This is a genomic window from Cupriavidus sp. UYPR2.512 (genome assembly GCF_000379565.1).
GTDB lineage: Bacteria > Pseudomonadota > Gammaproteobacteria > Burkholderiales > Burkholderiaceae > Cupriavidus.
Map to the genome: position 1 here is coordinate 1 of NZ_KB902853.1, position 55,985 is coordinate 55,985.

A 55,985-nucleotide genomic window follows, 5' to 3' on the forward strand; every position below is an offset into this window, starting at 1 on the left:
AACCGCCATGGCCCAGCTTGTCCGCCTCCACAGCCGCATACCGCCGTCGGTCCTTCTCCGACAAGCGCGCGTACAGCCGCTTCATCCGCGTTTCAACCTCAGCCCGGTAACCAGCCTGCATCGTTTGTCCTCCAGAGGCATCACATCTTACCCGCGTCGCTTTGCGCACGCCAGGTCCACTTCGGGAAGTTATTTCTCACTCGTTCCTTACCCGCACCAGCGCTGGCAAACAAAAAAAAACGCGCCGTCCCTGAGAGAGAACGGCGCGTCGCCTAAATCAGAAAGCGTGATGGTCGCACGCCTTCCTTAACCGCCGGACCCACGTCCCGGCGGGGGTGACCAGGAGAGTCAGGCCACTTTCTTGTCTTCGAAGAACTGCTCGTCTTCGGTCGAACCCTTCAGTGCGGTCGTCGACGACTGGCCGCCTTCGATGGTCTGGGTCACGGCGTCGAAGTAGCCGGTGCCGACTTCGCGCTGGTGCTTGACCGCGGTAAAGCCCTTCTCGGCTGCCTTGAACTCGGCTTCCTGCAGTTCCACGAACGCGCTCATCTGGTTGCGGGCGTAGCCGTAGGCCAGGTTGAACATCGAGTAGTTCAGCGAATGGAAGCCGGCCAGCGTGATGAACTGGAACTTGTAGCCCATCGCGCCCAGTTCCCTCTGGAATTTGGCAATGGTGGCGTCGTCGAGGTTCTTCTTCCAGTTGAACGACGGCGAGCAGTTGTAGGCCAGCATCTTGCCCGGGAACTTGGCGTGCACGGCTTCAGCAAATTTCTTGGCGAACTCGAGGTCCGGCTTGCCGGTTTCGCACCACACCAGGTCAGCCACTTCAGCGTAGGCCAGGGCGCGGGAGATCGACTGTTCCAGGCCGTTCTTGACGCGGTAAAAGCCTTCCACGGTGCGCTCGCCAGTGCAGAACGGCTTGTCGTTGTCGTCCACGTCCGAGGTCAGCAGATCGGCGGCCTCGGCGTCGGTACGGGCGATCACCAGGGTCGGCACGCCCGAGACGTCGGCGGCCAGGCGGGCAGCGGTCAGCTTGGCAACGGCTTCGCGGGTCGGCACCAGCACCTTGCCGCCCATGTGGCCGCACTTCTTCACGGAAGCCAGCTGATCTTCGAAGTGCACGCCGGCGGCGCCCGCTTCGATCATGGACTTCATCAGTTCGAAGGCGTTCAGCACGCCGCCAAAGCCGGCTTCGGCGTCGGCCACGATCGGGGCGAAGAAGTCGGTGTCGCCCTTGCCTTCGCTCCACTGGATCTGGTCGGCGCGCTGGAAGGTGTTGTTGATGCGCTTGACCACTTGCGGCACCGAGTTGGCGGGATACAGCGACTGGTCGGGGTACATTTCACCGGCCAGGTTGGCGTCGCCTGCAACTTGCCAGCCCGACAGGTAGATGGCCTTCAGGCCGGCCTTCACTTGCTGCATGGCCTGGTTGCCGGTGAGCGCGCCCAGCGAGTTGACGAACGGCTCGGTGAGCAGCAGGTTCCACAGCTTTTCGGAGCCGCGGCGTGCCAGAGTGTGCTCGACCTGGACCGAACCACGCAGGCGCACGACATCTTCAGCGGTGAAGTTGCGCTTGATACCCTTCCAGCGGGGATTGGTATCCCAGTCTTTCTGCAGGGCCAGGATCTGTTCTTGGCGGGTCATAGTCACTCTCCTGATGATTGGGGGATGGCAGAGAATCTGTTGATCACCTGGCCTGGGCTGCGTCGCGGTGCTGCTGCGTGGGCCGCTGTTTTTCGCGCCTCATGTCATGCGTCTTATATAAGAGTGTAGGGAACGCTCCCGCATTGCAACAACCTGGATCTGCAGTTGCCGCTTAGTTATTTTATTTCAATAATTCAATAACTTAGTGAGTTTATTTCACGATGCGGGACATGATATTCCATCATGAGAAATGATCTTGTGCTACGCAAACCATGATTTTTGCGGTCCAAAACATCTTTCCACATCGTGAAAAATGCGCAGAATGCGCTGCAGCCGCTAGCGCAGGCGTGCGGCGACCAATCCTGCCGAGGCCGGCGCCCCCTCCACATGCTCGACAAACTCCCGCACCATGGCCGCAAACGCTTGCGCGTCAGCCAGCGGCAGCCAATGGTATGCAGGAACCGTGCGGCGCCAGAGTTGCGTGGTCCAGCGCTGCAGGTCTTCCGTCAGGGCCGGCTTCACATAGCGGTCATGCAGCGGCACGATCACCTGTACCGGTGCGTGGGCGTGCCGCTGGCGCGGGGCGCGCAGTACCGGCAAGAAATTGGCGCGATAAAGGCGCACGCCATGGCAGCCATCCGCGGCTTGTGTCGGACTGGGCCCGGTGCGCAGGCCCTCGGTCAGGCGCAGGTAGCGCGGCCAGGCGCGGCCAAGCCACAGCCGCCAGGTCAGTTCCGGCAGCCACGGCAGGTGGAAGGCACCCACATACCAGGATGCCGCCAGTTGCCTGAGGGACTTGCCCAACCCCGCCAGTGACCGCTGGGCACGTAGTTCGCGCAAGCCGATCGCCGCATGGTCCAGGCAGGGACCGGAGCAGGAGGTGAACGAGGCGATGCGCCCTTGCAGCCGCGCATCGGTAACGAATTCCCAGCTCTGGATCGAGCCCCAGTCATGGCCGACCAGGTGTACCGGCCGCTGCGGCGAGACCGTGTCGATGACGGCGATGAAGTCGTCTGCCAGCTTCCCGAGCCGATAGGCGCCGACGTCTTGCGGCGCCGTGGAGCGACCGGCACCGCGCACGTCGTAGGCGACTACATGGAAACGCTGCGCCAGCCGCGGCGCCACGCCGCGCCAGACCTCGCTGTTGTCGGGATAACCATGCACCAGCACGATGGTGGGCCGCGCCGGTCCGGGCTCGCCCCAGTTGGTGGCGGACAGCCGCACATCGGCGGCATGGATGAAGAACTGGCGGGGAAAGACTTGCGGTGGCAGGGATTGCGGAGCATTCATGGCCGTCGATTCCATTGATCAATGTCATCGCCGGCCATGCTACGCAAAAGTGAACGGCGCCGCGAACGGGCGCCGCCTGTTTGAAACAAGCCATGCGATCTCCCCCGGCGTGCGCAGGAGCCGGACGCCCGCGTTCGCGTCAGATCGCAGACTTGCTTACGGCACCGGTAGCAAAGAACTGCTGCAGGTTCTCGAACACCAGTTCGGCCATTGCCTGGCGCGTCTCGTGGGTGGCGCTGGCGATATGCGGAAGCAGCACGACGTTGTCCAGGCCGAACAGCGCCTCGGGGACGTTCGGTTCATCCTCGAAGACATCCAGTCCGGCTCCCGCGATGCGCTGGTGAACCAGCGCATCGACGAGCGCCGCCTCGTCCACCACCGTGCCGCGCGCGATATTGATCAGGAAGCCTTGCGGGCCCAGCGCGTCGAGGACGGCGGCGCAAACCAGGTGGCGCGTGGACGGCCCGCCCGCGGTGGCGACGATGAGGTAGTCGGCCCAGCGGGCCAGCGCCTCCAGCGAGGGTTCGTAGGCGTAAGGCGCATCGTCGGACGGATTGCGGCTGTGATACCGGACCTCCATGTCGAACCCTGAGGAGCGGTGCGCGATAACGCGTCCGATGCGGCCCATGCCGATGATGCCCAGCCGCTTGCCGCTCACGCGCGTGGCCAGCGCAAACGGTCCCCTGGGCCATTCGCCCCGGCGCACGAAGCGGTCCGCCGCGCTGATCTTGCGCGACACGTCCATCAGCAGCGCGAAGGCGGCATCGGCGACACAGTCGTTCAATACGTCAGGGGTGTAGCCCACGGCGATGCCGCGGCTGCGCGCGGTGTCGAGGTCGAGCTTGTCAAGGCCCACGCCAAAGCTGGAGATCACGCGCAGCGACGGCAATGCGGCCAGCAGCGCGGCGTCGGCCCCGATCGCGGCACGCGTGGTCAGGGCCACGAACTCACCGCCGTGGCGGGCGAGGAAGCCGGCGGGGTCGGTCTCCGTCCAGAACGGGTGGATGTCGTAGTGATCGGCGAGACGCCCTTCGATGGCTTCCGGCAGGCGGCCATGCTGCAGCAGGCGGGGTTTCATGCGATGCATCCTTTGAAGAGAGAGTGGACCCGTCAGTCGGCCCGCAGCTTGTTGTCAACGATGACCTTAGCGTAGCGCTTGCGGTCGGCGGCAATCAGCTCGCCGAACTGCTGCGGGGTGCTGCCTACGGGGATCGCGCCCTGCTCTACCAGTTGCTGGCGGACTTCCGGCAGCGCCACCACCTGCTTCACGCCCGCGGCAATCTTCTCGACGATATCCTTCGACGTGCCGGCCGGCGCGAGCAGGCCTACCCACGAGCCGGATTCCGCTGCGGCGATCCCAGCCTCCGCCAGCGTCGGCACATCAGGCAAGGCGGGCGAGCGCACCTTGCCCGTTACCGCCAGCGCGCGCAGCTTGCCGGCCTTGACGTGTCCCGCGGTTTCCAGCACCGAGGCGAACAGCATGTCGACGTTGCCGGCCATCAGGTCGGTCATGGCGGCGCCGCCGCCCTTATAGGGCACGTGCAGCATGTCGGCGCCGGTGGCAGCCTTGAAGATCTCGCCCGACAGGTGCGGCGAGCCGCCGGTGCCCGAACTGGCGAACGTCAGCTTGCCGGGCTGCGCCTTGGCCAGCGCCACGAGGTCCTTGGCGGTCTTTGCGGCCAGCCTGGGCGTGACCACCAGCACGAACGGCAGCTCGGCCATCTCGGTCACCGGCACCAGGCGGTTTGGGTCATAGGAAAGCTTGGCGTACAGCGTAGGGTTGATCGACTGCGTGCCGACATTGCCGGCCACCAGCGTGTAGCCATCGGGCTTGGCGCGCGCCGCCAGTTCCAGGCCGACATTGCCGGCCGCGCCCGGGCGATTGTCCACCAGCACCGGCTGTCCCCATAGCTGCGACAGGCGCTGGGCGACCAGCCGCGTGGCGATGTCGGTGCCGCCGCCCGGCGTGAACGGCAGGATGATCGTGACCGGCCGTGCCGGCCAGCCACCGGTGCCCTGTGCCTGCGCGGCAGGCGCCAGCAGCGGCGCGGCGGCGAGGCAAAGGGCCAGCAGGACGCTGCGCCGGCCGCCAGTGGTTTGCTTTCGATGTGGCATGACTGTCTCTCCGGGTCGCGTCATTCCGGCTGGATGCCGGCGTTCCTGGCCACCTTGGCCCACTTGACCATCTCGCTCTGGATGAAACCGGCGAACTGCGCGGGGCTGCCGCCCGCGGGCTCGATACCCGCGGCCAGCAGGCGTTCGCGCACGTCCGGCGCGGCCAGGGCCTGGTTGATGCCGGCGTTGAGCTTGTCGATCACGGCCCTGGGCGTGCCGGCGGGCGCCAGGAAGCCGCCCCAGGTACTGGTGTCATAGCCCTGCAGCCCGGCTTCCGCCATGGTGGGCACCTGCGGCGCGATCGCTGCATGCCTGGTGGTGGTGACGGCCAGCGCCCTGACCTTGCCGGCTTTCACCTGCGGGCCGATCGCGGCCACGGTGTCAAACATCAGCGAGACGCGCCCGCTGGTCAGGTCCGGATGCGCCAGCGTGCTGCCCTTGTAGGGCACGTGGACCATGTCGATGCCGGCCATGCTCTTGAACAGTTCGCCCGAGAAATGCGGCGCCCCGCCCGATCCGCTCGACGCGAACGACAGCTCGCCGGGATGGGCCTTGCCATAGGCGATCAGTTCCTTGACCGACTTCACGGGGACCGATGGCGAGACTACCAGCATCAGCGGCACGACATGCGTCAGCACGACCGGCTCGAAGCTCTTCACCGTATCGAACGGCAGCTTGCGCACCATGCTGGGGTTGATGGCGTGGCTGCTTGCCACGAGCGCGAGCGTGTAGCCGTCCGGGGCGGCCTTGGCCACCAGGTCGGTGCCGACGATGCCGGTCGCCCCGCTGCGGTTGTCCACGACCACCGACTGGCCCCAGGCCGCGGTCAGCTTCTGGCCGACAAGCCGCGCGACGAGATCGATGGCCCCTCCCGGCGAAGCCGGCACGACGACGGTGATCGGTTTGCTGGGATAGCTTTGCGCACGGACGCCGGCGGGCGCGAGCGCGAGGAAGAGCGCTGTCGCGGCGAGGGCGGCGGCAAGGCGGGAGAATCCTGGTGCGATGGAATGGAGGGTGGTTTTCATGGTGTCTCCTGCCTGTGAATTCATTTGGCGAACGTCGGCTGCCGGCTGGCGGTTTGCTCCCCTCTCCCGCTTGCGAGAGGGGAGTACCCAATCGCGGGGCGGTCTCATGCCCCCTTCCCTACCCGCTTACTCGACGCGCGCCCCGGATTTCTTCACCAGCGCAGCCCAGCGCGGGATCTCCTTGTCCATCAGCGCCGACAACTCGGCGGGCGTGCTGCCCACCACCTCCATGCCCAGCTGCTGCGTCAAGCGTTGCTGCACGGCGGGCTGCTTCAGCGCGCGCACGACTTCGGCGTTAAGCCGTTGCACGACGTCTTTCGGCGTCCCGCGCGGGGCATAGAGCGCTTGCCATGAGACCATTTCAAAACCGCTGACGCCGGCTTCGGCCATGGTCGGCACCTTGGGCAGCAGCGCGGAGCGCATCGGTGAAGTCACCGCCAGCGGGCGCAGCTTGCCGGCCTTGATCATGGCCTCGCCCGCGGTCAGTTGATCGAACAGGAATGGCACGAGCCCCGCGGCCACGTCCTGCACCGCCTGCGGGCTGCCCTTGTACGGCACGTGGGTCATCGGGACCTGGATCAGGTCCGCGAACAGTTCGCCGGCCAGGTGGGTCGACGTGCCCGCCCCGGATGAGGCGAAACTGAGGCCGTTTTTCTTCTTCGCGTAGGCGATCAGTTCCTGCACATTGTTGACCGGCAGGTCCGCATTCACCATCAGCACGTTCGGCACGTAGCCGACCAGGCTGACCGGCTCGAAATCCTTGACCGGGTCATACGACAGGTTCTTGTACAGGCTGGCGTTGATGGCGTGGGTGCTGATGGTGCCGCCGAACAGCGTGTAGCCGTCCGGCCTGGCGCGCGCCACATAGCCCGCGCCCACGGCGCCGGCCGCACCGGGGCGGTTCTCCACAACTACCGGCTGGCCGAGGGCGCGCGAGACTTCCTGGCCGATGGTGCGTGCGACGATGTCGGTCGAACCGCCGGCCGCGAATGGCACGACCCACGTGATCGGGCGCGACGGCCATTTGTCCTGGGCCCGGGCTGGCGCGCAGGCGGCGCCGATGCCAAAGGCGAGGCACGCGGCCAGCATGCGGGCGCCGCGTGTCGCGGCTGAAATGCGTTGCTTCATGTTGTCTCCTGCCATGGCCGGTCGTACCGGCCTCTTTGTTATCGTTGGCGCGCTCAGCGGCCGGTGGCCTTGCGCCAGGCCGCGAAGTCTTCGCGGGCCTGCTCGCTGGTGGGCGGATAGAGTCCGATGATGGAGCGGCCCCGGTTCACTTCCTCGGTGACAAAGTCCTCGAACGCGGTCATTTCCACCGCCTCGGCGGCGATCTCTTCAGCCAGGTGCGCCGGGATCACGATTACGCCCTCGCTGTCGCCGACCACGACATCACCGGGGAATACCGCCACGTCGCCGCAGCCGATCGGCACGTTGAATTCCAGCGCCTGGTGCAGCGTGAGATTGGTCGGCGCCGACGGCCGGTGGTGATAGGCGGGCATGGCCAGCCTGGCGATCTCCGGCGAATCGCGCAAGCCGCCGTCGGTGACGATGCCGGCACCGCCGCGCTGCATCAGCCGCGTGACCAGGATCGAGCCGGCCGAGGCCGCGCGCGCGTCCTTGCGGCTGTCGATCACCAGCACCGCGCCCGGCGGGCATTGCTCGATGGCCTGCCGCTGCGGATGGGCCGGGTCCTGGAACACCGTGATGGGATTGAGGTCCTCGCGCGCCGGGATATAACGCAGCGTGAAGGCCTCGCCCACCATGTTGCCACCCTCCGGATTGAGCGGGCGCACGTCCTGGATGAACTGGTTGCGCAGGCCGCGCTTGAACAGCGCGGTGCACAGCGTGGCGGTGCTGACGGTCTTGAGCCGTTCCCGTATGGCGGGGCTGAGTTGGGTCATGGTGGTCCTTGCCGGGCGTCAGTAAATGTTCGGCTCGCCGGTGGGCGCGCCGAAGTCGGTTTGCAGGAAGTCGAAATCGCAGCCTTCATTGGCCTGGCGGATATGCTGGGAGAACATCCAGCCATAGCCGCGCCCGAAACGCGGCGGCGGCGGCGTCCATTGCGCACGGCGGCGCGCCAGTTCTTCGTCGGACACTTCCAGATGGATGCTGCGCTGCTCGATGTCGACCGAAATCAGGTCGCCGGTGCGCACCAGCGCGAACGGCCCGCCGACATACGATTCCGGCGAGACATGGAGGATGCAGGCGCCGTAGCTGGTGCCGCTCATGCGCGCATCCGACATGCGCAGCATGTCGCGTACGCCCTGCCTTACCAGCTTCTTCGGGATCGGCAGCATGCCCCACTCCGGCATGCCGGGCCCGCCTTGCGGCCCCGCGTTGCGCAGGATCAGCACGTGGTCGGCGGTGACATCGAGGTCGTCGCGCTCCACGGCTTCCTTCATCGACGGATAGTCGTCGAACACAAGCGCCGGCCCCTTATGCTTGTAGAAGCGCTTGTCGCACGCGCTGGGCTTGATCACGCAGCCATCCGGCGCGATATTGCCCTTGAGCACGGCCAGCGCGCCTTCCTGGTAGAGCGCGTTCTCCGGCGTGCGGATCACGTCATCGTTGTAGACCTCGGCGCCCGCGATGGTTTCCCCCAACTTGCGGCCGGTGACAGTCAGCGCGTCGAGATGCAGGCGATCCTTGATACGGGACATCAGCGCGGGCAGGCCACCCGCGTAGAAGAAGTCCTCCATCAGGTATTTGTCGCCGCTGGGGCGGATGTTGGCAACCACCGGCACGCGCCGGCTGGCGGCGTCGAAGTCCTCAAGTCCGATGTCATGGCCGGCGCGCCGCGCCATGGCGATGACATGGATGACCGCGTTGGTGGAACAGCCCATCGCCATGGCCACGGCGATGGCGTTCTCATACGACTGGCGCGTCTGGATACGCTGCGGCGTCAGGTCTTCCCACACCATGTCGACAATGCGGCGGCCGGCGTCGGCACACATGCGGATGTGATTGGCATCGGCGGCCGGGATCGAGGACGCGCCGGGCAGCGTCATGCCGATCGCTTCAGCGATGGCGGTCATGGTGCTGGCCGTGCCCATCGTCATGCAGGTGCCGTGGCTGCGGGCAATGCCGCCTTCGATGCCGGTCCACTCCGCCTCGCTGATATTGCCCGCGCGGCGTTCGTCCCAGTACTTCCACGCGTCCGAGCCGGAGCCCAGCACGTTGCCCTTGTAGTTGCCGCGCAGCATCGGGCCGGCCGGCACGAAGATGGCCGGCACGCCCGCGCTGGTGGCGCCCATCAGCAGGCCCGGCGTGGTCTTGTCGCAGCCGCCCATCAGCACGGCCCCATCGATGGGATGCGAGCGGATCAGCTCTTCAGCCTCCATCGCCAGGAAGTTGCGATAGAGCATGGTGGTCGGCTTGACCGAGCTTTCCGACAGCGAGATCGCCGGCAGCTCGATGGGAAAGCCGCCCGCCTGCAGGATGCCGCGCTTGACGTCGTCGACGCGCTGCTTGAAGTGGGCATGGCACGGGTTGATGTCCGACCACGTGTTGATGATGGCGATGAGCGGCTTGCCCATCCACTCGCCCGGCGAGTACCCCATCTGCATGATGCGGGACCGATGGCCCGAGGAACGCAGGTCATCGGGGGCGAACCAGCGCGCGCTGCGCAGCGCGTCCGGCGTCTTCTTGCGAGCCGTCATTTGTCTCTTCCACTTTGTCATCGGCCCCCGCCGCAAGCGGCCGGGCCTAGCTGAAGAACATTAAAGCACTAATATATTAGTACGTCAATGCAGCTGAAATCCCTTAGAATCTCAGCCGTTAGGACGCCTTAGCATCGTCAATGTGACGGCGCAGCCGCCCGCCATGCTTTTCCTGTCATGCCAGCCGCAGCCTCTACCTCGCCCGCCAAGTTCCAGTTTGACCGCACCCGCCATGCGGCGCCGCAGGTGTTCGAGCACATGCGCGACCAGATCATCTCGATGGCGCTGCCGCCCGGCACGGTCCTGTCGCGTCCAGAACTGGCCGGGCAGTACGGGATCAGCCAGACACCGGTGCGCGACGCGCTGATACGCCTGGGCGAAGAAGGCCTGGTCGACATCTTTCCGCAGCACGCCACGGTAGTCAGCCCGATCGACGTCGCCATGGCCACGCAGGCGCATTTCCTGCGCCGCTCGGTCGAACTCGAGATCGTGCGCACGCTGGCGCTGCGGGCCGATCCGGTGCTGGTCGAACGCCTGCGCGCCACGGTGGCGCGGCAGCGCATGATGCTGGAACTGGAAGACCTCGACGAATTCACCGTCACGGACCAGGCCTTCCATCGCGAACTCTATGACGCCGCCAGGGTGCCGGACCTGTGGAGCCTGGTGCGCCGGCAAAGCGGCCACCTGGACCGGCTGCGGCGCCTGCACCTGCCCATTCCCGGCAAGGCGATGGCGGTGCTGCGCGACCACGACGCCATCGTCGACGCCATCGCGGCCGCCGATCCGGCGCGCGCAGAGGAAGCGCTGCGCGCGCACCTGTCCGGCACGCTGGCCAATATCGACGACATCCGCGCGCGCTTCTCGGACTATTTCCGCTGAGGCACCCGCGGCCGCGGACCGTGTGATGCGCCGCCGAGTCGTGCGTATAGCGCCGGCCGGAGCATTCCCCGCGCGGGCGCCGGGAATGCTCCGGATCAGGCCGCGGCGTGGTCGCGCGCGCGGCGATAGGCCACCCAGTCGCCGCTGTCGATGCGCGGCAGCGTGGCCACGGCCGACTCGGCCACTGGATACAGCAGGCAGGCAACCGGCTGTCCATCCTGCAGCACGGCCCGTTCCTCGCGCACAAACAGCGTGGCCTGGCCGGGATAAACCTCTTCGATCTCGTCGAGCACCGGCAACAGCGCGTCGGCAATCTCATAGATATCGCCCACGACCGGCCCGCCACTGGCGTCCAGCACCAGGCCGGGATAGGTGCCGAAGTCAAAGAGCCTGCCCGCGATCGTCCCCGTGCCCAGCAGCGCGGGCGCGGCAATACCGTGGCGCTGCGCGGCGGCGTTCAGGTCATTGACCTCGCCGGCGCGCAGCGTGCCGTAGACAAAGACACGCGGCATGCTCAGTTCCCCAGCTTTTCGTCCGAGACCAGCACGCCGTCGGCGTCGACGTAGATCCAGTTGCCCGGGCGCACCACGGCGCCGGGCATCTGCACCGCGACCTCGCGTTCGCCGACGTTGCGCTTCTGGCTTTTCTGCGGATGCACGGCCAGCGCGCGGATGCCGATGTCGCACACGTCCAGTTCAGCGGTATCGCGGATGCAGCCGTTGACGACGATGCCGACCCAGCCGTTCTTCTCGGCCAGCAGGCCAAGGTTGCCGCCCACCAGCGCGCAGCGCAACGAGCCGCCGCCGTCGATCACCAGCACGCGGCCCTGCCCCGGCGCTTCCAGCGCGCTGCGCACCAGCGAGTTGTCTTCGAACACCTTGAGCGTGGCGGCGGGGCCGGCAAAGGCGCCCTGCTTGCCGAAGGCGCGGAACACTGGTGCCATCACGCGCAAGGTGCCGTCGGCAAGGCGCTCTTCATGCGCGTCGCACAGGTCGGTGGTGACGGGCTTCATCGATAGTCCCCTGACAGGTAAGAAAGAATCCGGTCCGGCCGCGCGGCCTCACTGTTGCTGGCTGGCCAGCGCCTGGGCGCGGATCGCACTCAGCGTGGTGCGCGGCGTGATCACGTCCGGGTCCACCTGGATCTCGATCAGCGTGGATACCGGCGCGGCCAGGGCCTCGCGCAATGCCGGGGCAAAGCCTTCGGTCGTGGTCACAGTAGCGCCGCGCGCACCATAGGCGCGCGCCAGCGCGGCAAAGTCGGGGTTGAGCAGCTCGGTGCCCGACACGTGGGCCGGGTATTCGCGTTCCTGGTGCATCCTGATCGTGCCGTACATGCCGTTGTTGACCACGATGAAGATCACCGGCGCCTGGTATTGCATCGACGTAGCCAGTTCCTGGCCATTCATCAGGAAGCAGCCATCGCCGGCCAGCGCCACCACGGTGCGTTGCGGGAAGGCGATCTTGGCGCCGACCGCCGCCGGCACGCCATAGCCCATTGCGCCGCTGGTCGGCGCCAGCTGGCCGCGGCCGCCGCTGGTGAACGGGCGATAGTGGAAATAGCGGTGCAGCCAGCCGGCGTAGTTGCCCGCGCCATTGGTCACCACGGCATCGGCCGGCAGCAGCTGGTCCAGCGTGCGGATGACTTCGGCCATGTCGACACCCTGCCCCGTAAATACGGGCGGCTGCAGGTAGCGTTCGTAGTCGGCATGCGCGGCTTCTGTCCACGCCTGCCAGCGCGGCGTTGCAACGGGCTGCAGGCCGGCCAGGCGCGCGGCGATGGCGGGCATGGATGCCTGGATCATCAGGTCGGCCTGGTAGACGCTGCCCAGTTCCTCGGCGCCGGCGTGCACGTGGATCAGCTTTTGCGCGGGCCGCGGCGCGGCGATCAGCGCGTAGCCGCCGGTGGTCATCTCGCCCAGGCGCGGGCCGATGGCCAGCACCAGGTCGGCGTTGCGGACGCGCTCGGCCAGCGCGGGGTTGATGCCGATGCCGACATCGCCCGCGTAGTTGGGATGGCGGTTGTCGAACAGGTCCTGGCCGCGGAAGGCGCATCCCACCGGCAGCGCGAAGCGCTCGGCAAAGGCCTGCAGGTCGGCGCAGGCCTGCGGCGTCCAGCCGCTGCCGCCGGCCAGCACGAACGGGCGCTCGGCCGCGTTGAGCATCTCGGCCAGCCGCGCCAGGTCGGCCTCGCCGGGCCAGCTCATGACGCGCTGGTAGGCCTGCAGCTGCGGCACGGCGGCAGTCTGCGCCAGCATGTCCTCGGGCAACGCCAGAACCACCGGGCCCGGACGGCCCGAGGTGGCGGTCTGGTAGGCGCGCGCAATGTATTCGGGGATGCGTTCGACCCGGTCGATCTGCGCCACCCACTTGGCCATCTGGCCGAACATGCGGCGGTAGTCGATTTCCTGGAAGGCCTCGCGGTCCATGAAGTCGGTGCCGACCTGGCCGATGAACAGGATCATCGGTGTCGAGTCCTGGAAGGCGGTATGCACGCCGATGCTGGCATTGGTGGCGCCCGGCCCGCGCGTGCAGAAGGCCAGCCCGGGGCGGCCGGTCAGCTTGCCGTAGGCCTCGGCCATGACGGCCGCCCCGCCCTCCTGGCGGCAGATGATGAAACGCATCCGGTCGCGGCGGCGGTGGAAGCCGTCCAGCACGGCCAGGTAGCTTTCGCCCGGCACGCCGAAGGCCAGTTCGGCGCCGTGCGCCAGCAGCGCGTCGACCAGGATATGGCCGCCCGGCAGCGGCGTGGCGGGATCGGAATCGTCAGGCTGGGTAGCGTTGGGCGGCGTCATTGACATGAAAGCATCCTCAGGCAATCGAATTCGGAAAGCGGTGGCCAGGCATCCCTGCCAGGACCAGGCGGCTAGGCGGCCTCCGCCTGGCCTGCCGCCGCGCCGCGGCGCGAGCGGTTGCCGTTGCCCACGGTCACCGCGGTGAAGATCGACAGCAGCTGGAAACCGCCGATCATGAAGAACACCCAGGCCGGCAGCTTTGCATCCATCAGCGCGCCGAAGAACAACGGGCCGCACGCCAGGCCGATATCCAGGCCCGAGTAGACCACGCCATAGACGCGCCCGGTGGCACCGGCGGGCGCCGCCGCGCGCACCAGCAGGTCACGCGACGGCCCCGCGGTACCGGCGCCAAAGCCGATCACGCCCATCAGCACCGGCACCAGCAGTGCCGGCACCAGGTTCAACCCCACCAGCACCGCCATCAGCCCCGACACCGTGAAGCTCACCGCGATCAGCCGGTCATGGTTGCTGGTGCGGCTGGCGGCAAAGCCGCCGACGACCATGCCGCCGGCGCTGCATAGCATGTAGATGGTGTAGGACGCGGTCGCCAGCGTGAACGGCATGCCATACAGGTAGGTCAGCGCGGTGGGCGCAAAGCTCTGGATGCCGGCGGCAGAGAACGTGGTCAGCAGGAAGAAGGCCCAGCACACCCATACCTGCGGCAGCCGCAGGAAGCCCAGCACGCTGCCGCCCGCGCCCGCAGCCTTGGCCGCGGGCCGGCCCACGGCGCCCTGCACTTCGCGCGGGTCCAGCACATGGCGCAGCACCACCAGCACGGCCAGCACGATAAAGGCGACCGCCGAGGCCGCCGCCAGCGCCACGCGCCAGCTGGCCAGGTTGGCGATCGCCACCAGGAACAGCGGCGCCGCCGCCCAGCCCAGGTTGCCGGAAATGCCGTGCACTGAGAACGCGTGGCCCAGCCGGGGCTGCGACACATGCTTGTTCAGCAGCGTGAAGTCGGCCGGGTGGAATACGCCGTTGCCCAGCCCCGCCACGGCCGCGCCGAACAGCAGCGCGGCGTAGCCGGAACTGGTCGACAGCAGCAAGGCCGCGGCGCCCAGGAAGGCCAGCCCGGCAAACAGCACCGGCCGCGCGCCGAAGCGGTCGACCACAAAGCCTGACGCGGTCTGCACCATCGCCGAGACCGCAAAGAACACCGTCATCAGCAGGCCCAGCTCGGCGTAGCTCAGGCCGAATTCCGCCTTGATCCACGGGAACAGCGGGGCCAGCAACAGGTGGTAGAAGTGGGAAACCCCGTGGGCCAGGCCTACCAGCCCGATCACCTGGGCGTCATGACGAAGGGGATTGCGCGTGGGATCGAGTGCGGCGGTGGACATGGCGCTGGTGGCAGGGGCTATGCGGCAGGACGGGAGGCGGCAGCCCAGAAAAATATGGGCCGAAGCCCGCATCATAGAGGAAAACCCCTGCTCCCTGCAGCCAGGTGGCGGCCACGCCGCCCGCCGACCGCGCTTACATCTGCTTGAACAGGTGCGCGTACTGGCGCGCCACCGGCAGCAGCTCGGGGCGGTCGCGCAGCCGCAGCGACAGCCGTCCCAGCGACTGGTTGACCGCGCTGGCCACGCAGGCGATGTTGACCACGGTGCCGCGGTGGACCTGCCAGAAGCGCTCCGGGTCCAGCTGCTGCGTCAGCTCGCGCAGGCTGGTGCGGATCAGCGCTTCGCCGGCGCCGGAGACCACGTTGACGTACTTGTCGGTGGCCTCCAGGTAGATGACTTCGTCCACGGGGATGATGCGCACCTCCTGCCCCACCAGTGCCTTGATAAAGCGCAGATACTGCCGCTGCGGCGCACCGCCCGTGCCTGGCGTGGCGTTCTCCAGCGATTCCAGGCGCGCCAGCAACTGGCCAAGGCGGTCGGTATCCGCGATCGATGCTTCGGTCTCGGTGTCTTCATCGTCGGCGGGGCCGGCCAGCCGGTCTTTCAGGCGCTGCACCGTGGCCTCAAGCCGTTCGCGCTGCACCGGCTTGAGTACATAGTCCACCGCGGCGCGCTCGAACGCCTCCAGCGCGAACTGGTCGTAAGCGGTCACGAAGACCACCAGCGGCGGGGTGTCGAATTCGATCAGTTCGCGCGCCACGTCCATGCCGCTCATGCCCGGCATGCGGATATCCAGGAAGGCCACGCGCGGCTGGTGCTCGCGCGCCGCCGCCAGCGCGGCCACGCCGTCGTGGACCACGGAAACGATACGGGCCTCGGGCCACAGCGACTTCAGTTCGGATTCCAGCACGCGCGCCAGCAGCGCTTCGTCATCGGCAATCAGAAGGGTCGGGGTCATGGGGACGTTGGGGTGGTAGATAGGTCCTGGCGTGGTCAGCGGCACCGCCAGCCGTTCTTCTTGTCAGGCGTGGGCAGGTGGTGCGCCTCAGAGCCGTTGCATGGCCGGGGCCGATGCCGGCATGCCCTCCGGCACACTGGTGATTGTCTGGGTCAGGGTGGGCGCTTCAGCCGGGCGCTCCAGCGGCAGCGTCAGCCGCACCACCACGCCGCGCGGGGTGTTCTCTTCCATCTGCATGGAGGCCGCCGCGCCAAAGATGCGCGCCAGCCGCTCGCGCACGTGCGTGATGCCCAGGCCCGAGCCCTTGCCCGAGCCATGGCCGAAGCCCACGCCGGTATCGGCAATGACGACCTGCACCGCATTGTCGCCGGCCGCGCGCGCCGACAGCCGGATATGGCCGCCGATCATGCAGGGCTCAATGCCGTGCGTGACCGCGTTTTCCACCAGCGGCTGGATCAGCATGGGTGGGATCTCCACCTTCGCCAGTTTCCGCGGCAGGTCTATGTCGAACGAGAGCCGCTGGCCGAAGCGCATGCCCTGGATGTCCAGGTAGCTGCGCAGCAGCTCGAACTCCTGCCGCAGCGTGCATTGCTCGGCGCGGGTATGTGCCAGCGACATGCGCAGGAAACCGATCAGGCGCTGCAGCAGCTGGCGCGCGGCGGGCGGGTCGGTGGCAATCAGCCCGTCGAGGTTGGCCAGCGAGTTGAACAGGAAATGCGGCTCGATCTGCGCCTGCAGCGCCATCAGTTGTGCGCGCACCAGCTGTTTTTCGGCTTCCTCGCGCTGCAGGGCGTCCAGCGCGGCCTGGCGCTCGAGCGAGGCCAGCTTCTCGCGCGACCAGTAGAAATAGATCATCGAGGCCGCGGCCAGCATGCCCACCACCAGGCACATGCGCAGCATGCCGCCGGCTTCGTCCGCCGATTTGGGCGGCAGGTCCAGCGCCACGCGCGTGGCCCAGCTGCCGAACACCACGCCCGCGGGCACCGCGGCCGCTGCCAGCAGCAGGAAGGGCCAGCGGCGCGGCCGGTCGTTCCACCAGATCACCACGCGAGGAATGTCGATCAGCACCCAGATCGACAGGCCGATCAGCTGGCTGTAGACAAAGTTGTGCCACAGGCTGCCGCCGGTCTGGAAGCCGTAGTTCAGGCTGATGGCGATCACCGAGTTCATGCACAGCACGAACAGCAGGTCGCGCCCGAGGATATTGAGCCGGGAGGGGATGGCGGTGGCGACGTTGGAGAAGCAGCGGTCCATGGCGTTCATGTTAGCGCGGACTGAGCCTGGCGCAATGCGGGAATGTGATGAGACGGGCAGCGCGGGCCACCTCAGCCGCCCTGCCCGGCACGCCGGCCGGCCAGCGCGCGCCACCATTGCCCGGACAGCACATAGCGCGGGAACGTGACCCACTGCTCGGCCAGGATGCGGCCGGCGATGTCCGCCGGCCCGGCAAAGGGTTCCGGCGCATGGGCTTCCAGCCGGTGTCCGCGGCCCTGCAGGGCCATCGACATGCCCATGCACACCAGCCCCAGCGCCACCGCCGGCAGGCTCAGGCGCAGCAGGCCGTACAGGCCCAGCACGGTACCGGCCATGAACATCGGCACGGCCACGATATGCAGCAGCAGGTTGCGGGGATGCTGGTGGTTGCGGGCATAGCCGCGCCACTGCCAGCGCAGCAGTGATTCGTCGTCGCGCATCATCGTTGTCTCTCTCCCTTGCCCGGCTCTTGCAGACCGGCGGCCGCGCGCAAGCTTTGTTGCGCTGCGGTACACGTGCGGCACTCGCCGGACGGCAAGCCGCGGGCACGTGCAAGGACTGTACCCCTCACCCGGGGACGAAGAAAGTCTCTTGCGACGAACGGCGGGCACGGGGCGCGAACGGCACCGTGCCGGGGCGGATGGCGCGGGCCGGCGGCGCTCGGGTGCCCCCTGCGCCGCCCGGCAGCCGTCCGCGGTCAGGCCGGAATCAGGCCGCCAGGGCCTGGCGCTCCTGCTCGGACAGCGCGCTGCTGACGGTGTCGGGCGACAAGTGTGGCGCGAACATGTTGATAAAAGCGTGCGCATAGCCGCGCAGGTAGGCACCCCGCCGCACCGCCACGCTGGTGGTGTTGGGCGCGAACAGGTGGTCGGCCGAGATCCGCACCAGGCCGGAATCCTTGCGCTCGTCATAGGCCATCGAGGCAATGATGCCCACGCCCAGGTCCAGTTCGGCGTAGGTCTTGATCACATCGGCGTCCAGCGCGGTCAGCACGATCTCCGGCTGCAGGCCGGCTTCGGCAAAGGCGCTGTCGATCTTGCGGCGGCCGGTGAAGCCGGCGTCATAGGTGATGAGCTGGAAGCCGGCCACGTCTTCAAGCGTCGGCTCGGGCAGGCGCGTGAGCGGATGGCCGGGCGAGACCACCAGCACGTGCTGCCAGCTGTAGGCCTCGAACGAGGTCAGCCCGGCCTCGGTGGCCAGGGCCTCGGTGGCGATGCCGATATCGGCCTGCCCCGTCAGCAGCAACTCAACGATATGCGTGGGCGACGCCTCCTGCAGTGCCAGCGTCACATGCGGGTATTCACGGCGGAATGCCTGCACCACGCGCGGCAGTGCATAGCGTGCCTGGGTGTGGGTGGTGGCAACGGTCAGGCGGCCGGTATGGCGGCCGGCGTATTCGTCGCCTGCCTGGCGCAGGTTCTCGGCCTCCAGCAGCAGGCGTTCGACGATGCGCACGATCTCGCGCCCCGGCTCGGTCAGCCCGGTCAGGCGCTTGCCGTAGCGCTCGAAGATCTCCACGCCCAGTTCTTCTTCCAGCTCGCGGATCTGGCGCGACACGCCAGGCTGCGAGGTGTACAGCGCGTTGGCGACCTCGGTCAGGTTGAACTGGCGGCGCACCGCCTCGCGGATGGAACGGAGTTGCTGGAAGTTCATGGCGTGGCCTTTTCTTGTTGGGTGGAGGCGGTGCCATTGGCACCGGTCGCGCGCGGCTGCGTGAACACGCGCAGCTGGCGCGGGCGCACCGCAAGCAGCTCGCCTTCACGGAAGCCCGCATGGCGGAAGCGCTCCAGCGGCAGCGCGACTTCAATCACGTCCTGGTTGTCTTCACGTTCGAGTTCAAGCTGCGCCACCGGGCCCAGCGTCAGCGCGCGGCGCAGCGTCACGGCGATGCCGTCGGCGCCGGGCGAATAGCGTTCCAGGTCGAGGTCATGGGGGCGCACATAGGCCACCGCGTCGCCGGCGGTCTCATGGCCGCTGCCGACCACCGGCAGCACCGCCTCGCCGGTATGCAGCAGGCCGCCGCTCTCGCCCACTTCCAAGCGGCCGTGGAACAGGTTCACGTTGCCGAGGAAGCCGAACACGAACGGCGTGGCCGGATGGTTGTAGACCGCCTCGGGCGAGCCGTACTGCTCCACGTGGCCGCGGTTCATCAGCACCACCTGGTCGGCCACTTCCAGCGCTTCTTCCTGGTCATGGGTGACGAACACGCTGGTGACGTGCAGTTCGTCGTGCAGGCGGCGCAGCCAGCGTCGCAGCTCCTTGCGCACCTTGGCATCGAGCGCGCCGAAGGGCTCGTCGAGCAGCAGCATGCGCGGCTCCACCGCCAGCGCGCGGGCCAGCGCGATACGCTGGCGCTGGCCGCCGGAAAGCTGCGACGGGTAGCGGTCGGCCAGCCAGTCAAGCTGCACCAGCTCCAGCAGCGAGCGCACCTTGTCGCGGATCTGCGCTTCGCTGGGTCGCTCTGCGCGCGACTTGACACGCAGGCCGAAAGCCACGTTCTCGAACACGCTCATATGCTTGAATAGCGCATAGTGCTGGAACACGAAACCCACCTGGCGCTGGCGCACATGCTGATCGGAGGCATCGCGCCCGGCCAGCACGATCTGGCCCGCATCGGCGCGCTCCAGGCCGGCGATGATGCGCAGCAGCGTGGTCTTGCCGCAGCCGGAAGGCCCCAGCAGCGCGGTCAGCTCGCCTTCGTCGAAATCGAGCGAGACGTTGTCCAGCGCGACAAAGTCGCCAAAGCGCTTCTCTATGTTCCTGACCTGGATGCTCATGATGCCTGTCCTTGCACTGATGCTTGCAGTGTTGCCAGCGGCCGCTCTGGCGCAGCCTCTTCGGTTTCCTTGCGGGCGCGGAATTCCACCAGCGTCTTGATGCCGAGGGTGACCAGCGCCAGCAGCGTCAGCAGCGAAGCCACCGCAAAGGCGGCCGCGAAGTTGTATTCGTTGTAGAGGATCTCCACGTGCAGCGGCATGGTGTTGGTCAGCCCGCGGATATGGCCCGACACCACCGACACCGCGCCGAACTCGCCCATCGCGCGCGCATTGCACAGGATCACGCCATACAGCAGGCCCCAGCGGATATTGGGCAGCGTGATATGGCGGAAGGTCTGCCAGCCCGAGGCGCCCAGCACGATCGCGGCCTCCTCCTCTTCACTGCCCTGCGCCTGCATCAGCGGGATCAGCTCGCGCGCCACGAAGGGGAAGGTGACGAAGATGGTGGCCAGCACGATGCCCGGCACCGCGAACATGATCTTGATGTCGTGCGCTTCCAGCCACGGTCCCAGCCAGCCCTGCGCACCGAACAGCAGTACGTAGACCAGGCCGGAGATCACCGGCGACACCGAGAACGGCAGGTCGATCAGCGTGATCAGCAGGTTCTTGCCGCGGAAGTCGAACTTGGCGATGGCCCAGGCCGCCGCCACGCCGAACACCACGTTCAGCGGCACCGCGATCGCCGCCACCGTCAGCGTGAGCTGGATCGCGGCGAGTGCGCCGGGTTCGACCAGCGCTTCCCAGTAGGTCTGCACGCCCTTGCGCAAGGCTTCATAGAAGACCGAGGCCAGCGGCACGAACAGGAACAGGGTGAGGAACAGCACTGCCACCGCGATCAGCGTGTAGCGCACCCACGGCGCTTCGCCAGTGGCGTCAAACCTGTGCTGGGCCGGGGCGTTGCCTTGCCCGCCCAGGCGTCCCGCAACGGCGCCGGCCATGTCAGAACTCCTGGCCCGTGGCGGGCGCTTCAGGTGCCAGCGCGGCGCGCGCACCGGATTGATGGCGGCGCGTCCAGGCCTGCAGCAGGTTGATCAGCAGCAGCAGCGCGAAGGAAATCACCAGCATCACCACCGCCACCGCGGTGGCGCCGGCGTAGTCGTATTGCTCCAGCTTGGAATAGATCATCAGCGGCGCGATCTCCGACACCATCGGCATGTTGCCGGAGATAAAGACCACCGAGCCGTACTCGCCGGTGGCGCGCGCGAACGACAGCGCAAACCCGGTCAGCAGCGCCGGCAGGATGGCGGGCAGGATCACGCGGTGGAAGGTCTGCAGGCGGTTGGCGCCGAGGCTGGCAGCGGCTTCTTCCAGCTCCTGCTCCACGTCTTCCAGCACCGGCTGCACCGTGCGCACCACGAACGGCAGGCCGATAAAGGTCAGCGCCACCACCACGCCCAGCGGTGTGAACGCGACCTTGATGCCAAGCGGCTCAAGATAGCGGCCGATCCAGCCATTGCCGGCAAACAGCGCCGTCAGCGCGATACCGGCCACCGCAGTGGGCAGCGCGAACGGCAGGTCCACCAGCGCGTCGATCAGGCGTTTGCCCGGGAAGCGGTAGCGCACCAGCACCCAGGCCACCGCCAGCCCGAACACCGTATTGACGATGGCCGCCACCAGCGACGCGCCAAAGCTCAGCTGCAGCGATGCCACTACGCGCGGCGCCGTGACCGAGGTCCAGAACGCGTCCCACGTCATGGTGAACGTCTTCAGGAACGTGGCCGACAACGGGATCAGGACGATCAGCGTCAGGTAGAACAGCGTGAAGCCGAGCGACAGGCCGAAGCCGGGCAGCACGGTAAAGCGCTGCCGGGACGGGTTGCGCGGCGCGCGCGTGGCGCCGGAGTCAGGGGCGCGGGGAGCGGCTGGCGGCGGCGTGTCCGCCAGGGAAATGGATGGAGGCATATCGTCTCGTCTGTGAGCGGTGCGCCGCCGGACCCTGATGGCTGGCCCCGGCGGGCCGTTCTTTATGACGCCAGCGCGTATTGCGCCGGCCTGCGAGACAGATTCTGCAGAGTCGCCCTTATAAACAGAACGAATCTTTATGAATTTTCTTAGACGATTTAGATATAAGGGATCGTAGACACCACCTCGATACCCGATTCCCAGGCGGCGGATGATTCACTTACGGACCCAGTATCCCCTGCCTGCGCGATGCGCTGGACCAGGGTATCGAGCAGCGCGAGGCCTTCAGGCCAATCGTCCAGCCCGGAATCGGCATTGATGTGGCCCAGGTTGCCCGCATCGACCAGTTCACTGCCCCACAGCGTGCCCCAGCTGAAAGCGGTGCGCTGCGGCATCCAGGGGTCGTTGCAGCTGGCTACCAGGATGGTCGGGAACGGCAGCCGGTAGGACGGCAGCAGCGCCGCCACGCCAAATTTGTCCGGATCCGCCGGCGCCACCAGCAATGCGCCGGCAATGCCGACCGGATCCAGCGCCACCTGGCGCAACGATGCCAGGCAGCCGAAGCTGTGCGCCACCAGCACCGCGCCGCGCGCGGCCACGCGCTGGGCGCGCATCACGCCTTCAGAGACACGCTCGGCCCACAGCGGCAGGCTGGGGCGCGACCAGTCGTGCTGCTCCACCCGCTGCCAGTCCGGGAAGCGCTGCTCCCAGCGGCTCTGCCAGTGTCCCGGGCCACTGCCATGCAGCCCCGGCACGGTCAGCACCTGCAGGTGCCGCGGGATGTCCAGGCGCGTGCCATGACCGCCGGACAGCCTGTTCGCTTGCGTCATACCGCCTCCTTGTCCCATGCATGCGCGGCGCTCACCAGGCCTGCGCGCAGCCCGGCCGCACTGACCGGCGCGCCGGCGAAGGCGCCCTGCCCCAGGCCGATGCCCGCGGCCTGCAGCCGCTCGATGCTTTCGGCATTCTGCAGGCGCCGCCCGATCAGCGTTACGCCGGCGTTGGCCGCGCTGGCACGCAGGCCCGACAGCTGGCGGTCGGTCCAGGTGCGGCGCATGTCGAGCTTGAGCCAGTCCGGCAACGCGTGCGCCATCAGCGCACCGGCTTCAGCCGGATCAGACGCCTGCAGGCTTACCGCGAAACCGTTGCGCCGATAGTTGCCAACGACATGCAACAGCAATGCCAGGTCGTCATTGGCGCTGGCCGGCACCTGGATCACAAAGCGCTCCAGCGGCAGGCCCAGCGATTGCAATGCGCGCCGGAAGGCAGCGCCATGGTCATCGGTGACCGCAGCCAGCAGCCGGTTATGCACATTCAGCACCAGCTTGTGCTCGCCTTCGGCGGCAAAGTAGTTGATGGCATGCAGCAGCCGCGAAAGCCGGTCCAGCGACACCAGGGTGTTGTCGTCGGCCGCCATCGCAAACAGCTTCCATGCCGCCAGGCCCACGCCGTCCTCTGCGTAGGTGTGGATCGAACCCTCATGCGCCACCACCTGCCGGTCTGCCAGCGTCACCAGCGGCTCGAACGCGCTGGTCAGCGAGCAGTTGAAGAACTGGCCCTGCACCTGCCCGCGCCCGTCGCGCCACAATTGCCGGTCAGCCAGCGGCTGGCGCGGCAGCGATTCCAGATAACGTTGGAGCGCAGGCACTGCGCCCGCGGGTTCATGCACGCCTGGCATGGCATTCCTTGGGTTGACCGGGCCCCTCGGCCTCATGGTCGGATTAGTGATGACGGGCGCTCCATGCGCCCTCTGTGCTGTCGCACCGCATCGGCCTGCCTGCTCATGATAGGAGGTCAGCGGGCGCGGCGAATGAAGATTACGGCCAGTCGATATGCGCGGCGCACATTGCCGCAGGTGGCACGGTCACGCTGCCCAGCTCACGTTTGCCGGCGCGGTCGTGGCGGCCGGACCGGCATGCGCACCGGCATGCGACGGTACCTGCGCCTGCGGCGCTTGCCGCATCACCCGCTGCAGCACCCTGGCCTCCAGTTGCGCAAATCGCGCCGCGCCGCGTTCGCGCGGGCGCGCCAGCGCCACGCGTTCATCCATGGCGATGCGGCCGTCCTCGATCAGCACGATGCGGTCGGCCAGAGCCACCGCCTCGGACACGTCGTGCGTGACCAGCAGCGCCGTGAAGCCAAGGCGGCGCCACAGCGACTCAATCAGCCCCTGCATCTCGATGCGCGTGAGCGCATCCAGCGCGCCCAGCGGCTCGTCCAGCAGCAACAGCTGCGGATGGTGCACCAGCGCGCGCGCCAGCGCCACGCGCTGGCGCTGGCCACCGGATAGCCGCGCGGGCCAGGCCTGCGCGCGGTCGGCCAGGCCTACCTGAGCCAGCACATTGGCGGCTTCGCTGCGGCGTGTGCGCGGCAGGCCCAGCGCCACGTTGTCCAGCACGCGCTTCCACGGCAGCAGCCTTGGGTCCTGGAACATCACGCGCACGTCGGCGTGCCGCGCGCGGCCTTTCGCCGCGGACTCACCATCGACGGTGATGCTGCCGCCATCGGCCGCTTCCAGCCCCGCCACCAGCCGCAGCAGCGTGCTCTTGCCGCAGCCGCTGCGCCCGACGATCGCCAGGAACTCCCCCGGCGCCACGTCCAGCGCCACGTTGTGCAGCACTTCGCGGCCGTCATAGCGCTTGACCACCTGGCTCACGTGCAGCGCCACGCCACCCGCCGCGCGCGGCGCCCCGGCCACCGGACGGGCCGCCTCGCGGCGCGCCAGGCCTGCTTCCAGCTCGGCCAAAGCCGCTTGCTCCACCGGATACATCTGCATCTCGATCTCCTTTGCTTGATTGGGGCGACGGGCCGGTCAGGCCGCGGCGTAGCCGGGATGCCAGCGCAGCCAGTAGCGCTCCAGCCCGCGCGACAGCCAGTCGGCCAGCTTGCCCAGCAACGCATAGAGCAGGATGCCCACCAGCACCACGTCGGTTTGCAGGAACTCACGCGCGTTCATGGTCATGTAGCCGATGCCCGCTTGCGCGGAGATGGTCTCCGCCACGATCAGCACCACCCACATCAACCCCAGCGCGAAACGCACGCCCACCAGGATGCCCGGCAATGCGCCGGGCAGGATGACCTCGCGGTACAGTTGCCAGCCGGACAGGCCGTAGCTGCGTGCCATCTCCACCAGCCCCGTATCGACCGAGCGGATGCCGTGATAGGTGTTCAGGTAGACCGGGAAGAACACGCCCAGCGACACCAGGAACAGCTTGGCGCTCTCGTCGATGCCGAACCACAGGATCACCAGCGGAATCAGCGCCAGCGCCGGGATATTGCGCACCATCTGCAGCGTGCTGTCGAGCAGCGTGGCCGCGGTGCGGAAGGTGCCGGTCAGCAGCCCCAGCAGCAGGCCCAGCCCCCCGCCAAGGGCAAACCCCGCCAGCGCGCGCCAGGTGCTGACCCCTACGTGCTTCCACAACTCGCCCGAGCGCGCCAGCTCCCACGCGGCCTGCACCACGGCCAGCGGGGCCGGCAACACGCGGCTGGAGAGCCAGCCGTTCTGCGAGGCCAGCTGCCATGCAACGATCAGCAGCACCGGCATGATCCACGGGGCCAGCGCGCGCGCCAGTGCCTGGGGCGCCTGGCGCGACGGCGGTAACAGAGGAGCGTTCATGCTTGCCCTCCCCTCAGCTCTGCGCGGCGCGCGGCACGATGCCTGTCGCCATGACTTCACCGAACGGGCCCGACAGCACCTTGCCCGGCAGCTTGTCACGCACCGAGCGCGGCAGCAGCGGGAACACCAGTTCGGCAAAGCGATAGGCCTCTTCCAGGTGCGGGTAACCGGACAGCACGAAGCTGTCGATGCCCAGCCCGGCGTATTCGCGCATGCGCTCGGCCACGGTGTGCGGATCGCCCACCAGCGCGGTGCCGGCACCGCCGCGCACCAGGCCAACGCCGGCCCACAGGTTGGGGCTGATCTCCAGCGCCTCGCGCGTGCGGCGTGTGCCGCCCGCGTGCAGCGCGGCCATGCGACGCTGTCCCTCGGAATCCATCTTGGCGAACACGGCTTGCGCACGCGCCACGGTTTCGTCATCGAGCCGGCTGATCAGGTCGTCCGCAGCAGCCCATGCGGCGGCTTCGGTCTCGCGCACGATCACATGCAGGCGGATGCCGAACCTGACCGTGCGGCCATGGCGCGCAGCCTGGCGGCGCACGTCATCGAGCTTCTGCGCCACGTCCGCGGGCGGCTCGCCCCAGGTCAGGTAGGTATCGACCTGTTCGCCGGCCAGCGCATGCGCCGGCGCCGACGAACCGCCGAAGTACACCGGCGGATGCGGCTGCTGCAGCGGCGGATAGAGGACGGTGGCACCCTTCACGCTCAGGTGCTTGCCCTCGTAGTCCACCTTGTCGCCGTCATGGCTGGCGGCCAGCACCTGGCGCCAGATGTGCAGGAACTCGGCCGAGGCCTCGTAGCGCGCGGTGTGGTCCAGGAACAGGCCGTCGCCTTCCAGCTCGGCGGTATCGCCGCCGGTGACCAGGTTGATCAGCAGCCGGCCGTTTGAGATGCGGTCGAAGGTTGCCGCCATCCGCGCGGCCAACGTCGGCGCCATCAGGCCGGGGCGCACCGCGACCAGGAATTTCAGGCGCTGCGTGACGGCGGCCAGCGCCGATGCCGCCACCCATGGGTCCTCGCATGAGCGTCCGGTCGGAATCAGCACGCCTTCGTAGCCCAGCGTATCGGCGGCCACGGCAACCTGCTTCAGGTAATCGAAGCCGACCTCGCGCGCGCCTTCCGAAGTGCCGAGGTAGCGGCTGTCGCCGTGGGTGGGGATGAACCAGAATACTTGCATGTCGTTGTCCTGTTGTGCCTGGCGATGGAGGTGGCTATCGCTTCGCCTGCTGCTGCGGCAGGTCCCAGCGCGCATCGGCCACCTTGACTGGCCTGGGGATCAGCTTGAGCGAGTGGAAGGCGTCGGCGATGCGTTGCTGCTCGGCCAGCACCCCGGCGCTGACCGGGCGTGCGCCGTAAGAGAAGCGCGAGACGGCAAGTTCAAGCACATCGGCAGGCAGCCCGGTTTCGCTAGTCAGCACCGTGGTGGCCTCCTTGGGGTTCTTTTGCGCCCAGGCACCCAGCGTGGCCAGTTCGTCCAGGATCAGGCTGACGATCTCCGGCTTTGCTTGTGCATAGGGGCGCGAGGCCAGGTAGAACTGGTGGTTGCTGACCACGTTCTTGCCGTCCGCGCCGCGGCCATCGGCGAGCGCGCGCGCGCCCAGTTGCTTCTCGGCTGCCGCGAGGAACGGGTCCCAGATCACCCAGGCATCGACCGCGCCGCGCTCGAAGGCGGCACGCGCATCCGCCGGCGGCAGGTAGACCGGCTGGATCTCGCTGTAAGGGATGCCGGCCTTCTCCAGCTGGCGCACCAGCAGGTAATGCACGTTCGAGCCCTTGTTCAGCGCCACGCGCTTGCCGCGCAGTTCTGCCACCGAGCGGATCGCCGAGCCCTTGGGCACGACGATGGCCTCGGCCACCGGCGCCGGCGGCTCATTGCCGACGTAGACCAGTTGCGCCCCCGCGGCCTGCGCAAAGATCGGCGGCGCCTCGCCGACGGTGCCGAAATCGACGGCACCGACGTTCAGCCCCTCAAGCAGCTGCGGCCCGGCGGGGAACTCCGTCCATTTGACGGTGATGCCTTGCGGCGCCAGGCGTTTTTCCAGCGTGCCACGCGCCTTCAGCAGCGTCAGCGTGCCGTACTTCTGGTAGCCGATGCGCAGCACCTTGGGGTCAATGTTCTTTGACTGCGCTTCGGCGCGGCCGGGCAGTAGTCCGTAGGCCAGGCCGGTGGCAAGCACCAGCGCGGCGGTAATCAGGCGGCGGCGCTGGCTGGCCGTGCGCAACGGGTTGGTCGGTGTCATGCGATGTCCTCCATGGCCCGGGCAATGCCCTGCTGGCCGGATTGATGTCCAGGATGGTTGCGGCGGCACGCAGCCCTGCCGACCCCGCGTGGCGGGTGGCATGGCGTCGCTGCCGTTGCGCCGGGCGGGCCGGCGCCACTTCAGTCAATCAGTCAGTTCAGGCGGAACATCGTTCGGCCACCGCGATCGCGGCGGCGCGCTGGACCAAGGCGCCGGGCACCACATCGAGCGGCAACTCGATGCGGGAATGCGCCAGCGCATCACGCACGCGCAGCACGCCCTCGTCCAGGCGTGCCGACAGCGCGGCATCGAAGCGCGCCTGGCGCACGCCGGCGGCTTCAAAGGATTCGATCTGCTGGTCCACGGCAAAGATGCCGGGGAGGATCTGGCGCGAGCCCAGCGCGGACAGCACCGGGCGCAGCGCGTAGTCGATCGCCAGCGCATGGGCCAGGCTGCCGCCGGTGGCGATCGGCAGCACGATCTTGTCGCGCAAGCCGGCCTGCGGCAGCAGGTCCAGGAAGGCCTTGAGCAGGCCGCTGTAGGCGGCCTTGTAGACCGGCGTGGCCAGTACCACCACCTGCGCCTCCGACACGGCATGCGTGGCGGCGGCGATGACGGGGTCGTCCACGCGTGCCGCCAGCAGCGGGCCTGCGGGCAGTTCGCGCAGGTCGAGGTGGCGGGTGCGTTCGCCGGCAGCCTCGAGCGTGGCACGCAGGTGCGCCAGCACAAGGCCGGAGCGGGACTGGACCGACGGGCTGCCGGAGAGCGTCAGGATGGACATCGGGCTTCCTTCTTCTGATGGACCGGTCGGCGCCGCGGCCGCCCCACGCGGCCCGGCGCGCCGGCCTCGTGGTTTACTTCTTGCCGGGCTGGTAGATCTGGTCGAACGTGCCGCCGTCGGCAAAGTGGGTCTTCTGGGCCTTCTGCCAGCCGCCGAAGGCTTCATCGATGGTGAACAGCTTTACCTTCGGAAAGTTGGCCGCGTACCTGGCAGCCACCTTCTCCGAGATCGGGCGGTAGTAGTTCTTCGCCGCGATCTCCTGGCCTTCTTCGGTGTACAGGAACTGCAGGTAGGCCTCGGCTGCCTTGCGCGTGCCTTTCTTGTCGACCACCTTGTCGACCACGGCCACCGGCGGCTCGGCCAGGATCGACACCGACGGCGCGACGATATCGAACTTGTCCGGGCCCAGCTCCTTGATGGCCAGGATGGCTTCGTTCTCCCACGCGATCAGCACATCGCCCAGGCCGCGCTCGACAAAGGTGGTGGTGGCGCCGCGCGCGCCGGAATCGAGCACCGGCACATGCTTGAGCAACTCGCCGACAAACTCGCGTGCCCGGACGTCATTGCCGCCCGGCTGGCGCAGCGCATAGCCCCATGCCGCCAGGTAGTTCCAGCGCGCGCCGCCGCTGGTCTTGGGGTTGGGCGTGATCACCTGCACACCCGGCTTGACCAGGTCGCCCCAGTCCTTGATGCCCTTGGGGTTGCCCTTGCGCACCAGGAACACGATGGTCGAGGTGTACGGCGAGGCGTTGTGCGGCAGGCGCTTCTGCCAATCCGGCTTGATCAGGCCCTTGTCCGCGATGGCGTCGATGTCATAGCCCAGCGCCAGCGTGACCACGTCGGCGTCCAGCCCGTCGATCACCGAGCGCGCCTGCTTGCCCGAGCCGCCGTGCGACTGGCGCACAGTCACGGCGTCGCCGCCCTGCGCCTTCCAGGCCTTGGCAAAGGCGGCATTGACGTCGACATACAGCTCGCGCGTCGGGTCGTAGGAAACGTTCAGCAGGTTGGCGGCCGTCACCGTCTGCGCCGCGGTCAGGGCGCCAAGTACGGTCAGGCTGATAGCCAGTTTGCGGATCATCTTGTGTTGCTCCCGTCAGTGTCGTGAATGGGCGCCAGGCGCCTGTTTGCTGGTCCGCCTTGAGCAGCGGACTCGTGTCAGGAGCAAGACTACCGACGGGGCTATCTGAACGGAACGAATGGTTTCGCCGATCCTTCGCTGTTTTTTGCATAAGATCGGACAGAAATATGGGCATGCCCGCGGGCGCGGGCGCAACGGGCCGGGGTGACGCCAGGGTGGCGCATGCGGCACGCATAAAAGAAAACGCCCGCATCGGGCGAACCGGTGCGGGCGAAGTTTCCATTCTGGAAACGGGTAGACAAGTCATGAAGAGCGCCCCCGCATCTCCATGACAGGACGAATCTTATCGGCCCGGCCGCCGGCGCGGCTTGACCAAAATCAAGTGCGCGGCGATCGGGTCAGCCGCGTCGGTCCGCCCGCTTACTTGCCGGATTGCCGGCTCAGCAGGTCTGCCATCTCGTCGGCATGCTCCTCTTCCACGGCGAGGATGCCTTCCATCATGCGGCGCGAGGTCGGGTCGCGCTCACCCAGGAACCGGATGATCTCGCGATAGCTGTCAATGGCAATGCGCTCGGCCACCAGGTCTTCCTTGATCATTTCCGTCAGCGAAGTGCCCGCCACATATTCCGCATGCGAACGGCTGGTCAGCCCGTCGGGCGCAAAGTCGGGTTCGCCGCCAAGCTGGACAATGCGCTCGGCAATCTGGTCGGCATGGCCTTGTTCTTCGTTGGAATGGGCCAGGAATTCATCTGCCACGCTTTTCGAGTTCGGCCCCTTGGCCATGTAGTAGTGGCGGCGATAGCGCAGCACGCAAACGATCTCGGTGGCCAGCGCGTCGTTGAGCAGCTTCAGCACGGTCTCGCGGTCGGCGCCGTAGCCCGCGGTCACCGCGCCGTCGTCGATGTGCTGGCGGGCGCGCTCACGCAAGGTCTTGACGTCTGTGAGGAAAGGCTTGTCGGTCATAGAGGGCTCCTGAGGGGGCTGCGTCAGCGCAGCGCCTTGTAGGGAAATACAGCCCTTTTGCAACGCGAGAAGTGTGCCACTGGCTATCTGGCGTGGATTCGCCTCTGGCGGCGGTCGGCCAGCACCGCGGCGTGAAAAATTTGCACGGACGCAGACTGCCTTACACGCGCGCGCGAATGTCCGGGCGAAAAAAATCCCTGCGGCGCATGCACAGGGACTGACTCCGGCCGACCGAATGGTTGCGCCCTCTCCTGCAAGCGGGAGAGGGCGCAACCCGGCAGCATGCGGGAACGCCGGACCTTAATGCAGATTCCGCCCGAACGTGAACTCGTCATCGACATAGTCCACCGGCACCACATCCTTGGCGGCAAACTTGCCCTCCAGGATGGCCCGTGCCACCGGGTTCTCGATCTGCTGCTGGATCGCACGCTTGAGCGGACGCGCGCCAAACACCGGGTCGTAGCCCGCGCTGGCGATCTTCTCCAGCGCCGTGTCGCTGACGGTCAGCGTCATGTCCATGCGGGCCAGGCGGCTCTGCAGGCGTTGCAGCTGGATGCGCGCGATCGACTCGATATGCTTCTGGTCCAGCGCGTGGAACACCACCACTTCATCGATCCGGTTCAGGAACTCCGGCCGGAAATGCGTGCGCACTTCCTGCCAGACCGCGCCCTTGATCGCTTCCTGCGGCTCGCCGGACATCGACTGGATGATCTGCGAACCCAGGTTGGACGTCATCACGATCACGGTGTTCTTGAAATCCACGGTGCGCCCCTGGCCATCGGTCAGGCGGCCGTCGTCCAGCACCTGCAGCAGCACGTTGAAGACGTCAGGGTGGGCCTTCTCGACTTCATCGAGCAGCACCACGCTGTACGGCTTGCGGCGCACGGCTTCGGTCAGGTAGCCGCCTTCCTCGTAGCCCACATATCCCGGCGGCGCGCCGATCAGGCGGCTGACGCTGTGCTTCTCCATGAACTCGCTCATGTCGATGCGGATCAGGTGCTCTTCCGAATCGAACATGAACTCGGCCAGGGCCTTGCACAGCTCAGTCTTGCCGACACCGGTCGGGCCCAGGAACAGGAACGAGCCATAGGGTCTGTTCTCGTCCGCCAGGCCGGCACGCGAACGGCGGATGGCGTCGGACACCAGCCGCACGGCTTCGTCCTGGCCCACCACGCGCGCATGCAGGCGGTCTTCCATCTTCAGCAGCTTCTCGCGCTCGCCCTGCATCATCTTCGATACCGGGATGCCGGTGGCGCGGCTCACCACTTCGGCGATTTCCTCGGCGCCCACCTGGGTGCGCAGCAGCTTGTTGGGCTGCTTCTGCTCGCTGGCTTCGGCGTCGGTCGCGGCCTTGAGCTTGCCTTCCAGGCCCGGCAGCTTGCCGTATTGCAGCTCGGCCACCTTGTCCAGCTTGCCTTCGCGCTGCAACTTGGCGATTTCCAGCTTGATCTTCTCGATCTCTTCCTTGAGCGCGGCCGTGCCCTGCGCGGCGCCCTTCTCGGCCTTCCAGATTTCGTCCAGGTCGGCGTATTCCTTCTCCAGGCGCGCGATTTCCTGCTCGATCAGCTCCAGGCGCTTCATCGACGCCTCGTCGGTCTCTTTCTTGACCGCCTCGCGCTCGATCTTCAGCTGGATGGTGCGGCGTTCGAGCTTGTCCATCGACTCGGGCTTGGAATCGATCTCCATCTTGATGCGCGCGCCGGCCTCGTCGATCAGGTCGATCGCCTTGTCGGGCAGGAAGCGGTCGGTGATATAGCGATGCGACAGTTCCGCCGCGGCGACGATGGCCGGGTCGGTAATCTCCACGCCGTGGTGCAGCTCATACTTTTCCTGCAAGCCGCGCAGGATGGCAATGGTGGCCTCCACGCTGGGCTCGTCCACCAGCACCTTCTGGAAGCGGCGCTCCAGCGCTGCGTCCTTCTCGATGTACTTGCGGTATTCGTCCAGCGTCGTGGCGCCGATGCAGTGCAGCTCACCGCGCGCCAGCGCCGGCTTGAGCATGTTGCCCGCGTCGATCGCGCCCTCGGCCTTGCCGGCGCCGACCATGGTGTGGATCTCGTCGATGAAGACGATGGTCTGGCCCTCGTCCTTGGCGACGTCATTGAGCACCGCCTTCAGGCGTTCCTCGAACTCGCCGCGGTACTTCGCGCCGGCAAGCAGGCCGGCCATGTCCAGCACCAGCACGCGCTTGTTCTTCAGGCTCTCGGGCACTTCGCCGTTGACGATGCGCTGCGCCAGGCCTTCGACGATGGCAGTCTTGCCCACGCCGGGCTCGCCGATCAGCACCGGGTTGTTCTTGGTGCGGCGCTGCAGGATCTGGATCGCGCGGCGGATCTCGTCGTCGCGGCCGATCACGGGGTCGAGCTTGCCGATGCGGGCGCGCTCGGTCAGGTCGATGGTGTATTTCTTGAGGGCCTCGCGCTGGCCCTCGGCCTCGGCGCTGTTGACCGAATCGCCGCCGCGCACGGCCTGGATGGCCGACTCGAGCGACTTGCGGTTCAGGCCGTTTTCACGCGAGATGCGGCCGGCGTCGCCCTTGTCGTCGGCGACGGCCAGCAGGAACAGCTCGCTGGCGATGAACTGGTCGCCACGCTTGATGGCTTCCTTCTCGGTGGCGTTAAGCAGGTTCACCAGGTCGCGGCCAATCTGGACCTCGCTGGTGCCCTGCACTTGCGGCAGGCGCTTGATGGCGGCGTCCAGCGCGGTCTGCAGGCCCGGCACGTTGACGCCGGCGCGCGCCAGCAGCGCGCGGGCGGCGCCGTCGTCCTGCGCCAGCAGCGCGCGCAGCAAGTGCTGCGGTTCGATGTATTGGTTGTCGTTGCCCAGTGCCAGGCTTTGCGCATCAGCCAGCGCTTCCTGGAATCGGGTGGTCAGCTTGTCAAGACGCATAAGGAATCCCTCTCTCAATAAGGTCGTGTCCCGATGCGGGGGCGTCCGCGCCGGTCTTTGCTGCCGGAGCGCCCGTATGCCCTGCCGGACACTGGATTGTCTTTTCGAAAGATAAGGCTTTGTCGCGACATTTCAAGGCCGCGCCGGTACGGCAGCCGCTATCTCGACAACCCGGGCTCCCACGCTCGCAAGTGCTGCAAGCGATACGCGGCTAGGCGGCGCGGCAGCCGCCCTTGTCCGCAAGGTTGCGCACCAGCACGAGTGATTCGCCCTGCACCACCACGCGCCCGTCCGCGCCCGTGACCACGCTGGCCAGGTTGACCAGGTCCTTGCCGGCGCGCAACCGCACAATGCGCACGCATGCCGTCAGCGGCTCATCCAGCCGCGCGGCTGAAGCGAGGCGCAGCGACTGCTTCATCCACCCCGTACCCCGTCCGGGCAGCCGCGTGCCGAGCAGGTCCGAGAACATGCCGGCCAGCAGCGGCAGCGGCACCACCGGCCCGCCAAACCCGCGCGCGCGGGCAAAGGCCGGGTCGGCGTGGTAGGGGTTGGCGTCGCCGGTCAGGGTGATGTACTCGTCCAGGTCGGCCTGCGCGAAGGCGCGTGCCGCACGGGCTTCCTGACCTGGGCGCAGGCCGTACAGGATGGCGTCGCCCGCCTCTGGCGCCTGCGCCGCCTCGCCGGGCAGCAGGGCCAGTGGGTCCGGCCCGGCGTCCGGCAGCCACAGCGATGCACCCACGGCCGTGACGCGCGGCGCCTCGCCCGGCCCGCCCGCGCTGCCCACGGTGGTGCCGTAGCCCGCCAGTCCGGCCGGCGCGGGCTGCGGCGCCAGCGCGATCTGCACCGTATCGCCAACGAAGGCCGGCGTCGGGAACATCAGCGTCTGCCCGACCGGCAACGCCGGCCCGGGCAGCTGCCGCCAGGTGTGGGCGCACAACAGCGAAAACAGGAACATGCCGTGCGCCACGGTGGCACCGAAATGCGTGCCACGGGCAAAGGCCGGATCGCAGTGGATCGGGTTGTCGTCGTGCGACAAGGCGGCGAAGCGGTCGAAGTCGCGCTGCGACAGCACGCGCGGCAGGGCATCGTTCATCAGTCAGGCACCTGTACGGTGTTAGCGTTGACGGTAATCGCGTTGCCGGCCGCAGGCGAGGCGGCGAACGGCGGCACGTTGGACGGCAGCAGCGCCGGCGCCGGCGTGTTGAGGGTGCCGCCGCGCGGCGTGGTGCGCAGCACCTGCGACGGCGGCAGCGCCTTGCCCGCGGTGAGGTTGTCGTAGACCGCATCCAGGGCCCGGTTCAGGTAGACGTGCAGCGGCACATAGCGGTTGCTGTAGCCTGGCACCAGACCGATGAAGGCATCGAAGTGCTGGGCGTTCTCGACCTCCACGTATGACAGCTTGCTGGTCACCCCCTCCTGCTGCCGGTTCAGCCCGAGATACGGGCGCGAGGTATGGTTGACCGGCAGCAGCCCGTCGCTGCGCCCGTGCACGATCACCGCCGGCTTGCCGCGCAGGTTGCCGTTGCGCAGCGTCAGCGCCTGGCCGGCCTGCAATGCGCGCGCCGCGGCGTCCGTGCCGGCCAGCAGGCTGCGCAGGCAGTTGGCGCCGTCGTAGTTCAGGTCTTGCCGCAGCGTCAAGGGTGAAACAGACGCCAGGTTCAGGTACGGGCCATGCTGCGGATCGAGGTCATTGATCAACTGGACCGGCGGCAGTGGCGGCACGCCGTTGCCAGTGGCGAACATCGACGCCAGCGCCGCGGGCGCGATTGCCGCGGGCTTCAGGTCGGTCAGCGTGCTGGCAAAGCTGTAGCCGCACAGCCGGTCGGTGACGCTGGCCTGCGCATAGGCGTTGGCATAGTTGACCGAGATCGCGGCGGCCACGTCAAACACGGCCAGCGACGGGTGCAGATCGTCCGATTCCGCTTCCCAGCCGGCGGCACGCAGCGCCTGCAGGGCGCTGGCGCTCTGTTCGTCCGTGTTCGCGCCGCTCACCAGGCCCTTTTCCGCCAGCGTCTGGCAGCGGTTGGCAAAGAACGTCGCCGTGGAGGGGTTGGTGTAGAACGGCGCCTGGGTCAGCGCGGTGGCCCGCGCGGCGCAGTGCTGCAGCAGATTGGCGGTGGTGGTGTAGTCGTACAGCGTGCGGCCCGAAGCCGCCACCGGCGTCGCGCCGCGTTGCACCACGATGCCGGTATTGGGCGGCATGTTCAGGTTGGGCTCGCCCACCGCCACGCCGTCGATCAGCCCGCCGGCATCCTGCTCGGCCGCCGCCACTGCGGCACCGCCGCCATTGGACACACTGGACGCGATCACCACGATCTTGTCCTGGTCCAGGGTGCGCTGGCGGGTGCCGTTGGCCGACACGGCGCCGAAGCGGTCATTGATCGCCCAGATCGCAAATTCCACCGCCTGCAGCGTGAACTTGCCCCAGTCTTTCTCCGGGTTGCGCTGCGAATGCGCGTGCTTGAACGCCAGCCGGTGCGGGTTGGCTGCGGTGAAGTCCGCCAGCGAGGTGGCCCCCGCCGGCGCGGCAAACTGCGCGTTCTTGCCGGCTGCTGTGCGCGTGGCGCGGGTGCCGTCGATCAGCGGCACGGTGTCGGTATCCAGGTCATGCGGCGCGGCGCCGGTGCCCTTGTCGGTATAGGCCACCGCGCAGCCGCGCTTCAGGCCCCACTCGCCGGTGGAAATGCCGCCATAGACGCCGCGTGAACCGGACGAAGTGGCCGTGATCACGCACGGCTTCGACGTGTTGAAGGTGGCGGGGATCTGCACCAGCATGGTCACGTTCTGCTGGCCCGAGCCGTCGTCCGAATAAGCCAGGTATTCCACGCCGGCCACCTTGCCTTCCGAGCCGGTGACATTGCCCTGCGCATCGACATTGGGGCCGTAGAGCGAGCCGTAGCCGCCGCTGGCGGTGGTGTCGACGATGGCACGATAGTTGGTATGAATCGCATAGCGCCGCAACTCCGCCGCGGTCGGCGCGGTGGGGTTGGCCGGTAGTGGCGCGGTGGCGCTGGCCAGGCCGTCCTTGCCCAGGCCCGCGGTCAGCAGGTCGTCGGTGGTGCCGTTGTAGCTGTTGATGGTGACCGTGCCGATATACGCCGGCTTGGTATTGGGGTTGCTGCCGTTGCCGTTGTTGTCATCGCCCGAACCGCAGGCGGCGGCCAGCATCGATGCGGCGGCCGCCAGCACCGTGAGCCTGAGGCGGCGTTTCTGTTGCGGCGGGATCTGCGTGGAATGCATGTCAACCTCCTCCTGTCGCACCCGGATGGCCGGGGCTGTCGAGTTGTCTTCAGATCGAGGACTGCGGAGACTGCGAACTGCGAAAATCAAAAACAGAGAACTTTGCGCGCAGCTTGTGCTTTTCCACCTTGCCGGACGGCGTGCGCGGCAGCGCATCAAGAAAGCGCACATGGCGCGGCACCTTGTAGCGGGCCAGCTGCGCCTTGCAGTGGGCGATCACGGCATCAGCCTCCAGGGCGGCGCCCGGGCGCAGCACCACCAGCGCCATGCCGACCTCGCCCCAGCGTGCATCCGGCGTGCCGATCACCGCGGCCTCGGCCACGCCCGGCAGCTGGAACAGCACGTTCTCGACCTCGGCAGGATAGACGTTCTCGCCGCCCGAGATAAACATGTCCTTGGCCCGGTCGACGATGTAGTAGTCGCCGTCCTCGTCCCGGTAGGCGATATCGCCGGAATGCAGCCAGCCGCCGCGGATCGAGGCCGCGCTGGCCTCGGGCAGGTTCCAGTAGCCCGGCGTCACGCCCGGGCCCTTGATCAGCAGTTCGCCACGCTCGCCCGGACCCACGTCCGCTCCCAGCGCATCGACGATGCGCGTCAGCATCGACCCCACCGGCTTGCCGATGGTGCCGATCTTGCGGCGCGCGGTGTCCTCGTCGCAGACAAAGACCGTGGGGCCGGTCTCGGTCATGCCGAAGCCGAAGCAGAGGGTCACGCCCTTGGCCAGGTAGGCCTCAAGCAGCGGCCTGGGCACCGGCGAGCCCCCCGCCGACATATTGCGCACGCCGGCGAAGTCCGCCTGCGCGAAGCGCGGGTGCTGGCTCAGGAACAGGTACACCGCCGGCACCGCGAAGAACATGGTGATGCCCTCGCCGCTGGCGCGGTCGAGCTTGCGCAGCACCACCTGCGGCTCGAACTGCCGCATGATGTGCACCGTGCCGCCCGCGTGCAGCACCGGATTGGCATACAGGTTCAGGCCGCCGGTGTGGAAGAACGGCAGCACGCTGAGAAACACGTCGTCGCGCGTGATCTTGTTTGCCAGCATCGCGTTGACGGCATTGAAGAAGACCATGCCATAGGTCTGGATCACGCCCTTGGGCTTGCCGGTGGTGCCGGAGGTATAGAGCAGGTGCCAGACCTCGGACTCATCGCGGCACGGCATCTCGATGATGCGGCCGGAGGCAGCGTCGAGCACCGCCTCGTACTCGGTCCAGCCGCCGGGCACGTCGGCCGCCTCGTCGTCGGCCAGGTGCAGCACCGCGCGCAGCGGGATGGCGCGCGCCAGATCCGCGGCCACGGCCAGGAAGCCGTCGCCGGCCACCAGCACCTCGGGCGTGCAGTCCTGCAGGATCGGCAGCAGCTCCGCCGCCGGCAGGCGCCAGTTCAGGCACACCATCACCATGCCGGCCTTGGCGCAGCCAAACAGCATCTCGAAATAGTCCGAGCTGTTGTGCGCCAGCACCGCCACGCGCGTGCCCGGCGCCAGTTGCAGATGGTCGCGCAGGTATTCCGCGAAGCGGCTGGCGCGTTCGTCGAAGCGGCGATAGGTCACCTGGTGGCCGCTCTCCACGTCCACCAGCGCGACCTTGTCGGGGAAATGCTGCGCGTTCTTGTGCAGCCAGTCGATGACATACATGCGCCAGCCTCCGCTCAGCTTGCCACGTCCTGCACGGGCCCGGTGCCGCGCAGCCGCCCCACCACGCCCTGCGGGAAATAATAGACGCTCAGGATAAACAGCAAACCCAGCCACAGCAGCCAGCGGTCCGGGTGCAGCAGCGACGACAGCAGCGGCAGTGCGGCGGTGGCGTCGCTGGCCAGTTTCATCACGTCCTGCAGGTAGGTCTGCGCCACCAGGAACAGCACCGTGCCAATCACCGCGCCATAGAGCGTGCCCATGCCGCCAATCACCACGATCAGCAGGATGTCGACCATGATCTCGAACGACAGCGAGGTATCGGGCCCGTTGTAGCGCAGCCAGATCGCCATCAGCACGCCTGCCAGCGTGGCGAACATCGCCGACAGCACCGTCGACACGGTGCGATACACCACGGTGCGGTAGCCGATCGCCTCGGCGCGGAAGTCGTTCTCGCGGATCGCCTGCAGCACCCGGCCAAAGGGCGAGTTGACGATGCGCAGCAGCACCAGGAACAGTACCACCGCGCCGGCGAACACCAGGTAGTAGCTCAGCAGCTTGCCGCTCAGCGGCACGCCCAGCCATTCGGTGTCGCCCAGCGTAAAGCCGGGGCGCAGCACCTCCGGCACCTTGAAGGTCAGCCCGTCCTCGCCGCCGGTCCATTCCGACAACTGCGACACCAGCGTGGCAAAGGCGGTTGCCACCGCCAGCGTGATCATGGCAAAGAAGATCGCGCGCACCCGCAACGAGAACAGCCCGATCAGGAAGGCCAGCAGCGCCGACACCGCCAGCGCGCCGACGGTGCCCGCCAGCAGCGCACCCCAGCCCGGCTCCATGCGCGACATGGCGATGGCCACGCCATAGCCGCCGATGCCGAAGAACATGGTGTGGGCAAAGGAAACGATGCCGGTATAGCCCAGCAGCAGGTCATAGCTGGCCACCAGCACCACGAAGATGCAGATCTTGGCCGCCATGTTGAGCGCACGCGCGCCGGGGAAGGCAAAGGGCGCGCACGCCAGGGCCACCAGGATCACCAGCAGGATCACGGTCAGCGCGCGGCTGCGCGGCAGGTCGCCGGAGAGAAGTCGGATCATGGTCGTTGCCCTCAGCGCCGCGCCACCGGGAACAGCCCCTGCGGGCGCCACAGCAGCACCAGCATCATCAGCAGGATGTTGGAGAACAGGGCAACCTTCGGGAACAGGAAGCCGGTGTAGTTGGCCATCAGCCCCACCAGCAGCGCGCCGACAAAGCAGCCCGTGGTCGAACCCAGCCCGCCGATGATGATGACGATGAAAATCAAAACATTCACCTGCGCACCGATCGCCGCAGTGATGTTCTGCTGGTACAGCCCCCACAGCACCCCGCCCAGCCCCGCCAGCGCCGCGCCCGCGACGAACACGCCGATAAACAGGCGCCGCACGCGGTAGCCAAGGGCCTCGACCATCTCGCGGTTCTCCACGCCGGCGCGGATCAGCAGGCCGATGCGGGTGCGGTTGAGCAGCAACAGCATGGCGACAAAGATCACCAGCCCCAGCGCCATCGCAATCAGCCGGTACTTCTCGATGGCGGCATCGCCCAGAAGCACCGCGCCGCGGAAAGTGGTGGGCACCTGCAGCGCGATGGTCTCAGGGCCCCAGATCGCCTTGATCAGCTGCTCGGCCACGATCATGCCGCCCATGGTGATCAGGATCTGCTTCAGGTGCTGGCCGTAGACCGGGCGCACCACCACGCGCTCGAAGAACAGCCCGACCGCGCCCGCGGCCACCATGGCCGCCGCGATCGCCAGCGCAAACACGGCCAGGTTCTGCGCCAGGCTGTCGGCCTCGACCCAGCCCGCCATCGGCAGCAGCACCGAGGCCGCCACGTAGGCGCCCAACGCGATAAAGGCGCCGTGGCCGAAGTTGAGCACGTCCATCAGGCCGAACACCAGCGTCAGGCCGGAAGAGACGACGAAGATGATCATCCCCATCGCGAGCCCGGCAATGGTCAGCGTCAGCCAGGTCGACGGGCTGCCAACCAGCGGATAGGCCAGCAGCATCAGCAGCGGCGCCAGCGCCAGCGGGGTCCAGTCGAGCCGGACCTTGGGCAGGTCCGACGGTGCGGCGGCCGGCAAAGTTGTTGAAGTGGTCATGTTTGTTGTCCCGCGTTACTGGTGCGCCGCCAGCGACAGCCCCAGCAGCTTCTGCTGCAGCCCGTCGTCTTCAGCCAGCGCCGCCATCGTGCCCGTGTGCACCGTGCGGCCGTCGTCCATCACCGCCACCGTATCCCCCACCGACTTCGCCATATGGAAGTTCTGTTCCACCAGCAGGATCGACACCTCGGTCTGCTTCAGTTCGCGGAACACATGGATCATGTTCTGGATGATGGCCGGCGCCAGGCCCTTGGTGGGCTCGTCTACGATCAGCAGCTGGCGCGGCTCGATGATGGCGCGCGCCACCGACAGCATCTGCTTCTGCCCGCCCGACAGCACGCCGGCACGCTGCTGCCAGAAGGTCTTCAGCGCCGGGAACATGCGGAACACCCAGTCCAGCCGGCGCTCATCGATGGCGCCGGTGCGCGCTGCCAGGCGCATGTTCTCAGCCACGGTCAGGTCGGAGAACACGCTCATGTTTTCCGGCACGTAGGCAATGCCGGCCTGCGCGATCGCGGGCGTGCTGTGGCACGTGATGTCGGTGCCGTCAAGGGTCACCGTGCCGGCGCTGGCCCGCCACAGGCCCATGATGGTGCGCAGCGTGGTGGTCTTGCCGGCGCCGTTGCGCCCCAGCAGCATGGTCACGCCGCCGCGCGGCACCTCGAAGCTCACGCCGTGCAGGATGTGGTACGGGCCGATATGGGTCTGCACACCCTGCAGCCGCAGGATTGGCGCGGTTGCTTGTGCGTCAGCCATGGCTGCCCTCCTCTTGCGGCAGGCCCAGGTAGGCCTGCTGCACCACCGGCGAGGCGATCACCCCGGCCGGGTCGCCGTCGGCCACCAGGGTGCCGTTGTGCAGCACGATGATGCGGTCGGCCAGCGAGCGCACCACGTCCATCTTGTGTTCGACCAGCAGCACGGTCTTGCTGCGGTCCTGGCGGATCTCGCGGATAAGGTCAAGGATCACCGGCACTTCATCCACGCTCATACCCGCGGTGGGCTCGTCGAACATGAACACGCGCGGCTGCAGCGCCAGCAGGATGCCCACCTCCAGCTTGCGCTGGTCGCCATGCGGGAGCGATGCCACCGTCAGCTGGCGCTTGCCGGCCAGCGCCACGCGCTCCAGGATGGCCATGGCCTGCGCCTGCACGTCGCGGTGGCTGGTCCACATCGAGAACAGATCGATGCCGCGCTGCTGGCGCGCCTGCACCGCCAGCCGCACGTTCTCCAGCACCGACAGCTGCGGGAACAGGCTGGTCAGCTGGAAGGCGCGGCCAATGCCGCGGCGCGTCTTCTGCGACACCGGCAGGTGCGTCACGTCCTCGCCATCCAGCAGGATCTGCCCGGCCGTGGGCGGCAACTGGCCCGAGACCAGGTTGAAGTACGTGGTCTTGCCGGCGCCATTGGGGCCGACGATGCAGGTCAGCTCGCCGGGCCGGAACGCGCACGACACCGCATTGACGGCCACATGGCCGCCAAAGCGGATGGTCAGGCCGCGCGTTTCCAGCAGCGGCTGCGCCCCGGCGGCGGTCGCGCCGGCGTGCCCGGCGGCCGGCTGCGACGGCGCCGGCGCGGGCCGGGCGAAAGAGGCTGGCGCGTTCATCAGCGGTGGTTGCGCACGGGCACGGCCATCTCTTCGGGCTTGATCTCGCGCACGAGCTCAGGCACGCCCCAGGCGAAGGCAGGATCCACCTTGATCCGGAAGTGGTACATCGACTGCATGGCCTGGTGGTCTTCCTTGCGGAACGTCATCTTGCCCTTGGGCGTGTCGAACGACATGCCTTCCATCGCCGTGATCAGCTTCTCAGTGCCGGTCTCGCCGCTGGTCTTCTTCAGCGCCTCCACCAGCGCGATGCCCGCGGTCATGCCGCCGGCCGTGAAGAAGTCGGGCGGCGACTTGAACTTGCTGTAGTGGTTGGACACCAGCCACTCATTGGCCTTGTTCTTGGGGATGCCGAAGTAGTAGTAGGTGGCCCCTTCCATGCCCGGGAAGTTCTTGTAGCTGGCCATCGCCGGCAGGATGTTGCCGCCGGTGGCAATCTCGATGCCGTAGCGCTTGGGATCGAGATCGGCGATCTTGAACGGGTTGCCGGCACCGGCCCAGATAATGAAGATCACCTTGCGGCCCGGCTTGTCCTTGAGCGAATCAAACAGCCGCTGCGCGCCGGCGGTGAAGTCCGTGGTGCTGGTCGGCAGGTATTCCTCATGCACGATCTTCGCGTTCTTCAGCGCACCCTTGAACGCCTTGACGCCGTCGCGGCCAAAGGCGTAGTCCTGCGCCAGCGTGGCGATCTGCACGCCTGGCTTATCAAGCGCCACGGCGTTGGAGATCGCATCCTGCGACGAGTTGCGCCCGGTGCGGAAGATAAAGCGGTTCCATTTGTCGCCGGTGATGGAGTCGGCCACCGCCGGTTCGACCAGCAGCACCTTCTTGTATTCCTCCGCCACCGGCAGCATGGCCAGCGCGGTGCCGGAAGAGGTGGGGCCGACGGCGATATCGGCGCGGTCGTCGCTGTAGGCGGCGGCCAGCTGCGCCTTGGCCACGTCCGGCTTGCCCTGGGTGTCTTTCTCGATCACCACCAGCTTGTTGCCATTGACGGTCATGGTGCCGTTGGTGGCGTACTCCAGGCCCATCATCAGGCCGGTCTGGGTCTGCTTGGCGTAGGCCTCGAGCGCGCCGGTCTTGTCATAGACGTGCGCGATGCGGATGTCCTTGGCCAGCGCGGTGCCGGCGGCAAGCAGGCCGGCGGCCATGACCAGGGCACGTACGGCGAGTGGATTGCGTTGCATTGCTGTCTCCTGTGTTCGGTCTCGTTTGTGTTTATCTGGATGAAACCTGCTGCAACTGCCTGGGAATGCTATACGGACTATTCGCGCGCGCGCCCCGCCAGGAAGCACCGCATGCCGTCGGCGGCCTCGGCGCTGGCGATCTGTGCGACAAAGGCCGCGCGCTCTCGCTCAAGGCCGGCCGCCAGGGTGTCGGCGTCCCAGCGCAACAGCGCGCGCGTGCGGGCCACGCTGCCCGGCACCTTGCGCGCAATGCCGCGCGCCAGCGTCACGGCTTCGGCCTCGGCCGAACCCGGCGCGGCCAGCGCGGTCGCCAGCCCGAGCGCCGCCGCCTCCGGCGCGGCGACGATCGTATTGTTCAGCTGCCAGGCGCGCGCCCGCGGCGTGCCGACCCGCTGCGGCAACATCGCGGTCCAGCCGCCGTCCGGGCTGAAGCCAACCACGGTGTAGTACGGCGCGATGCGCGCATCCCGCGCCAGCACCGCCATGTCGCACGCCAGCACCAGGCCCAGCGAGCCGCCCGTCAGCCAGCCCTCCACCGCCGCCACCGCCGGGCAACGCAGCGCGGCCAGGCGCAGGATCGAACGGTTCAGCAGTGCCAGCAGCCGGTCGGCGTAGCTGGCAATCGCATCGCCCTGCGCAGCGAACGCCGCGACGTCGCCGCCAGTGGAGAAATTTTTTCCGGCATGCGTCAGCACCACAGCATGGATCGCCGGGTCGGCTTCAATCTCGTCCAGCGCGGCCAGCAGCGCTTCGAGCAGCTCGGGCACCAGGCTGTTGTGCCGCTGCGGCCGGTTCAGGCGCAGTAGTGCCACGCCCTCGGCGCGCTCCCACTGCACCATGGGTTCTGCGTGGGCGTTCATCGCGGCTGCAGGCCGTGCGAGATCAGGTCGAAGGCGGTATCGACCACCTTCTCCATCGAAGGCGGGCGCTTCCAGCGCGCATAGCGCATGCCCAGGAAGTTGCTGATGCCGATCAGGCACCAGGCGCGCACTTCGGCATCGCCGGGCACGATCTCGCCCTGCTCTTCGGCGCGCGTCAGGCGCCGGCTGTAGAGCTCGGCAAACACCTGGAAATAGCTGCTGTAGATGGTCTCGTCCACCGAGTACGAATCCAGCACGATCCGGTACAGGTTCTTGTGGCGCGACACGAACGAGAGGAAGGCCTTCAGGCCCAGGCGCTCGGCTTCCATCTGGGTGGCCGCGGCGGCAACGTGCTTGCGCAGGTGGGCGCGCACCAGTTCCAGCATGTGCGCGACCAGCGCGCGGAAGATGTCTTCCTTGTCCTTGAAATACAGGTAGAAGGTGCCCATCGCGACCTTGGCTTCCTGCGTGATCTCGGAGATCGACGCGGCGTAATAGCCTTTCTCACCGAACACCTTCTCGGCCGCGCGCAGCAGCGCCTCGCGCGTCTTCTGCCCGCGCGCGGTCTTGGGCGGGCAGATGCCGCCGGCGTGGCCGGGTGCGCGGGTTGCGCCGGTTTCGGGCGGTGCGCCCGTGTCGGTCTGGGACATCTTGTCTCCGGTGGCGCTGCGCGCCTTGTCATTGGAATGACCGCTACATGTCATGCCGGCGCAGGCAGGCGCCTCCTCCGCGCCTGCCTGCGCCGTGAATCGCCACTCAGGCAAAACCTGATAGCTGATTCATGTTTCATCGTATAAATTGCCCCCCATGGATGTCAATAGAGAGGCACCCTCACCCGGTGGCATCCAGGCCGCTTCCCCTTACCCTCCTGCCAGGAGAGAACCGTCGTTGGACGCTCCCGATTCGGCACCCGCCGGCCCCGCGCCGCCCTTTGCCAGCCACCCGGCGCGCGGCGCCTTGCCAGGCTGGCGCGAAACCGGCCAGGGACGGCCGCTGCTGTTGCTGCACGGCTGGTCGGTCACCGGCGAGGCCTTCGACGGCCAGCGGGCGCTCGCACTGGCTGGATTCCGCGTGATCGCGCCCGACCATGCCGGCCACGGCCTGTCGCGCGAGCGCGACGGCATCACGATCACGGCGCTGGCGCGCGACGTCGCCGGACTGGTTGCGCACCTCGGGCTGACAGACGTGGTGGTGGCTGGCTGGTCGATGGGGGCGATGGTGGCATGGGCGCTGCTGCGCGACCATCCGGGTCTTCCGCTGGGAGCGGTCGGCAGCATTGACATGACGCCCAGGCTGGTGACCGATCCGGCCTGGCCGCATGGCCTGCACGGCCACTATGAGATAGCGCACGCCGCGCAGATGGCGGCCCGCTTCCGGGCCGACTGGCCCCGGCTGGCGCCGTCGGTTGCGCTGGGAATGTGGTCGGCGGGAAGGCGCCCGGAAGGCGCCGCGCTGCAGCGCATCGCGCACATGGCGGGCCAGTGCGATGCGGCGGCGCTTGCCGCCCTATGGGAAGACATGGCGCGCCAGGATTTCCGGGAGACACTGCGCGGCACCGGGCGGCCGCTGTTCCATTTGTACGGGGAAGCCAGCCGGCTCTATGCGCCCGCCGTGGGTGCCGCCACGCTCGCACTGCGGCCCGAGGCGGGATTCGGCGTAGTGGCCGGCGCCGGCCACAGCCCGCACATGGAGCAGCCGCAGGCGTTCAATGCCGCGCTGCTGGACCTGATCGCGCGGGCCGCGTCAGGCCAGCATGCGGTAAGTCCAGAGGCCGAAGCCGGTCAGCAGCAGTGAGCCGCCCAGGTGCAGCAGCAGGTGCAGCGCCGCCCAGCCGTAGTCGCCGGCAATCAGGTTCGCCACCACCTCGCTGGAAAAAGTAGAGAACGTGGTCAGCCCGCCAAGGAAGCCGGTGATGGCCAGCAGGCGCCATTCCGGCGGCAGGCCCGCGTGCAGATCGAAGAATCCGACCGCGAGCCCGATCAGGTAGCCACCCAGCAGGTTGGCCGCCAGCGTGCCATAGGGCAGCGCGGGATTGATCGCGTTCCACAGCACCGCGAAGCCCCAGCGCAGCCACGCACCCGCCGCGGCGCCCACGCCCACGGCGACAAAGCCGAGCGGCCCCATCAGGGCTGGCTCCCGCCCTGCTTCTCCGGTGGCGCGCCGGCATCGTCGCCGCTGGCATTTAACGATGCGATCCCCCAGCGCTGGAGGGCGGCTTCGTCGGTCACGCGGGCGTCGACCCAGCGCGCCCCTTCCGGGGTGTCTTCCTTCTTCCAGAACGGCGCTTCGGACTTGAGGTAGTCCATGATGAACTCGCACGCGGCAAAGGCATTGCCGCGATGCGCCGACGCCACCGCGACCATCACGATCTGGTCCAGCGGCTGCATCGGCCCCACACGGTGGATGATGGTCACGCCCAGCAGCGCCCAGCGCGCGCACGCAGCCGCCTCGATCTGCGCCAGCGCCTTCTCGGTCATGCCCGGATAGTGCTCCAGCTCCATCGCGCTGACGGCGCTGCCGTCGCTGACATCGCGCACGGTGCCGATAAAGCTGGCCACCGCGCCGACCGCCGGATTGCCGGCACGCAGCGCCGCGACTTCCGCGCCAAGATCGAAATCCTCACGCTGCACCCTGACGCTCATCTCAGCCTCCGGTCACTGGTGGGAAAAAGGCGACTTCGCAGCCATCGGCAATCGCCGTTTCGGGGCGCGCCACCGCATGGTCGACGGCCATGCGCAGCGCGCGGCCTTCAGCCAGGGTCTCGGCCCAGGCGCCGCCGCGCTGGCGCAGCCACTGGCGCAGCTCGCCCACGGTGCGCACGTCGGCCGGCACCTCGGCGCGCTCTTCGGCCACGCCCAGCTGCTCGCGCACGCTGGCAAAGAATCGGAGTTCGATGTTCATCACGGCTTCTGTCCTGGTCATGCTGGCCGGCTACGCGAGCAGGCCGTCAAACGGAATGAACTGCACGGTATCGCCGCGCGCGATCGCCTGGTTGGGCGGATTGTCGATCAGGCCGTCGCCCCAGACGGTAGAGGTCAGCACCCCCGAACTCTGGTTGGGGAACAGGTCCAGGCCGCCCTCGGCATTGATGCGCGCGCGCAGGAACTCATTGCGGCGGTCGCCCTTGTTCAGCGCGAAATCCGCGCGCAGCGGCAGGCGCCGCGGGGTCACGCCGGCCACGCCCTGCAGGCGCAGGATGAACGGGCGCACGAACAGCAGGAAGGTCACGAAGCTGGACACCGGGTTGCCAGGCAAACCCAGGAAGAACGCCGGCTCAGCATCGTTGTTGACCTGCCCGAACGCCAGCGGCTTGCCCGGCTTGATCGCGATCTGCCACATGTCGAGCCGCCCTTCGGCCTCGACCGCGGGCTTGATATGGTCTTCCTCGCCAACCGAGACACCGCCCGACGTGATGATCAGGTCGTGTCCCTGCGCCGCGCGGCGCAGGGTCTCGCGCGTGGCGGCCAGCGTGTCGGGCACGATGCCGAAGTCGCTGACCTCGCAGCCCAGGTTTTCCAGCAGGCCGCGCAGCGTGAAGCGGTTGGAGTTGTAGATGGCGCCCGGCTTGAGCGGCTCGCCCGGCATCGCCAGTTCGTCGCCGGTGAAGAACACGGCGACGCGCACGCGCCGCACCACGTCCAGCTTTGCCTGGCCGACCGATGCGGCCAGCCCCAGCGCCTGCGGCGTCAGCCGCGTGCCGGCCGGCAGGATCACGCTGCCGGCTTCGATATCCTCGCCCGCGCGCCGCACCCATTCACCGGATTGCGGCACGTGGTTGACGATCACATCCTCACCCTCGGCGGCGCATTGTTCCTGCATCACCACGGCGTCGGCGCCCGGCGGGATCAGCCCGCCGGTGAAGATGCGCGCGGCGGTGCCGGGTTCCAGCGCGCTGCCGACATGGCCGGCAGGGATCCGTTGCGACACGCGCAGCCGCGTGCCGGCAACGGGCACATCGGCCGCGCGCATGGCGTAGCCGTCCATCGAGGTATTGTCGGCCGGCGGCACGCGCAGCGTGCTGGTCACGGGCGCGGCCAGCACGCGGCCATTGGCGTCGAGCGTGTCGACGGATTCAACCTGCGCCAGCGGACGGGCGGCGCCGAGCAGCGCGTCGAGCGCCTGGGCCATGGTCAGCATCGGGGGGCGGGAAGGTGCTGCGGCTTGGGTCATGGTGCGATGTGGGAAAGAGTTGGCCCACGAAAAACGGCCCGCGCATTGCCTGCACCCACTTGTTGGGGCAGGCAACGCGGGGGCCGGGGATCGGGCCCGCAGCCTGATTGTAGCGAGTTGGCGCGGGCCCGGCATGCGGCAGCGCCGCAGCGGGCTACACGCACCCGCGCGCTTACAGGCCGGTGTGGCCGGCGATGTAGGCCTTGACCTGCGCGGCGTCCGCGGGCATCACTTCAAAGCGCTGCGGCAGGCTCTCGATGCCCTCGAACCTGGCCGGGCGCTCCGGCTCGTGGCCGAGCGCTTCGCGGATGGTGTCGGCAAACTTGGCGGGCAGCGCGGTTTCCAGCACCACCATCGGCACGCCGGCGCTGAGATGCTCGCGCGCCACCTTGACGCCATCGGCGGTATGGGTATCGATAGTGATGCCGTAGCGCGATGACAGGTCGCGGATGGTGGCCAGCCGGTCCTGGTGCGTGCTGCGGCCCGAGACAAAGCCGAACTGGCGGATGCGGTCGAATTCCGGCGTGCCCGACAGGTCGAAGCCGCCCTTCTCTTCCACGTCGCGGAACAGCGCCGCCAGCTTGCCGCCGTCCTGGCCCAGCAGGTCGAACACGAAGCGCTCGAAGTTCGAGGCCTTGGAGATGTCCATGCTGGGGCTGGAGGTATGGTAGGTCTCGGCCGACTTGCGCACGCGGTAGGCGCCGGTGCGGAAGAACTCGTCGAGCACGTCGTTCTCGTTGGTGGCCACCACCAGCTTGTCGATCGGCAGGCCCATCATGCGCGCGATATGGCCGGCGCAGACATTGCCGAAGTTGCCCGACGGCACGCAGAACGACACCTTCTGGCCCGGGCCGCTGGTAGCCAGCAGCCAGCCCTTGAAGTAGTACACCGCCTGGGCCACCACGCGCGCCCAGTTGATCGAGTTGACCGTGCCGATCTTCTGGCGCGCCTTGTAGCCGAGGTCGTTGGAGACCGCCTTGACGATGTCCTGGCAGTCGTCGAACACGCCTTCGACCGCCAGGTTGAAGATGTTGGCATCCTGCAGGCTGAACATCTGCGCGGTCTGGAACGCGCTCATCTTGCGGTGCGGGCTCAGCATGAACACGCGGATGCCGCGCTTGCCGCGCATCGCGTATTCGGCGGCGCTGCCGGTATCGCCCGAGGTCGCGCCCAGGATGTTCAGCTCCTGGCCGGCACGGCCCAGCGCGTACTCGAACAGGTTGCCGAGCAGCTGCATCGCCATGTCCTTGAAGGCCAGCGTCGGGCCGTTGGACAGGCCCAGCAGTTGCAGCCTGGTGCCGCCTTCTTCGCCCAGCGTGCGCAGCGGCGTAATGTCGGCGGTGTTGTCGCCTTCGCGCGCGTTGCAATACACCTCGGGCGTATAGGTCTTGCGCGTCAGCGCGCGCAGGTCCTCGGCGGGAATATCGTCGCAGAACTTGCGCAGGATCTCGTAGGCCAGGTCGGCATACGACAGCTTGCGCCAGGCTTCGAGCTCATCGGCCGTGACCTGCGGGTACTGGGTGGGCAGGTACAGCCCGCCGTCCGGCGCCAGGCCGCCCAGCAGGATCTCGGAAAACGATTGCGGCATCTCATGGCCGCGGGTCGACTGGTATTTCATGTGAATCGGCAGGTATCCGGCCCTTAGTTCAGTTCTTCCATGCGCAGGCGCGTCACGGCGGACAGCACGGTCGGCAGCGCCTCGATCCTGGCTATCGCCGCGTTGACGTGCTTCTCGCGCGTGATGTGGGTCAGGATGATGATGTCGGTCTGCGGCTCGCCTTCGCGCGATTCCTTCTGCAGCATGGCATCGATCGAGATGCTGCCTTCGGCCAGAATGCGGGTGATCTCGGCCAGCACGCCGGTCTCGTCCGACACGCGCATGCGCAGGTAGTACGAGCTGTTGATCTCTTCGATCGGCAGCACCGGCACGCTCGACAGCTCATCCGGCTGGAACGCCAGGTGCGGCACGCGGTGGTTCGGGTCGGCGGTGTGCAGGCGGGTCACGTCAACCAGGTCGGCGATCACGGCCGAGGCGGTCGGCTCGGCGCCGGCGCCCTTGCCGTAGTAGAGCGTCGCGCCCACGGCGTCGCCCTGCACCAGCACGGCGTTCATTGCGCCTTCGACGTTCGCGATCAGGCGCGAGGCCGGCACCAGCGTCGGATGCACGCGCAGCTCGACGCCGTCGTCACGGCGGCGGGTGATGCCCAGCAGCTTGATGCGGTAGCCCAGTTCCTCGGCGTATTTGATGTCGATGGCCGACAGCCTGGTGATGCCTTCCACGTGCGCCTTTTCGAACTGCACCGGCATGCCGAAGGCGATCGCGCTCATCAGCGTGACCTTGTGCGCGGCATCGACGCCTTCGATGTCGAAGGTCGGGTCGGCCTCGGCGTAGCCCAGCTGCTGCGCTTCCTTCAGGACCACGTCGAAATCGAGGCCCTTGTCGCGCATCTCGGACAGGATGAAGTTGGTGGTGCCGTTGATGATGCCGGCGATCCACTGGATGCGGTTGGCGGTCAGGCCTTCGCGCAGCGCCTTGATGATGGGGATGCCGCCAGCCACCGCGGCCTCGAAGGCGACGATCACGCCCTTGCGGCGCGCGGCTTCGAAGATCTCGTTGCCGTGCACGGCCAGCAGCGCCTTGTTGGCGGTGACCACGTGCTTGCCGTTCTCGATCGCCTTGAGCACCAGTTCGCGCGCGATGCCGTAGCCGCCGATCAGCTCGATGACGATATCGATGTCGGGGCGGTTGACCACCTCGTTGGCGTCGCTGACGATCTCCACTTCCCCATTGGTCAGTTCGCGCGCGCGTTCGGTGTTGAGATCGGCCACCACGGCAATCTCGATGCCGCGGCCGGCGCGGCGACGAATTTCTTCCTGGTTGCGCTTGAGCACGTTGAACGTGCCGCTACCGACGGTACCGATGCCGAGCAGGCCAACTTTGATGGGGTTCATGGACAATCTTCTGAGTTGCTAAGGATGAATTGCGGCGCGGCCCGCGGAATCAGGCCGCCGCCTTGCCGTGGCGTTTTCGGTACGCATCGAGGAAGCGCGCGATGCGGCTGATGGCCTCGCGCAGGTCTTCCTCGTGCGGCAGGAACACGATGCGGAAATGGTCGGGACTGGCCCAGTTGAAGCCCGAGCCCTGCACCAGCAGCACCTTGGACTCCTGCAGCAGTTCATAGATGAACTCCTGGTCGTCCTGCACCGGGTACATCGACAGGTCGAGCTTGGGAAACAGGTACAGCGCCGCCTTGGGCTTGACGCAGGTCACGCCCGGGATCGCGGTGATCAGCTCGTAGGCCAGGTCGCGCTGGCGGCGCAGGCGCCCGCCTTCGGCGACCAGGTCGTTGATGCTCTGGTAGCCGCCCAGCGCGGTCTGGATCGCCCACTGGCCCGGCACGTTGGCGCACAGGCGCATCGACGACAGCATGTTCAGGCCTTCGATGTAGTCAATGGCCGGGCGCTTGTCGCCCGACACTACCATCCAGCCGGCGCGGTAGCCGCACGAGCGGTAGTTCTTCGACAGGCCGTTGAAGGTCACCGTGAAGACATCGGTCGACAGCGAGGCGATCGAGGTGTGGGTGTGGCCGTCGTACAGGACCTTGTCGTAGATCTCGTCGGCAAAGACGATCAGGCCGTGCTCGCGTGCGATGGCGACGATCTCGAGCAGCAGTTCGTCCGAATACAGCGCCCCGGTGGGGTTGTTCGGGTTGATGATGACGATGGCCTTGGTATGCGGCGTGATGCGGGCGCGGATATCGGCCGGATCGGGCATCCAGTCATTGGACTCGTCGCAGATATAGTGCACCGGCGTGCCGCCCGAGAGGCTCACCGCGGCGGTCCACAGCGGGTAGTCCGGCGCCGGCACCAGCACTTCGTCGCCGGCATTGAGCAGCGCGTTGACGGCCATCACGATCAGTTCGGAGGCACCGTTGCCCACATAAATATCGTCCAGGCCAACGCCTTCGATATTTTTTTGCTGGGTATAGTGCATGATCGCCTTGCGTGCGGCGAAAATACCCTTGGAATCAGAATAACCTGCCGAATTCGGCAGGTTTCGCATCATGTCCTGCTGAATCTCTTCCGGCGCGTCGAACCCGAACACCGCCAGGTTGCCGATATTCAGCTTGATGATCTTGTGCCCTTCTTCCTCCATCTGCTTGGCCTTTTCCAGCACCGGTCCGCGGATGTCGTAGCAAACGTTATTGAGTTTGTTGGATTTCTGGATGGGTTTCACGGCGATGTCGGGCAAGCGTAGCGTGCCGCGTCGGCGGCACCGGACAGGGAATCTGGGCGAATCTGAATTAATGCCGAAGCCCCGTGCGGAAGCCCGGCGCCGAGGCGCCGTCCGCTGCAATGCAACGCGAACGTGGCAGACAGGGAGGCAAAAGCTATAATTTATCGGATTATGACAGACTTCGGCAGGGATTCTTGCATTGCAGCGTGCGCTTGCCGCGCGCACGCCAGGCGCCTGCGCACTGTCGTCGATCCTGTCGTCCACACCGTACCCGCCCGGGGTGCCGGCCATCCGCCCCACGGGCCGGCCCGCCAGCCCGCGGCGGCCGCCGCAGAGGCCTCCAAGTGAAACTCCACGCCGACCAGCCCCAGTCGCTAAATACCGTCACGGCCTACGGGCCGGGCTACATCGAGATCAACCTCGTCCGTCACACCAACTCGGTCCTGGTCATGCCCGAGGGCGAAGTCCGGCCCTGGCCGGTCAGCCGCTTCGAAGACCTCGAGCCCGCGCATTTCGAGCAACTGGTGGAACTCGGCCCCGAAGTGGTGCTGCTCGGCACCGGCTCGCGGTTGCGCTTCCCGCACCCGCGCCTGACCGCGTCGCTGTCGCGCCGCCATGTCGGGGTGGACGCCATGGACCTGCAGGCCGCCTGCCGCACCTACAACATCCTGATGGCAGAAGGCCGCAAGGTGGCGGCGGTGCTGCTGCTCGAACCCGAAGCCGCCTGACCTCTGCAAAAGTTGAGCCGGCGCCACGCTTGAAGTCCGGCGGGCCGCCCCAATCTGCCCCGCCAAGGTGGCAGCCCCCTCACCAGATTCTCCCGATCCCCTGCCCCTCCCCCAGGAGCCACAAGCATGACCGTCAGTCTGAACAAGGCCGTACCCGACTTCAGCGCGCCGATGACCGGCGACGCCACCTTCCGCCTTGCCGATTATCGCGGCAAGACAGTGGTGCTGTACTTCTACCCGAAGGACAACACGCCGGGTTGCACCACGGAGGCCATGAACTTCCGCGACCAGTACGAGGATTTCCAGAAGGCCGGCGTGCAGGTGTTCGGCATCTCGCGCGACAGCATCCGCTCGCACGAGAACTTCAAGGCCAAGCTTGAACTGCCCTTTGAGCTGATCTCCGACGCCGACGAAGCCGTGTGCACGTTGTTCGATGTCATCAAGATGAAAAAGCTCTATGGCAAGGAGCACCGGGGCATCGAGCGCAGCACCTTCATCATCGACGGCAAGGGCATCCTGCGCCACGAGCTGCGCGGCATCAAGGTGCCGAACCATGTTGACGAAGTCCTGGAAATCGTGCGCGGGCTCTGAGGTATCGCGTCGGTATTGGCCTTGCCCCGACACGGACGCCAACCCGGACGTGCTGTGTCGCAACAAGCCGTTGGCAAACCCAATTGCCAAACCCAAAACCTTCGGATACATTGGCCCGTAATGAGTTCAGATTCCGGATGCCACGCTGTTTCGACTCCCCGGCCCAGGCGGTTCGCGCCACAGGCCGGTAGCGGACCTGCCGTGTCGGCAGTCCGCCAAAGAAGCCGCCGGATCCTAGCCGCCAACCCTGTTCAGCAGGCATGGCGGCTTTTTTGTTTGCAGCCGCGTCTGTCCTCATGCCTGTCCGCGCCGGGAGCCTCGCACAGGCATGCCCCGGCCATTGGCCGCCACGCCGTATCCGACGTATCGCGGCGTCGCGGCACGGACACCCTCGCCCCCTTCTTGTCCCCCTGAAAGGAAAGCCAAGCATGCCGCTGCCTACCATGCCCGCCAAGCCTGCCCAATTGCTGGATCCGAGCGAGTTTGCTCCGGTCTCCGCGGTGCCCAAGGCCAAAGCCGCCACACAGGGCAAGAAACCTGTGCCGGCGCTCGAGCGCGTGGCATTGCTGGAAACCGGCGACACCGAGATGCCTGAGGTCCAGGCCCGCGCCGCCGCCGGTGGCACCCGCGCCCGCAGCACCGAGACCCCGGCCGTATCGACGCCTGCCGTATCTGCCGCACCGGTCAGCCTGGTCAAGCCGTCCACCGGCCCCACGCGCCGCGCCCGCAAGTCCGAGGGCCCGAGCAAGCTGTTCGTGCTCGACACCAACGTGCTGATGCACGACCCGGCCTCGCTCTTCCGCTTCGAGGAACACGACATCTATCTGCCGATGATGACGCTCGAAGAACTGGACAACCACAAGAAGGGCATGAGCGAAGTCGCGCGCAACGCGCGCATGGTCAGCCGCACGCTCGATTCGCTGGTGGGCGGCACCGACGGCGTACTCGATGAGGGCCTGCCGCTGGCCAAGCTGGGCAACCGCGACGCGCAGGGCAAGCTGTTCTTCCAGACGCGCCTGAACGACATCAAGCTGCCTGAAGGCCTGCCGCAGGGCAAGGCCGACAACCAGATCCTGGGCGTGGTCAGCGCGCTGCAGCAGCAGTACCCCGAGCGCCAGGTCGTGCTGGTGTCGAAAGACATCAACATGCGCATCAAGGCGCGCGCACTGGGCCTGCCGGCCGAAGACTACTTCAACGACCAGGTCCTGGAAGACAAGGACCTGCTCTACGCCGGCGTGTTGCAGCTGCCCGGCGACTTCTGGACCAGGCACGGCAAGGGCGTGGAAAGCTGGCAGGACCCGAAGTCCGGCGCCATGTTCTACCGGCTCACCGGCCCGCTGGTGCCGTCGTTCCTGGTCAACCAGTTCGTCTACCTGGAACCGGTCGACGGCAGCCTGCCGCTGTACGCGCAGGTCAAGGAGATCAACGGCAAGACCGCGCTGCTGCAGACGCTCAAGGACTACACGCACCACAAGAACAATGTGTGGAGCGTGACCGCCCGCAACCGCGAGCAGAACTTCGCGCTCAACCTGCTGATGAACCCGGACATCGACTTCGTCACGCTGCTTGGGCAGGCCGGCACCGGCAAGACCCTGCTGGCGCTGGCGGCCGGCCTGGAACAGGTGCTGGACCAGAAGCAGTACAACGAGATCATCGTCACGCGCGCCACGGTGCCGGTGGGCGAAGACATCGGCTTCCTGCCCGGCACCGAGGAAGAGAAGATGCAGCCCTGGATGGGCGCGTTCGACGACAACCTCGAGGTGCTGCAGAAGAGCGACGACAGCGCCGGCGACTGGGGCCGTGCCGCCACGCAGGAGCTGATCCGGTCGCGCATCAAGGTCAAGAGCATGAACTTCATGCGCGGGCGCACCTTCGTCAACAAGTTCGTCATCATCGACGAGGCGCAGAACCTGACGCCCAAGCAGATGAAGACGCTCGTGACCCGCGCCGGCCCCGGCACCAAGATCATCTGCCTGGGCAATATCGCGCAGATCGACACGCCGTACCTGACCGAAGGTTCGTCGGGCCTGACCTACGTGGTCGACCGCTTCAAGGGCTGGAGCCACAGCGGCCATATCACGCTGGCGCGCGGCGAACGCTCGCGCCTGGCCGATCACGCCGGCGACGTGCTCTGACACTGGCAGCCTGCGGCGCGCCCTGCCGGTGGCGGGGCGCGCCCGCAGTGCCTGAGCGCCGTCGTCAACGGCAAGCACTTTGGGGCTATGATGGCCCCATGTTTGCCGTTGCCCCGCATCCCCACTGGAGGCGTCGATGAATACCCAGCATCTGCCCGGCAGGCAGTCGCCTGCCGCCGCCCGCAGCCGGCACAGGCAGCGCCTTGCGCTGGCCATGCTGGCCGCCGCCGGCATCGCGCTGGCCGCCAGCTGGCGCCCGGCCCATGCCGCCG

Annotated in this window: 52 protein-coding genes (1 of these 52 running past the window's edge); 6 read left to right on the forward strand and 46 right to left on the reverse strand. The window is 67.4% G+C overall.

Annotated elements, in window-relative coordinates; genetic code table 11:
- Positions 1-348: 348 nt before the first annotated feature.
- The 8 genes from aceA to araD form a co-directional block, all read right to left on the reverse strand.
- Entirely contained in the window at positions 349-1,644 is a 1,296-nt protein-coding gene (gene aceA / locus A3A5_RS0102670; RefSeq protein WP_018309121.1) for an isocitrate lyase, read from the reverse strand.
- Between the two features lie 336 nt (positions 1,645-1,980).
- The gene (locus A3A5_RS0102675) at positions 1,981-2,949 is read right to left on the reverse strand and encodes an alpha/beta fold hydrolase (protein WP_018309122.1); all 969 of its coding nucleotides are present in this window, start codon (positions 2,947-2,949) and stop codon (positions 1,981-1,983) included.
- A gap of 124 nt (positions 2,950-3,073) precedes the next feature.
- The gene (locus A3A5_RS0102680; RefSeq protein WP_018309123.1) at positions 3,074-4,012 is read right to left on the reverse strand and encodes a 2-hydroxyacid dehydrogenase; all 939 of its coding nucleotides are present in this window, start codon (positions 4,010-4,012) and stop codon (positions 3,074-3,076) included.
- 32 nt (positions 4,013-4,044) lie between these two features.
- On the reverse strand, positions 4,045-5,049 hold the full coding sequence (locus tag A3A5_RS0102685; RefSeq protein ID WP_018309124.1) for a tripartite tricarboxylate transporter substrate binding protein: 1,005 nt from the start codon (positions 5,047-5,049) through the stop codon (positions 4,045-4,047).
- A 20-nt stretch (positions 5,050-5,069) separates the two neighbouring features.
- Positions 5,070-6,074, reverse strand: a complete 1,005-nt coding sequence (locus A3A5_RS0102690) for a tripartite tricarboxylate transporter substrate binding protein (RefSeq protein WP_018309125.1) — start codon at positions 6,072-6,074, stop codon at positions 5,070-5,072.
- Between the two features lie 126 nt (positions 6,075-6,200).
- The gene (locus A3A5_RS0102695; protein WP_018309126.1) at positions 6,201-7,202 is read right to left on the reverse strand and encodes a tripartite tricarboxylate transporter substrate binding protein; all 1,002 of its coding nucleotides are present in this window, start codon (positions 7,200-7,202) and stop codon (positions 6,201-6,203) included.
- A gap of 53 nt (positions 7,203-7,255) precedes the next feature.
- Positions 7,256-7,975: a ribonuclease activity regulator RraA gene (locus tag A3A5_RS0102700; protein WP_018309127.1), complete on the reverse strand. Its 720-nt coding sequence runs from the start codon at positions 7,973-7,975 to the stop codon at positions 7,256-7,258.
- Positions 7,976-7,993: 18 nt separating this feature from the next.
- Positions 7,994-9,733, reverse strand: a complete 1,740-nt coding sequence (gene araD / locus A3A5_RS0102705) for an L-arabinonate dehydratase (protein ID WP_018309128.1) — start codon at positions 9,731-9,733, stop codon at positions 7,994-7,996.
- 177 nt (positions 9,734-9,910) lie between these two features.
- On the opposite strand from araD, the gene A3A5_RS0102710 reads away from it, so the two are divergent.
- Positions 9,911-10,612 (forward strand): GntR family transcriptional regulator, encoded by a 702-nt coding sequence (locus A3A5_RS0102710; protein WP_018309129.1) that lies wholly within the window; start codon positions 9,911-9,913, stop codon positions 10,610-10,612.
- A gap of 95 nt (positions 10,613-10,707) precedes the next feature.
- Here the strand turns inward: A3A5_RS0102710 and A3A5_RS0102715 are convergent, their stop codons facing one another.
- The 31 genes from A3A5_RS0102715 to A3A5_RS0102865 form a co-directional block, all read right to left on the reverse strand.
- On the reverse strand, positions 10,708-11,124 hold the full coding sequence (locus A3A5_RS0102715) for a gamma-glutamylcyclotransferase (protein WP_018309130.1): 417 nt from the start codon (positions 11,122-11,124) through the stop codon (positions 10,708-10,710).
- A gap of 2 nt (positions 11,125-11,126) precedes the next feature.
- A complete protein-coding gene (rraA, locus tag A3A5_RS0102720; protein WP_018309131.1) occupies positions 11,127-11,624 on the reverse strand; it encodes a ribonuclease E activity regulator RraA in 498 nt (165 codons plus the stop codon).
- A 48-nt stretch (positions 11,625-11,672) separates the two neighbouring features.
- Positions 11,673-13,412: a thiamine pyrophosphate-binding protein gene (locus tag A3A5_RS0102725; RefSeq protein ID WP_369797734.1), complete on the reverse strand. Its 1,740-nt coding sequence runs from the start codon at positions 13,410-13,412 to the stop codon at positions 11,673-11,675.
- A gap of 65 nt (positions 13,413-13,477) precedes the next feature.
- On the reverse strand, positions 13,478-14,743 hold the full coding sequence (locus A3A5_RS0102730) for an MFS transporter (protein WP_018309133.1): 1,266 nt from the start codon (positions 14,741-14,743) through the stop codon (positions 13,478-13,480).
- Positions 14,744-14,876: 133 nt separating this feature from the next.
- Positions 14,877-15,701 carry a LytTR family DNA-binding domain-containing protein gene (locus A3A5_RS0102735; protein WP_018309134.1) on the reverse strand — a complete coding sequence of 275 codons (825 nt, stop codon included), beginning with the start codon at positions 15,699-15,701 and terminating at the stop codon, positions 14,877-14,879.
- Positions 15,702-15,788: 87 nt separating this feature from the next.
- Positions 15,789-16,964 (reverse strand): sensor histidine kinase, encoded by a 1,176-nt coding sequence (locus A3A5_RS0102740; RefSeq protein WP_026200383.1) that lies wholly within the window; start codon positions 16,962-16,964, stop codon positions 15,789-15,791.
- A 62-nt stretch (positions 16,965-17,026) separates the two neighbouring features.
- Positions 17,027-17,395 (reverse strand): terminase, encoded by a 369-nt coding sequence (locus A3A5_RS0102745; RefSeq protein ID WP_035811794.1) that lies wholly within the window; start codon positions 17,393-17,395, stop codon positions 17,027-17,029.
- A 268-nt stretch (positions 17,396-17,663) separates the two neighbouring features.
- The gene (locus A3A5_RS0102750; RefSeq protein ID WP_010810505.1) at positions 17,664-18,608 is read right to left on the reverse strand and encodes a CysB family HTH-type transcriptional regulator; all 945 of its coding nucleotides are present in this window, start codon (positions 18,606-18,608) and stop codon (positions 17,664-17,666) included.
- Entirely contained in the window at positions 18,605-19,732 is a 1,128-nt protein-coding gene (locus A3A5_RS0102755) for a sulfate/molybdate ABC transporter ATP-binding protein (protein ID WP_018309137.1), read from the reverse strand. The genes A3A5_RS0102750 and A3A5_RS0102755 overlap by 4 nt, the downstream gene beginning before the upstream one ends.
- Positions 19,729-20,670, reverse strand: coding sequence for a sulfate ABC transporter permease subunit CysW (cysW, locus tag A3A5_RS0102760; RefSeq protein WP_018309138.1), 942 nt, complete (start codon positions 20,668-20,670; stop codon positions 19,729-19,731). Before cysW ends, A3A5_RS0102755 begins: the two co-directional genes overlap by 4 nt.
- 1 nt (position 20,671) lies before the next feature.
- On the reverse strand, positions 20,672-21,634 hold the full coding sequence (gene cysT, locus A3A5_RS0102765) for a sulfate ABC transporter permease subunit CysT (protein ID WP_018309139.1): 963 nt from the start codon (positions 21,632-21,634) through the stop codon (positions 20,672-20,674).
- 158 nt (positions 21,635-21,792) lie between these two features.
- The gene (locus A3A5_RS0102770; protein ID WP_018309140.1) at positions 21,793-22,464 is read right to left on the reverse strand and encodes an alpha/beta hydrolase; all 672 of its coding nucleotides are present in this window, start codon (positions 22,462-22,464) and stop codon (positions 21,793-21,795) included.
- Positions 22,461-23,312: an EAL domain-containing protein gene (locus A3A5_RS0102775; RefSeq protein ID WP_018309141.1), complete on the reverse strand. Its 852-nt coding sequence runs from the start codon at positions 23,310-23,312 to the stop codon at positions 22,461-22,463. The genes A3A5_RS0102770 and A3A5_RS0102775 overlap by 4 nt, the downstream gene beginning before the upstream one ends.
- Positions 23,313-23,498: 186 nt before the next feature.
- Positions 23,499-24,410, reverse strand: a complete 912-nt coding sequence (locus A3A5_RS0102780) for an ATP-binding cassette domain-containing protein (RefSeq protein ID WP_018309142.1) — start codon at positions 24,408-24,410, stop codon at positions 23,499-23,501.
- Positions 24,411-24,446: 36 nt separating this feature from the next.
- Complete coding sequence (gene ssuC / locus A3A5_RS0102785; protein WP_018309143.1) at positions 24,447-25,250, reverse strand: aliphatic sulfonate ABC transporter permease SsuC; 804 nt, start codon at positions 25,248-25,250, stop codon at positions 24,447-24,449.
- A 13-nt stretch (positions 25,251-25,263) separates the two neighbouring features.
- Entirely contained in the window at positions 25,264-26,427 is a 1,164-nt protein-coding gene (gene ssuD, locus A3A5_RS0102790) for an FMNH2-dependent alkanesulfonate monooxygenase (RefSeq protein ID WP_018309144.1), read from the reverse strand.
- A 34-nt stretch (positions 26,428-26,461) separates the two neighbouring features.
- A complete protein-coding gene (locus tag A3A5_RS0102795; RefSeq protein ID WP_018309145.1) occupies positions 26,462-27,490 on the reverse strand; it encodes a sulfonate ABC transporter substrate-binding protein in 1,029 nt (342 codons plus the stop codon).
- Between the two features lie 157 nt (positions 27,491-27,647).
- Entirely contained in the window at positions 27,648-28,271 is a 624-nt protein-coding gene (ssuE, locus tag A3A5_RS0102800; RefSeq protein WP_018309146.1) for an NADPH-dependent FMN reductase, read from the reverse strand.
- 73 nt (positions 28,272-28,344) lie between these two features.
- Positions 28,345-29,349: a sulfate ABC transporter substrate-binding protein gene (locus tag A3A5_RS0102805; RefSeq protein ID WP_018309147.1), complete on the reverse strand. Its 1,005-nt coding sequence runs from the start codon at positions 29,347-29,349 to the stop codon at positions 28,345-28,347.
- Positions 29,350-29,769: 420 nt separating this feature from the next.
- On the reverse strand, positions 29,770-30,312 hold the full coding sequence (locus A3A5_RS0102810; protein ID WP_018309148.1) for a bacterioferritin: 543 nt from the start codon (positions 30,310-30,312) through the stop codon (positions 29,770-29,772).
- 300 nt (positions 30,313-30,612) lie between these two features.
- A complete protein-coding gene (gene clpB / locus A3A5_RS0102815; protein ID WP_018309149.1) occupies positions 30,613-33,201 on the reverse strand; it encodes an ATP-dependent chaperone ClpB in 2,589 nt (862 codons plus the stop codon).
- Between the two features lie 211 nt (positions 33,202-33,412).
- Complete coding sequence (locus A3A5_RS0102820; RefSeq protein WP_018309150.1) at positions 33,413-34,294, reverse strand: MaoC/PaaZ C-terminal domain-containing protein; 882 nt, start codon at positions 34,292-34,294, stop codon at positions 33,413-33,415.
- Entirely contained in the window at positions 34,294-36,441 is a 2,148-nt protein-coding gene (phaZ2, locus tag A3A5_RS0102825; protein ID WP_018309151.1) for a D-(-)-3-hydroxybutyrate oligomer hydrolase, read from the reverse strand. Before phaZ2 ends, A3A5_RS0102820 begins: the two co-directional genes overlap by 1 nt.
- Before the next feature lie 49 nt (positions 36,442-36,490).
- Positions 36,491-38,074 (reverse strand): long-chain fatty acid--CoA ligase, encoded by a 1,584-nt coding sequence (locus A3A5_RS0102830; RefSeq protein WP_018309152.1) that lies wholly within the window; start codon positions 38,072-38,074, stop codon positions 36,491-36,493.
- Positions 38,075-38,088: 14 nt separating this feature from the next.
- On the reverse strand, positions 38,089-39,165 hold the full coding sequence (locus tag A3A5_RS0102835) for a branched-chain amino acid ABC transporter permease (protein ID WP_018309153.1): 1,077 nt from the start codon (positions 39,163-39,165) through the stop codon (positions 38,089-38,091).
- Between the two features lie 11 nt (positions 39,166-39,176).
- The gene (locus tag A3A5_RS0102840) at positions 39,177-40,202 is read right to left on the reverse strand and encodes a branched-chain amino acid ABC transporter permease (RefSeq protein WP_026200384.1); all 1,026 of its coding nucleotides are present in this window, start codon (positions 40,200-40,202) and stop codon (positions 39,177-39,179) included.
- A 15-nt stretch (positions 40,203-40,217) separates the two neighbouring features.
- Positions 40,218-40,958, reverse strand: coding sequence for an ABC transporter ATP-binding protein (locus tag A3A5_RS0102845; protein ID WP_018309155.1), 741 nt, complete (start codon positions 40,956-40,958; stop codon positions 40,218-40,220).
- Positions 40,951-41,712: an ABC transporter ATP-binding protein gene (locus A3A5_RS0102850; RefSeq protein ID WP_026200385.1), complete on the reverse strand. Its 762-nt coding sequence runs from the start codon at positions 41,710-41,712 to the stop codon at positions 40,951-40,953. The genes A3A5_RS0102845 and A3A5_RS0102850 overlap by 8 nt, the downstream gene beginning before the upstream one ends.
- A 92-nt stretch (positions 41,713-41,804) precedes the next feature.
- A complete protein-coding gene (locus A3A5_RS0102855) occupies positions 41,805-42,992 on the reverse strand; it encodes a substrate-binding domain-containing protein (RefSeq protein ID WP_018309157.1) in 1,188 nt (395 codons plus the stop codon).
- A 77-nt stretch (positions 42,993-43,069) separates the two neighbouring features.
- Complete coding sequence (locus A3A5_RS0102860; RefSeq protein ID WP_026200386.1) at positions 43,070-43,852, reverse strand: enoyl-CoA hydratase/isomerase family protein; 783 nt, start codon at positions 43,850-43,852, stop codon at positions 43,070-43,072.
- Positions 43,849-44,502: a TetR/AcrR family transcriptional regulator gene (locus A3A5_RS0102865; protein ID WP_018309159.1), complete on the reverse strand. Its 654-nt coding sequence runs from the start codon at positions 44,500-44,502 to the stop codon at positions 43,849-43,851. The genes A3A5_RS0102860 and A3A5_RS0102865 overlap by 4 nt, the downstream gene beginning before the upstream one ends.
- A 238-nt stretch (positions 44,503-44,740) precedes the next feature.
- Here A3A5_RS0102865 and A3A5_RS0102870 point away from each other — a divergent pair, with 238 nt between their 5' ends.
- A complete protein-coding gene (locus A3A5_RS0102870; RefSeq protein ID WP_018309160.1) occupies positions 44,741-45,646 on the forward strand; it encodes an alpha/beta fold hydrolase in 906 nt (301 codons plus the stop codon).
- Here the strand turns inward: A3A5_RS0102870 and crcB are convergent.
- From crcB to A3A5_RS0102905, 7 genes are all read right to left on the reverse strand, one after another.
- Complete coding sequence (crcB, locus tag A3A5_RS0102875) at positions 45,596-45,976, reverse strand: fluoride efflux transporter CrcB (protein WP_018309161.1); 381 nt, start codon at positions 45,974-45,976, stop codon at positions 45,596-45,598. The genes A3A5_RS0102870 and crcB overlap by 51 nt on opposite strands.
- A complete protein-coding gene (locus A3A5_RS0102880) occupies positions 45,976-46,494 on the reverse strand; it encodes a molybdenum cofactor biosynthesis protein MoaE (RefSeq protein ID WP_018309162.1) in 519 nt (172 codons plus the stop codon). The genes crcB and A3A5_RS0102880 overlap by 1 nt, the downstream gene beginning before the upstream one ends.
- 1 nt (position 46,495) lies before the next feature.
- Positions 46,496-46,753 (reverse strand): molybdopterin converting factor subunit 1, encoded by a 258-nt coding sequence (gene moaD / locus A3A5_RS0102885; RefSeq protein ID WP_018309163.1) that lies wholly within the window; start codon positions 46,751-46,753, stop codon positions 46,496-46,498.
- A 30-nt stretch (positions 46,754-46,783) separates the two neighbouring features.
- Complete coding sequence (glp, locus tag A3A5_RS0102890; protein WP_035811787.1) at positions 46,784-48,022, reverse strand: gephyrin-like molybdotransferase Glp; 1,239 nt, start codon at positions 48,020-48,022, stop codon at positions 46,784-46,786.
- Between the two features lie 172 nt (positions 48,023-48,194).
- On the reverse strand, positions 48,195-49,640 hold the full coding sequence (thrC, locus tag A3A5_RS0102895; protein WP_018309165.1) for a threonine synthase: 1,446 nt from the start codon (positions 49,638-49,640) through the stop codon (positions 48,195-48,197).
- Between the two features lie 23 nt (positions 49,641-49,663).
- Positions 49,664-50,974 carry a homoserine dehydrogenase gene (locus A3A5_RS0102900; protein ID WP_018309166.1) on the reverse strand — a complete coding sequence of 437 codons (1,311 nt, stop codon included), beginning with the start codon at positions 50,972-50,974 and terminating at the stop codon, positions 49,664-49,666.
- 49 nt (positions 50,975-51,023) lie between these two features.
- Positions 51,024-52,259, reverse strand: a complete 1,236-nt coding sequence (locus tag A3A5_RS0102905) for a pyridoxal phosphate-dependent aminotransferase (protein ID WP_026200387.1) — start codon at positions 52,257-52,259, stop codon at positions 51,024-51,026.
- Positions 52,260-52,603: 344 nt separating this feature from the next.
- On the opposite strand from A3A5_RS0102905, the gene A3A5_RS0102910 reads away from it, so the two are divergent.
- The 4 genes from A3A5_RS0102910 to A3A5_RS0102925 form a co-directional block, all read left to right on the forward strand.
- Positions 52,604-52,987, forward strand: coding sequence for an Mth938-like domain-containing protein (locus tag A3A5_RS0102910; RefSeq protein ID WP_018309168.1), 384 nt, complete (start codon positions 52,604-52,606; stop codon positions 52,985-52,987).
- A gap of 126 nt (positions 52,988-53,113) precedes the next feature.
- Positions 53,114-53,578: a peroxiredoxin gene (locus A3A5_RS0102915; protein WP_018309169.1), complete on the forward strand. Its 465-nt coding sequence runs from the start codon at positions 53,114-53,116 to the stop codon at positions 53,576-53,578.
- Positions 53,579-54,006: 428 nt separating this feature from the next.
- On the forward strand, positions 54,007-55,713 hold the full coding sequence (locus A3A5_RS0102920) for a PhoH family protein (RefSeq protein ID WP_018309170.1): 1,707 nt from the start codon (positions 54,007-54,009) through the stop codon (positions 55,711-55,713).
- 136 nt (positions 55,714-55,849) lie between these two features.
- On the forward strand, positions 55,850-55,985 hold the 5' end (the start) of the coding sequence (locus tag A3A5_RS0102925; RefSeq protein ID WP_018309171.1) for a hypothetical protein. Its footprint extends 326 nt past the window's final position; 136 of the gene's 462 nt are visible here — the first part of the coding sequence; the start codon lies at positions 55,850-55,852; its stop codon lies off the right edge, out of view.

What these genes read in the sequence shown, in the direction of transcription:
- aceA (WP_018309121.1), bottom strand. Translation starts at nt 1,644, where the DNA reads ATGACCCGCCAAGAACAGATCCTGGCCCTGCAGAAAGACTGGGATACC.
- A3A5_RS0102675 (WP_018309122.1), bottom strand. Translation starts at nt 2,949, where the DNA reads ATGGAATCGACGGCCATGAATGCTCCGCAATCCCTGCCACCGCAAGTC.
- A3A5_RS0102680 (WP_018309123.1), bottom strand. Translation starts at nt 4,012, where the DNA reads ATGAAACCCCGCCTGCTGCAGCATGGCCGCCTGCCGGAAGCCATCGAA.
- A3A5_RS0102685 (WP_018309124.1), bottom strand. Translation starts at nt 5,049, where the DNA reads ATGCCACATCGAAAGCAAACCACTGGCGGCCGGCGCAGCGTCCTGCTG.
- A3A5_RS0102690 (WP_018309125.1), bottom strand. Translation starts at nt 6,074, where the DNA reads ATGAAAACCACCCTCCATTCCATCGCACCAGGATTCTCCCGCCTTGCC.
- A3A5_RS0102695 (WP_018309126.1), bottom strand. Translation starts at nt 7,202, where the DNA reads ATGAAGCAACGCATTTCAGCCGCGACACGCGGCGCCCGCATGCTGGCC.
- A3A5_RS0102700 (WP_018309127.1), bottom strand. Translation starts at nt 7,975, where the DNA reads ATGACCCAACTCAGCCCCGCCATACGGGAACGGCTCAAGACCGTCAGC.
- araD (WP_018309128.1), bottom strand. Translation starts at nt 9,733, where the DNA reads ATGACGGCTCGCAAGAAGACGCCGGACGCGCTGCGCAGCGCGCGCTGG.
- A3A5_RS0102710 (WP_018309129.1), top strand. Translation starts at nt 9,911, where the DNA reads ATGCCAGCCGCAGCCTCTACCTCGCCCGCCAAGTTCCAGTTTGACCGC.
- A3A5_RS0102715 (WP_018309130.1), bottom strand. Translation starts at nt 11,124, where the DNA reads ATGCCGCGTGTCTTTGTCTACGGCACGCTGCGCGCCGGCGAGGTCAAT.
- rraA (WP_018309131.1), bottom strand. Translation starts at nt 11,624, where the DNA reads ATGAAGCCCGTCACCACCGACCTGTGCGACGCGCATGAAGAGCGCCTT.
- A3A5_RS0102725 (WP_369797734.1), bottom strand. Translation starts at nt 13,412, where the DNA reads ATGTCAATGACGCCGCCCAACGCTACCCAGCCTGACGATTCCGATCCC.
- A3A5_RS0102730 (WP_018309133.1), bottom strand. Translation starts at nt 14,743, where the DNA reads ATGTCCACCGCCGCACTCGATCCCACGCGCAATCCCCTTCGTCATGAC.
- A3A5_RS0102735 (WP_018309134.1), bottom strand. Translation starts at nt 15,701, where the DNA reads ATGACCCCGACCCTTCTGATTGCCGATGACGAAGCGCTGCTGGCGCGC.
- A3A5_RS0102740 (WP_026200383.1), bottom strand. Translation starts at nt 16,964, where the DNA reads ATGAACGCCATGGACCGCTGCTTCTCCAACGTCGCCACCGCCATCCCC.
- A3A5_RS0102745 (WP_035811794.1), bottom strand. Translation starts at nt 17,395, where the DNA reads ATGCGCGACGACGAATCACTGCTGCGCTGGCAGTGGCGCGGCTATGCC.
- A3A5_RS0102750 (WP_010810505.1), bottom strand. Translation starts at nt 18,608, where the DNA reads ATGAACTTCCAGCAACTCCGTTCCATCCGCGAGGCGGTGCGCCGCCAG.
- A3A5_RS0102755 (WP_018309137.1), bottom strand. Translation starts at nt 19,732, where the DNA reads ATGAGCATCCAGGTCAGGAACATAGAGAAGCGCTTTGGCGACTTTGTC.
- cysW (WP_018309138.1), bottom strand. Translation starts at nt 20,670, where the DNA reads ATGGCCGGCGCCGTTGCGGGACGCCTGGGCGGGCAAGGCAACGCCCCG.
- cysT (WP_018309139.1), bottom strand. Translation starts at nt 21,634, where the DNA reads ATGCCTCCATCCATTTCCCTGGCGGACACGCCGCCGCCAGCCGCTCCC.
- A3A5_RS0102770 (WP_018309140.1), bottom strand. Translation starts at nt 22,464, where the DNA reads ATGACGCAAGCGAACAGGCTGTCCGGCGGTCATGGCACGCGCCTGGAC.
- A3A5_RS0102775 (WP_018309141.1), bottom strand. Translation starts at nt 23,312, where the DNA reads ATGCCAGGCGTGCATGAACCCGCGGGCGCAGTGCCTGCGCTCCAACGT.
- A3A5_RS0102780 (WP_018309142.1), bottom strand. Translation starts at nt 24,410, where the DNA reads ATGCAGATGTATCCGGTGGAGCAAGCGGCTTTGGCCGAGCTGGAAGCA.
- ssuC (WP_018309143.1), bottom strand. Translation starts at nt 25,250, where the DNA reads ATGAACGCTCCTCTGTTACCGCCGTCGCGCCAGGCGCCCCAGGCACTG.
- ssuD (WP_018309144.1), bottom strand. Translation starts at nt 26,427, where the DNA reads ATGCAAGTATTCTGGTTCATCCCCACCCACGGCGACAGCCGCTACCTC.
- A3A5_RS0102795 (WP_018309145.1), bottom strand. Translation starts at nt 27,490, where the DNA reads ATGACACCGACCAACCCGTTGCGCACGGCCAGCCAGCGCCGCCGCCTG.
- ssuE (WP_018309146.1), bottom strand. Translation starts at nt 28,271, where the DNA reads ATGTCCATCCTGACGCTCTCCGGCAGCCCGTCGGTCCAGTCCCGCTCC.
- A3A5_RS0102805 (WP_018309147.1), bottom strand. Translation starts at nt 29,349, where the DNA reads ATGATCCGCAAACTGGCTATCAGCCTGACCGTACTTGGCGCCCTGACC.
- A3A5_RS0102810 (WP_018309148.1), bottom strand. Translation starts at nt 30,312, where the DNA reads ATGACCGACAAGCCTTTCCTCACAGACGTCAAGACCTTGCGTGAGCGC.
- clpB (WP_018309149.1), bottom strand. Translation starts at nt 33,201, where the DNA reads ATGCGTCTTGACAAGCTGACCACCCGATTCCAGGAAGCGCTGGCTGAT.
- A3A5_RS0102820 (WP_018309150.1), bottom strand. Translation starts at nt 34,294, where the DNA reads ATGAACGATGCCCTGCCGCGCGTGCTGTCGCAGCGCGACTTCGACCGC.
- phaZ2 (WP_018309151.1), bottom strand. Translation starts at nt 36,441, where the DNA reads ATGCATTCCACGCAGATCCCGCCGCAACAGAAACGCCGCCTCAGGCTC.
- A3A5_RS0102830 (WP_018309152.1), bottom strand. Translation starts at nt 38,074, where the DNA reads ATGTATGTCATCGACTGGCTGCACAAGAACGCGCAGCATTTCCCCGAC.
- A3A5_RS0102835 (WP_018309153.1), bottom strand. Translation starts at nt 39,165, where the DNA reads ATGATCCGACTTCTCTCCGGCGACCTGCCGCGCAGCCGCGCGCTGACC.
- A3A5_RS0102840 (WP_026200384.1), bottom strand. Translation starts at nt 40,202, where the DNA reads ATGACCACTTCAACAACTTTGCCGGCCGCCGCACCGTCGGACCTGCCC.
- A3A5_RS0102845 (WP_018309155.1), bottom strand. Translation starts at nt 40,958, where the DNA reads ATGGCTGACGCACAAGCAACCGCGCCAATCCTGCGGCTGCAGGGTGTG.
- A3A5_RS0102855 (WP_018309157.1), bottom strand. Translation starts at nt 42,992, where the DNA reads ATGCAACGCAATCCACTCGCCGTACGTGCCCTGGTCATGGCCGCCGGC.
- A3A5_RS0102860 (WP_026200386.1), bottom strand. Translation starts at nt 43,852, where the DNA reads ATGAACGCCCACGCAGAACCCATGGTGCAGTGGGAGCGCGCCGAGGGC.
- A3A5_RS0102865 (WP_018309159.1), bottom strand. Translation starts at nt 44,502, where the DNA reads ATGTCCCAGACCGACACGGGCGCACCGCCCGAAACCGGCGCAACCCGC.
- crcB (WP_018309161.1), bottom strand. Translation starts at nt 45,976, where the DNA reads ATGGGGCCGCTCGGCTTTGTCGCCGTGGGCGTGGGCGCCGCGGCGGGT.
- A3A5_RS0102880 (WP_018309162.1), bottom strand. Translation starts at nt 46,494, where the DNA reads ATGAGCGTCAGGGTGCAGCGTGAGGATTTCGATCTTGGCGCGGAAGTC.
- moaD (WP_018309163.1), bottom strand. Translation starts at nt 46,753, where the DNA reads ATGAACATCGAACTCCGATTCTTTGCCAGCGTGCGCGAGCAGCTGGGC.
- glp (WP_035811787.1), bottom strand. Translation starts at nt 48,022, where the DNA reads ATGACCCAAGCCGCAGCACCTTCCCGCCCCCCGATGCTGACCATGGCC.
- thrC (WP_018309165.1), bottom strand. Translation starts at nt 49,640, where the DNA reads ATGAAATACCAGTCGACCCGCGGCCATGAGATGCCGCAATCGTTTTCC.
- A3A5_RS0102900 (WP_018309166.1), bottom strand. Translation starts at nt 50,974, where the DNA reads ATGAACCCCATCAAAGTTGGCCTGCTCGGCATCGGTACCGTCGGTAGC.
- A3A5_RS0102915 (WP_018309169.1), top strand. Translation starts at nt 53,114, where the DNA reads ATGACCGTCAGTCTGAACAAGGCCGTACCCGACTTCAGCGCGCCGATG.
- A3A5_RS0102920 (WP_018309170.1), top strand. Translation starts at nt 54,007, where the DNA reads ATGCCGCTGCCTACCATGCCCGCCAAGCCTGCCCAATTGCTGGATCCG.